The sequence below is a fragment of the Pseudomonas sp. B22(2017) genome, assembly GCF_002113105.1.
Lineage (GTDB): Bacteria > Pseudomonadota > Gammaproteobacteria > Pseudomonadales > Pseudomonadaceae > Aquipseudomonas > Aquipseudomonas asiatica.
Genome location: NZ_NEJN01000008.1, coordinates 169985 through 225527 on the forward strand (window position 1 = coordinate 169985; position 55543 = coordinate 225527).

The following is a 55543-nucleotide window of genomic DNA, read 5'->3' on the forward strand; positions in this document are numbered from 1 at the left end:
TCGGCGTCGAGGATGATGATGCGGTCGTGCTTCACCGCGTCCATGTTGCGCGTCACCGGGTCGCTACGCAGGAATGCCAGCTTCTTCTGGTAGTCGTCGGCGGGGTAGCGGCGGCGGTCCATGCGGGCAATGATCAGCCAGGTGGGGTTGGCCTTGGCCAGGGTTTCCCAGCCTACGGTCGGCCATTCTTCGCTGGACTCGACCACGTTGCGCACGCCAAGGGTGCGCAGCATGAAATCGGCGACCCCCTGGCGGCCCGCCACATAGGGGTCGATGTGCAGATCGGCGCTGGAGAACCAGAACAGCGCCGAGGTGGCGGACAGGTCCTTGTCGGCCAGTTGCGCCTTGGCACTGTCCAGGCGGCCTCTGAGCTCGGCATTCAGGGCTGTGCCACGGTCCTGCACGTCGAAGATTGCCGCCAGCTGGCTGACGCTCTTGTAGAGGGTGTCGACCTGAAACGCCTGCAGGCGAGTACCGTCGGCACCCACCAGGTTGTCCTTGCCTTCGCAGTCCGATGGCAGCAGGTAGGTGGGGATGCCCAGTTCATCGAACTGTTCGCGGGTGGCGACCGCCCCCTGGGCACCGACCATCCATTCGAACTGCACCGTCACAAGTTGCGGGCGCTTGCCCACTACCGCCTCGAAGCTGGGCTCGTTGTCGGCCAGGCGCGGCACCTTGGCGTTCTGTACCTGGTACTCGGGCAGCACATTGTTGAACCACAGCGAGGTGGCCGCCAGTTTGTCGCCCAGCCCCAGCGCGTAGAGCATCTCGGTACTGGCCTGGCCAATGGTGACCGCGCGTTGCGGCGCCTGGGCGAAGGTTTGCGGCTTGCCGCAGTTGTCGACCGTAAGCGGGTAGTGGGTGGCAGCAGCCTGGGCCAGGCCGGTGAGGCCGAGGCCGGCGAGCAGGGTGGCAAAACGGGGCAGCATGCTGGGCGATCTCCTATCGGACAGTTCGGGTGAGGAACGCACGGACAGGCATCGCCGAGCCCCAACTGGCGGCAGGGGCAACACTGATGGCCAATCCCGGACACCCCGCCGGTTGGTGAATGTGGGCCGGCAGGTCTCCTGACTGGTGCGTCACGGCCTGGCTCCGGCCTTCCCGGGTTCGTGGCCCAGTGGCATTGATGGAGCAGGCTCGGCACCTACAGTTGCGGGGGCAGTTCCGTTTGGCCCGAATTGGCGGGCCTGGGATTCCCTATTGATTCCGTGGTGGAAACCGGCGGCCGGCATGGTAGACCATCGTGCCGCCGGGTGAAAACGCTTTTCAGAAGTACTTCAGCCAGGTGATGTCGCGCCGCCGCGCCTTCAGGCGGGCGAACCAGCGCACCGGCAGGTACAGCGAAACTGCCAGCAGCACTGCCCCCAGCCACACCGCGGCGATGTCATCGAAGCCGAAGTAGTCACCATGGTTGCGGCCGAACAGCGCCACGCTGGCCAGGTACAGCAGCTTCAGCACATACAGGTGCAGCAGGTAGAAGAACATCGGTGCCGCGCCGAACACCGCCAGGGCACTGATCCAGCGGGCCTGGCCGGCGCGTTCGAAGGCGCGCAGCAACAGCAGGCCACAGCCCAGGGTCAGGGCCAGGAACAGCAGCGATGGCGGGTACTTGGTGATGTTGAAGAAGCTCATCAGGGTTTGCGTGACGGTCGGGTAAACGCTCCACGGCGCCTCGCCGTAGCCGTTGACCAGGCGCAGCACGACAAAGCCCAGCAGCGCGATCAGCCCGGCCAGCAGCAGGCGATGCTGACGCTGGCCGGCCTCGCTGGCACGGGCGAACCAAGGGCCCAGGCCGTAGCCCAGGGCGATGACCCCGATCCACGGCAGCACCGGGTAGGAGGTGCGCAGGCGCAGGTTTTCGGAGAACTCCAGCCAGCCCCGGTCATGCAGGATCGCCCATGGCACGTGCAGGGCGGATTCGACGCCGAAGTGCAGGCCATCGAGCAGGTTGTGGCCGGCGATGATGATTGCGCCCGCGGCGATCAGGGCGGCACGTGGCAACCACACCAGCAGCGACAGGGCGATCATGCTCACGCCGATGGCCCAGATCACTTGCAGGTAGATGACGCTGGGCGGCAGCTGGAAGGTCCAGGCGAAGTTGACCAGGGTGAACTCCAGCACCACCAGGAACAGCCCGCGCTTGAACAGGAATGCCGAGACATCGCCGCGGCCCTGGTGTTTCTCGCCGTACAGCCAGGCTGAAAGGCCGGTCAGCAAGACGAACACCGGCGCGCACAGGTGGGCCAGGGTGCGGCTGAAGAACAGCGTGGGCTCGGTGGTATCAATGGCCATCGGGTCACTGACCTGGCGGTGCAGGAAGAAGGTTTCACGAACGTGGTCCAGGAGCATGAACAGGATTACCAGGCCGCGCAGGGCGTCGATGCTCTGCAGGCGCTGGGTGACCAGGGTGGGGTTGGCGCTGGCGCTTGTCATGGGAGGTCGCTGATAGGAATGGATGTCAACTGAAACGTTATCTTATAACTATTTGTTCGGCGTCGGGTAGTGGTTTCTGTGTTGAGCGATCTCTTCGCGGCTACCCAGCGGACCTGTAGGAGCAGCCTTGTGCTGCGAAGGGGGCGGCATGACAGAAGCTTTTCTGTGGCAGTTATGGCCTCTTCGCAGCACAAGGCTGCTCCTACAAAGGTTTCTCATCGGGCCTGAGGGCAGCGGTACTCCTGTGGGAGCGGGCAAGCCCGCGAAGAGGCCGGTGCAGGCAGTTCAGATCAGAAGCTGTAATCCACCGTCGCAAAGTACGACCGTGGCATCCCCATCAGCCACTGCTGGCCACTGAACGCCGACTGCACATACTCACGGTCGAACAGGTTGTTCAACTGCAACCCCAGCCGCACATCCGGCAACACCTGCCAGCCGATGTCGGCATCGACCACGGTGTAGCCGGGGGCGCTCTGGGTGTTGGCGGTATTGGCATAGCGCTCGTCCACATAACGCGCGCCAATGCCGGCCTCCAGCCGCTGGCCGAAGCCTTTGCTCAGCCACAGGTTGGCGGTACGCCGCGGGACATTGGCCGGGCGATTGCCCGCACGATCCTGCGCCACGCCGCCGACCATTTCGTCGAAGTCGTCGTACCTTGCGCGCACGATCGCCGCGTTGGCCGACACCTGCCACTGGTGCGCCAGCGCCAGTTCCAGGGTTGCCTCCAGGCCGTCGGACGTCTGCTGGCCAGCCTGTTGCTTCTCGTGGGTGACCGGGTCATCCACCAGCAGCTTCTTCTTGACGATGTGGTAGGCCGCCAATGTCCATTCGCCACGCCCTTCCCAGAAGCGCTGCTTCAGGCCCACTTCGGTCTGCCTGGCCTCGGTCAGGTCGTAGTGCATCTGGTTGGCGCTGAGGCTGATGAGGTTGTCGACCCCATCCTCGCTGGTGGAGTACTGGCCATACAGCGACAGGTCGTCGCTGACCGCGAACACCAGCCCGGCACGCCAGTTGCCGCCTTGCAGGCTGCGGTCGCTGCGGCTGTCGGTGGTCAGTTTTTCCTGGTCGATGTGGTTCTGGTCGCGGCGCACGCCGGTGACCAGCGACAGGCGATCGCTCAACTGCAGGCGGTTTTCGGCAAACAGGGCAAAGGTGTGGGTGGTAGAGAGCGTTTGCGGGCGCAGAGGCGACGCGCTGTGGAACCAGCCTGGTTGCGGCTGCCAAGGGTCGACGTAGTCACCGCCCACATCGTTGTAGGGCGCGTTGCTGTCGACGTTGAAGCGGACCTTGTTGTACTCGGCGCCGACCACGGTCTTGCTGGCCAGGCCAAACAGCCTGTGGTCGAGGGTGAAGGCCTGTCGGTCGCCGAACTGTTCCTGGTTGTGCTTGATCTGCAGATAGCTGCCGCGCAGCAACTGCTGGCGCCCTGCATCCCAGCTGTACTCCTCGGCATTGCGCCAGTGACGGCGGCTCTTGATGTAGTACAGCTGGTTGCTGGCGCTGAGGTGATCGTTCAACGTCCAGTCGGTATTCAGGCGGGTCCATTCATCGACGTAATGCTGCACGTCGTCCTGCACGTTGTAGTTCTTCTTGCGCAGGCTGCTGCGGTAGTGGCCGTCGATCAGCGGGGTGCCGTAGTAGTTGGCAGTCTGCGCATCGCCACGGTCGTGAGCGAGGGTGAAGCTGAGGTCGTCGCTGGCATCGAAGCGCAGCGCGGCGCTCAGCGCCAGGCTGCGTGACGGGGTGCGGTCGACCCAACCGTTACCGGTTTGCTGGTTCAGGGCCAGGCGGTAGCTCAGGCGCTCACCGAGGCTGCCGCCGCTGTCCAGGCCGAGCTGCTGGCGGTCCCACGAACCGTAGCCCAGGCGCAGGTGGTTGCGTACCTCGCCGGCAAACGGCTTTTTCGGGATCACGTTGACCACCGCCCCGGTGGCGCCTTCGCCATACAGCACCGAAGCCGGGCCGCGAATGACATCGATGCGCTCGACCATCCACGGGTCGACCGGGAACGTCTGGGTGCCGGCACCGGTGTACAGGCGTGCGCCGTCGAACAAGGTCATCACCGAGCCGTGCCCGGTAAAGCCGCGGGCGGACAGCCCCGTGCCGCCGTCGCCCGGGGAGCCGATGTAGCTGATGCCCGCTGAGCGGGTCACCGCGTCCTGCACAGTGAGGTTGTTGCGCTGCTGGATCTGCTCGGCGCTGATGCTGCTGGTGCTGGCCGGTGTCTCCAGGGCGCTGAGGCCCAGGCGCGAACCAGCCTGGGTCGGTGTGGCCAGGTCGATGGCGTGGCTGTCTAGGGTGTCGGTGATGGCCGTGGAAGGCAGGGCCAGTGGTTGTCGCTCGAGGTCATCGGCCAGGGCCGGCAGGGAAACGGCCAGGCAGGCCGCCAAGGGGTGAAGCTTGAAGATACGGGACATGTCGTTCCACTACTGCAGGAATGAATGGATCCCGGTGGAAAACACGCAAAGGCGCACCGTGCACGCAGGCGCACGCACGGATACCGGCCTGCGCCCGCCCACCGCGGGTTGCCAAGTGAAGCTCCAGGCCGGTCTCCGGGCTTGCGAGGGGCATGAAACCTTCACCTTCCCATGCATGTGCACAGTGGTATCTCGAAGGGTTCGCTCGCTTACCGTTGCGGGGGCAGCGCCGGACTTGTCGTGGGCAACACGACGCACCGGCTTCCCGTTTCACCCTGCGCGCGGCGGCGCAGGGCACCTGAAACTGGCGGGCATATGACCATTGAAACGCGGGGGCGTCAATTCTGCCTGTTACCAGTGAAACAACTCTCGTCGTGCCCCCTCGGTAATCGCCACGATCCCCGGGTGCTTGACCTTGCGCTCCACCGAAATGGCATAGAACGACTCGTGCACCGCCTCGGTCTGCCCGATCAGCTCCACGCCATATTGGCGGCACACCTCCTCGGCGATCACGCTGGGCGCGACGAAGATGCCGCTGCCCGACTGCCCGAATGCCTGCATCAAGGCACTGTCATCGAACTCGCCCACGATGCGTGGCTGCACCTGCTGCTCACCCAGCCAGCGCAGCAGGCGGCTGCGTACCACGGTTTCCTGGCCGGGGATAAGCAATGGCGCATCCTGCAGGCAGGCGGGGAAGGGGCCTTCCAGGCGGTGTGCCAGCGCCGGGGTGGCGAAGAAGCTCAACCCACACTCGCCCAGTTTCTGGCTATAACCCTTGATGTCCAGGTGGCTGGGCATGGGGCTGTCGGAAATCACCAGGTCCAGGCGCTGGATCGCCAGGTCGGCCAGCAGCCGTTCGAGCTTGTCTTCGCGGCAGTTGATACGCAGCACGTCGTCCAGCTCCATGGTCGGTGCCAGCAGGCGGTAGACGATGGACTTGGGTACCACGTCCGCCACGCCCACGCGGAACAGGATCTGCTCCTGCGGGCCGGCCCGCAGCATGGCCTCCAGCTCGCTACCCAGCTGGAACATCTGCTCGGCATAGATCAGCGTCTGGCGCCCGGTTTCGGTCAGTTCCAGCTGGCGCCCCACGCGCTGGAACAGCTCCAGGCCATAGGTCTGCTCGAACAGGCTGATCTGACCGCTGATGGTTTGCGGGGTCAGGTTCAACTGTTCGCTGGCGCGGGCGATGCTGCCGGTCTTGGCCACGGCCCAGAAGTAGTGCAACTGCCGATAGTTGAGCATCGGTATCGTTCCGGATTCGTAAAAACCGAAGTATAACCGCTGAAAATACGAATTTTCCGGATGTGTTGCGCTCTTTAGAATGCGACTCCATCAGGCGCCGTGTGCGCCGCCGGAACATGAAAAGCGAGGAACCCATGCTGCAACTAAAATCCATCGGCACGCCGCTGGTGCTGGCCTTGGCCCTGTTCACCCTGGCCGGTTGCGAGCAGGCCGAGAAATCCGCCCAGCAGATGCTCGACCAGGCCGCGCAGTCGGCCAAGCAGGCCATCGACGACACCAACAAGGCCGCACAGCAGGCGTTGAGCGAGGCCATCGGCAGCGAAGGGCAAAAGCCCAAGGACGCCGACAAGAAAGAAGACACCCAGGAAATCTGACCCCCAACCGCTGCTGCAGGATTTGAACAATGGAATACTTGCTGGAACTCGTCGCTAGCCCTACCGCCTGGGTTGCCCTGGCTACGCTGGTGGCCATGGAAGTCGTGCTGGGCATCGACAACCTGATTTTCATCTCCATCCTGACCAACAAGCTGCCGGTGGAGTACCGCTCCAAGGCGCGCCGTATCGGTATCAGCATGGCCCTGGTCATGCGCCTGGCCTTGCTCAGCACGGTGGCCTGGATCGTCCAGCTGACGGACCCGGTGTTTGAAGTATTCGGCAATGCCTTCTCCTGGAAGGACGTGATCCTGATTGCCGGTGGCCTGTTCCTGCTGTGGAAGGCGACCAAGGAAATCCACGAGAACGTCGACCCGCACGGGGCCAAGGAAGAAGCCAAGGTGTCGTCGACGGTTACCCTGGGCTTTGCCGCGGCGATCTTCCAGATCCTGCTGCTGGACATCGTCTTCTCGGTCGACAGCATCATCACCGCCGTGGGCATGACCGAGCACCTGCCTATCATGATCATTGCCGTTATCACTGCCGTGATCGTCATGATGGTGGCCGCCGACCCGTTGGCCAACTTCATCAACGACAACCCGACCGTGGTGATGCTGGCCCTGGGCTTCCTGATCATGATCGGCATGACGCTGATCGCCGAAGGTTTCGGCGCCCATGTACCGAAGGGGTATGTGTACGCGGCCATGGCCTTCTCGACGGCGATCGAGATCCTCAACATCCTGGCCCGTCGGGCACGGTTGAAGCGTGAGGCGGCTGAAGGTTGATGTGAAAAAGCGGGGCGCTTGCGCCCCGTTCGCGAGTGAACCCGCTCCCACAGGTCCCCGCCGTTTCTGAAGGCAGTGGAGGACCTTGTGGGAGCGGGTTCACCCGCGAATGGGCCTCGGAAATCTCTGAATCAGTGCACCCCGGCATGCCGCCGCGCCCGGCGCACAGGCTGTGGCTTGGCGGGGGCCTGCGGTGGCAGGTGGTGGTGGGAATGACGCCGCACGATACGCAGTACACCCCACAGCATGGCGGCTGCAACGCTCAGCCACATGCCAACCAGCATGAGGATTGCCATGGTCAGGCTCATCTGTGCCTCCATCTCTACGGGCCGCGCTCGGTCGCCGACGCTGGCCTTCCAGACACTGCTTTAGTCTAGTCTTTCGCCTGTGACGTTCCATTGACCAAAGGTCTATTGCTTGGTCCGATTTGCTCCTAAGCGGTGTCGGACTATACCCGCGCCGCTGTCCGACCTATGATCGGTGGCCAGAGCCGGGCGCTGCCTGCCTGGCGTTGGAGCAAGCGAGTGTCCATGCAGCAACCTTCCTTCAAGACCATCCCTCGTCGGCTGCTGGCTGCCTGCCTGGTTGCAGCCAGCCTGGCCGGTTGCGCCAGCGCACCCTCCGGCAACCTCAAGGGCCTGCCGCAGCGGGTCGAGATCAGCAGCGTGCCGTTCTACCGTGGCAATGCCAACCACAGCGGGGCCATGGCATTGGCGGCGGTACTGTCGCAACAGGGGGCTCCGATCACGCCGGGGCTGCTGGACAAGCCGCTGAACCTGCCGCAGGGCGCCGAGGCTCTGGACACCGGCATCCCCCGGGTGGCGCGCGACTACGGCATGGTGGTGTATCCGCTGGACAAGCAGCTGGACGCGCTGTTGACCCAGGTGGCGGCGGGCAACCCGGTGCTGCTGCGTTACGAGGATGGTTCGGCCTGGTGGAGCGAGCCACGCTACGCCGTGCTGATCGGCTACGACCGCTACAAGCAGCGGGTGCTGTTGCGCTCGGGCATGCACCGGCGGCAGTTGATGGCGTTCGATGACTTTGCCTCGGCGTGGGCGAAGCTTGGGAGCTGGGCGGTGCTGGTGCAGCCACCTCGGCAGCTGCCAGCCCAGATGGACCGCCAGCGCTGGTTGCAGGCTGCCGATGAACTGGCCCGGGCGGGGCAGGAGATTGCGGCGAAGCAGGCTGTGAGTAGCCTGAACCAATAGCTTTGTCTGTACCGGCTCTTTCGCGGGTAAACCCGCTCCCACAGGAAACCCGCTGCCCTCAGGTCCGGTGATGTCCCTGTGGGAGCGGGTTTACCCGCGAAGAGGCCAGCCCTGCCTACATCAGAAGCCCAGGCGATCGCGCAGGCTGTAGTACCAGGCGCCAATGGCGCTGAACGGCACGCGCAGCATCTGGCCACCCGGGAACGGGTAGTGCGGCAGGCCGGCGAAGGCGTCGAAACGCTCGGCCTGGCCACGCATGGCCTCGGCCAGCACCTTGCCCGCCAGGTGGGTGTAGGTCACGCCGTGACCCGAGCAGCCCTGGGAGTAGTAGATATTGTCGCCGATACGGCCAACCTGTGGCAGACGCGACAGGGTCAGCAGGAAGTTGCCGGTCCAGGCGTAGTCGATCTTCACGTTCTTCAGTTGCGGGAATGCCTTGAGCATCTTCGGACGGATGATCGCCTCGATGTTGGCCGGGTCACGCGCGCCGTACACCACGCCACCACCGAAGATCAGGCGCTTGTCGCTGGTCAGGCGGTAGTAGTCGAGCAGGTAGTTGCAATCCTCGACGCAGTAGTCCTGCGGCAGCAGGGTGCGCGCCAGTTCGTCGCCCAGCGGTTCGGTGGTGATCACCTGGGTGCCGCATGGCATGGACTTGCTGGCCAGCTCCGGCACCAGGTTGCCCAGGTAGGCGTTGCCGGCGACGATGATGAACTTGGCGCGGACCTTGCCCTGCGGGGTGTGCACCACCGGGTTGGCGCCGCGCTCGATGCGTACGGCCGGGGTTTGCTCATAGATGATGCCGCCCAGCGACTCGACCGCAGCGGCTTCGCCCAGGGCCAGGTTCAGCGGGTGGATGTGGCCGCCGCTCATGTCCAGCATGCCGCCCACATAGTTGTCGCAGGCGACCACTTCGCGGATGCGCTTCTGGTCCATCAGCTCCAGCTGGTTGTGGCCGAAGCGTTCCCACAGGCGCTTTTGCGACTCCAGGTGGCCCATCTGCTTGCTGGTGAGGGCAGCGAACACGCCACCGTCCTTCAGGTCGCACTGGATGTTGTACTTGGCCACGCGCTCACGAATGATGCGCCCGCCTTCGAAGGCCATGTGGCCCAGCAGCTGAGCCTGCTTGGGGCCGACGGTGCGCTCGATGACGTCGATGTCGCGGCTGTAGCTGTTGACGATCTGGCCGCCGTTGCGGCCCGATGCGCCGAAGCCGACCTTGGCTGCTTCGACGATGCTCACCTTGAAGCCGTTCTCCAGCAGGAACAGGGCGCTGGACAGGCCGGTGTAGCCGGCGCCGATGATGCACACATCGGTTTCCACCTCACCCTGCAGCGCCGGACGTGGCGGCACCGGGTTGGCCGAGGCGGCGTAGTAGGACTGGGGGTAGGGGGTGTTAGCCATGCTGCAGGAACCTCGTGTTTTATATTTTTAACGAATGTACCGATGCTATCAATAATAATAAACACCCGCTAGTCGTCCGTTGAAAATCCTTTACTCGGTCCCCGCCAGCGCACTTTTCTATAAAGAGTTTAAGATTCAGTAGGTTAGCGCGAAAAAAAGTGTTGACAGGGTTTTTGGAATGGGTAGAATGCGCACCACACGACAGGCACATAGCTCAGTTGGTTAGAGCACCACCTTGACATGGTGGGGGTCGTTGGTTCGAGTCCAATTGTGCCTACCAAATCGAAGAAGGGGTGATCCGCAAGGGTCACCCCTTTTTTCATTGGGTTCTCGCGGCCTGGTGCTGCGCAGCAGGCCCTTATGCACGAATTCGCAAAGTTTTTGATTTTTCTGAAAAAAACGCTTTACAGGTGCGCATTCGATCACTAATATGCGCACCACACGACAGGCACATAGCTCAGTTGGTTAGAGCACCACCTTGACATGGTGGGGGTCGTTGGTTCGAGTCCAATTGTGCCTACCAAATCGAAAAAGGGCGATCAGCAATGATCGCCCTTTTTGCTGTGCGCATGAAGCAGCGTGTAACGTTTGGTCGCGGTTCGGGGCATTGCCCGGCGTGCTAGAATCCGCCCCTTCGAATCTGGAGGTACACGCGTGCGCAAACTGGCTGTGGTAATGGCAGTGCTCGCCCTGGCGGGCTGTGAGAACGAGGTCGAAGGCGTGCACAAACAGGTGGCCGAACACCTGCACAACCCCAAGACCGCCAAGTTCGGCAACGTGCGGATCGACACCCAGGGCACCATCTGCGGCCAGGTCCGTGGCAAGGATGATGCCGGGCAGTACGAGGCCTACCGCAGCTACGTGGCCATCAAGCGCGATGGCCAGTACGAAATCATCGTCGACGACAGCGGCAACAACCTGCGCATCCGCGAAATGTGCGGCGGCGCCGAGCTGCAGCGCCGCGCCGAGGCCCTGGCTGGCCAGCCGGCCCCGCAAGGCTGGGATGTGGAAGTGATCCAGGGTGCAAACATGGGCGCGCTCAGCGACATGACTGCACGCCTGATCGAAAAGGGCATCCCGTCCTCGGTGGAGTACCGCGACGGCAAGCCGGTGGTGCTGATGGGGCCATTCCCCACCCGTGAGGAAGCCGAAGCGCGCAAGGCCGAGGTAATGGCCAAGCTGGGTACCGATTCGGTGGTGATCCAGCACGGCGCAGCGCGCTGAAAACTCTGTGTGAGTGGGGGCTGTAGGAGCGGCCTTGTGTCGCGACGGGCTGCGAAGCAGCCCCACAGAATCTGCTGTGATGCCGAATCCCGGGGCTGCTTTGCAGCCCGTCGCGACGCAAGGCCGCTCCTACAGGGCATGCGCCAGCTTCCGGATTTCGAGCAGGCTAACGCGCGCTAGACATTGTCCGCACAGTTTTGGCTATGCTTGTCAGGAAGAAGCCGAACGGGGAGGGCCTCATGTCTACACTGGAGCGGGCCATTGCCGTGGCCGCCAGGGCGCATGAAGGGCAATACGACAAGGGTGGGGCCGCTTATATCCTCCACCCGCTACGCGTGATGATGCGGGTTTCCACAACCGAACAACGGATTGTCGCGGTGCTGCACGATGTGATCGAAGACACCCCGCTGACCCTGTCCGACCTGGCGCGCGAGGGTTTCGCGCTGAAAATCCTTGCCGCCTTGCTGGCGCTCAGCCGCCGTGAGGGCGAGGCCTACCAGGACTTCGTGGTGCGCCTGGGCGGTGACCCGCTGGCGCGCACCGTCAAGCTGGCCGATCTGGCCGACAACAGCGACCTTTCGCGCATCCCGTGCCCAAGCCCCACCGACCTGGCACGGCTGGCGCGTTACCGCGAAGCCAGCGCCTACCTGCAGGCCTTGGCTTGAGGCTGAATGCAGTCAGTCTTCCTTCGGTACCGTCCAGAAAATCTGCACGCCGCCATCGTCGCGGTGGGCGAGGGTGACGTTATCGTTTTCGGCGATTTCCTCTAGCAGGGTTTCCCAATCTTCCGGGGTTTCCTGCTCCAGACGGAAAATCAACGCTGCACGGCTGCGCTGGGCAGTAGGGCTGTTGATGATTTTCTGAATGCGCATACCCAGTTGTTCATAGCTGCTTGGGGTGGCGGAGGCGGTGCTGGACACAAGTGTTTCCTTGTTTTTGCTGTATGCGCATACAGTATTTCACCGTAAGTAATTTCGCAACAGTCAGACAGCAAACGCCCCGCCTGGGCAGCGGGGCTGTTTGCATTTCAGGGGGCAGCTGGCGATCAGTACTCCCAGAAGATCCGCTGCAGCTCCTTGCTGTCCTGGGTCCTGGTCATCGCTACCATCGCCAGAATCCGCGCTTTCTGCGGGTTCAGGTCATGGGCCACGACCCAGTCGTTCTTGTCATCCGGCTGCTCGGCGTTGCGCAGCACGAAGCCACCCTGGTTGACGTGCGATGAGCGAATGATCTGCACGCCGTTCTTGCGCAGCTCCTGCAGCGCTGGCACCACCCGCGACGACACGGAGCCGTTGCCGGTACCGGCATGGATCAGGGCCTTGGCACCATTCTGCGCCAGTGCCTTGTAGGCGGTGTCGGTGACGTTGCCATAGCCATAGGCGATATCCACCTGCGGCAGGCTGCTGATCTGCTTGATGTCGAACTCGGAGTTGACCGTGTGGCGCTTGGCCGGCAGGCGGAACCAGTACGACTTGCCTTCCACCACCATGCCCATCGGGCCCCAGGCGCTCTTGAAGGCTTCGGTCTTGATGTTCACTGCCTTGCTGACATCGCGCCCGGACTGGATCTCGTCATTCATGGTCACCAGCACGCCCTTGCCGCGCGACTGCTTGTCGCTGGCCACGGCCACGGCGTTGTAAAGGTTGAGCATGCCGTCGGCGGACATGGCGGTACCCGGGCGCATCGAACCGACGACCACGATCGGCTTGTCGGTCTTTTCCACCAGGTTGAGGAAGTAGGCGGTCTCTTCCAGGGTGTCGGTGCCGTGGGTAATGACGATGCCGTCGACGTCCTTGCTTTCGGCGAGTTCGGCAACGCGTTTGCCCAACTTGAGCAGGTCGTCGTTGGAGATGCTCTCAGAGGCGATCTGCATGACCTGCTCGCCGCGGACGTTGGCCAGGTCGGCCAGCTCCGGCACGCCGGCGATCAGTTTGTCGACGCCCAGCTTGGCGGCCTGGTAGGTGGCGCTGTTGGCGGCGCTGGCGCCAGCGCCGGCAATGGTGCCGCCGGTGGCGAGGATGACCACGTTGGCCAGCTTCTGCTGGGTTTCAGCCTCTTTGGCCGAAACGGTGGCTGGAATGGCCAGCAGCACGGCGAGTGCGCTGGGGGCGAAGATTTTCAGTGCGGCATTCATCGTTATTGTTCTCTCTCTTCCTAATGAGATGGTTGTTTTGTCGCACAGGGTGCAAGGCAGGTTTCGTACCAGGCATGTGTGCGCTGCCTGTAGGAGCGGCCTTGTGTCGCGATGGGGCGCGTAGCGGCCCCGGATTCACGGGCAAATGCACAAATTGCCGGGGCTGCTGCGCAGCCCATCGCGACACAAGGCCGCCCCCACATGAAGGTGCGTTCCATTCGAGATTCCGAACAAATGCAGGAAAAGACGTTCGGCTTTTCGGAAAAAATCCGGATAAACTGCGCCAAGCTCGACTTGACCTCCGACAGCCAAACGGATTTGACAAACCCCGGTCCTGTTTCCATAGTTAGGCAACGCAAACGTTTGCGATCCGACAAAAAACACAAGATTCGGAGTCATCGTCCATGAAACTGCCGTTCCCCGGTCGTCTGCTGGCCCTCGCGGTCATTTCCTCGCTGTCCCTGGCCCTGCCATTTTCCCCCGCCCACGCCGAAGACAAGCCCAAGGTCGCCCTGGTCATGAAGTCGCTTGCCAACGAGTTCTTCCGCACCATGGAAGACGGCGCCAAGGACTACCAGAAAGCCCACGCCGATGAATTCGAGCTGATCGCCAACGGCATCAAGAACGAGACCGACACCGGCGAGCAGATCCGCATCGTCGAGCAGATGGTCAACGCGGGCGCCAAGGCCCTGGTCATTGCCCCGGCCGACTCCAAGGCGCTGGTATCGGCGGTGAAGAAGGCCATGGACCAGGGCGTTGTGGTGATCAACATCGACAACCGCCTGGACCCTGAACTGCTCAAGAGCAAAGGCATCAGCGTACCCTTCGTGGGCCCCGACAACCGCAAGGGCGCGCGCCTGGTGGGTGACTACCTGGCCAACGAGAAGCTCAAGGCCGGCGACCAGGTCGGCATCATCGAAGGCGTGCCGACCACCACCAACGCCCAGCAGCGTACCGCCGGCTTCAAGGACGCCATGGACGCCGCGCAGATCAAGATCGTATCGGTGCAGAGCGGCAACTGGGAAATCGACAAAGGCAACGCCGTCGCCGCCTCCATGCTCAACGAATACCCCGACCTGAAAGCCCTGCTGGCCGGCAACGACAGCATGGCCCTGGGCGCGGTGTCGGCCGTGCGTGCCGCGGGCAAGACCGGCCAGGTGCAAGTGGTGGGCTACGACAACATCAACGCCATCAAGCCGATGCTCGCCGATGGCCGTGTGCTTGCCACCCTCGACCAGGCGGCCAGCCAGCAGGCGGTGTACGGCATCCAGGCGGCGCTGAAAATGGTCAAGGGCGAGAAACCCGACGTGGATGCCGACAACGTCATCCAGACCCCGGTCCAACTCATCACCAAACCCTGATCGCTGGCAGGAGAAACGGCCATGCCTGCATCGGCCAACGAAGTAGTGCTCGCCGCCAGTGGCCTGGGCAAGACCTACGCCCAGCCCGTGCTCGGCGAGGTCAGCCTGAACCTGCGTGCCGGCGAAGTGCTGGCCCTGACCGGCGAGAACGGCGCCGGCAAGAGCACCTTGTCCAAGCTCATCAGTGGGCTGGAAACCCCCACCACCGGGCACATGCGCTACCGCGGCCAGGCCTACGCGCCTGGCAGCCGCAGCGAGGCTGAGCGCCTTGGCGTGCGCATGGTCATGCAGGAACTCAACCTGCTGCCCACGCTGACCGTCGCGGAAAACCTGTTCCTCGACAACCTGCCCGGCCGCTTCGGCTGGATCAGCCAGAAGCGCCTGCGCCAACTGGCCACGGCCGCCATGGCCCAGGTCGGCCTCGACGCCATCGACCCGGACACCCCGGTCGGCGAGCTGGGCATCGGCCATCAGCAGATGGTCGAGATCGCCCGCAACCTGATTGGCGACTGCCATGTGCTGATCTTCGACGAGCCCACCGCCATGCTCACCGCGCGCGAAGTGGAGCTGCTGTTCACCCAGATCGAGCGCCTGCGCCAACGTGGCGTGGCCATCGTCTACATCTCCCATCGCCTGGAAGAACTGCAGCGCGTGGCCCAGCGCATCGTCGTGCTGCGCGACGGCAAACTGGTGTGCGATGAGCCGATACAGCGCTATAGCAGCGCCGAACTGGTCAACCTGATGGTCGGCCGCGAGCTGGGCGAGCATATCGACCTGGGCCGCCGGCAGATCGGCGCGCCGCTGCTCAAGGTCGACAGGCTCAGCCGTGCCGACAAGGTGCGTGAAGTGTCGTTCGAGGTCAGGGCAGGGGAGATCTTCGGCATTTCCGGCCTGATCGGTGCCGGCCGTACCGAACTGCTGCGCCTGATCTACGGCGCCGACCGTGCCGACAGCGGCAGCATCGCCCTCGGCCAGCCGCCCAAGGCTGTCACCATCGACTCGCCCAAGGCTGCGGTGCAGGCCGGTATCGCGCTGATCACCGAAGACCGCAAAGGCGAGGGCCTGCTGCTGACACAGTCGATCAGCGCGAATATCGCCCTGGGCAATCTCGGCGCGGTTTCACGGGCCGGGGTGCTCGATGGCGAAGCCGAAGCGGCATTGGCCGAACGCCAGATCCAGGCCATGCGCATTCGCAGTGCCGGCCCGCAGCAGGTGGTAGGCGAGCTGTCTGGCGGCAACCAGCAGAAGGTGGTGATCGGCCGCTGGCTGGAGCGCGACTGCCAGGTGCTGCTGTTCGACGAGCCCACCCGTGGCATCGACGTCGGCGCCAAGTTCGACATCTATGGCCTGCTGGCCGAGCTGGCGCGCCAGGGCAAGGCCCTGGTGGTGGTGTCCAGCGACCTGCGCGAGCTGATGCTGATATGCGACCGCATCGCCGTGCTGTCGGCCGGTCGCCTGATCGACACCTTCGAGCGTGACCATTGGAGCCAGGACCAGTTGCTGGCCGCGGCCTTTGCCGGTTATCAGAAACGTGACGCACTGCTGCATGAAGCAGCTCCCAGGATGGATGCATGAAAACCACCCCGCTCGACAGCCAAGGCGCCGCACCGGTGCGCCGCAGTGGCACCTATCTTGGCCTGGGTACCTACCTGGGCCTGGCCGGCGCCTTGCTGGCGATGATCGTGCTGTTCTCGTTCCTCAGCAGCCACTTCTGGTCGTACAACACCTTCAGTACCCTGGCCAACCAGATCCCCGACCTGATGGTACTGGCGGTGGGCATGACCTTCGTGCTGATCATCGGCGGCATCGACCTGTCGGTGGGCTCGGTACTGGCGCTGGCGGCCTCCACGGTCAGCGTGGCGATCCTCGGCTGGGGCTGGGGCGTGCTGCCTTCAGCCCTGCTGGGCATGGCCGTGGCAGCGCTGGCCGGCAGCATCACCGGCGGCGTCACCGTGGCCTGGCGCATTCCGTCGTTCATCGTTTCGCTCGGGGTGCTGGAAATGGCCCGCGGCCTGGCCTACCAGTTCACCGACTCGCGCACCGCCTATATCGGCGATGCCTATGCCTGGTTCTCCAACCCCATCGCATTCGGCATCTCGCCGGCGTTCATTATCGCCTTGCTGGTGATCGTGCTGGCCCAGTTGGTGCTGACTCGCACGGTGTTCGGCCGCTACCTGATCGGCATCGGCACCAACGAAGAGGCCGTGCGCCTGGCCGGCATCGACCCGCGCCCGTACAAGGTGCTGGTGTTCGCCCTGATGGGCCTGCTCGCCGGCCTGGCCGCGCTGTTCCAGATCTCGCGCCTGGAAGCCGCCGACCCCAATGCCGGCTCCGGCCTGGAGCTGCAGGTGATCGCCGCCGTGGTGATTGGCGGCACCAGCCTGATGGGCGGGCGCGGCTCGGTCATCAGCACCTTCTTTGGCGTGCTGATCATTTCGGTGCTGGCCGCAGGGCTGGCGCAGATCGGTGCAAGCGAACCGACCAAACGCATCATCACCGGGGCGGTGATCGTCATCGCCGTGGTGCTCGACACTTACCGTAGCCGGCGTGCAGGCCGGCGGAACTGAAAACATGGCAACCATCAAAGACGTCGCGGCACTGGCGGGCATTTCCTACACCACCGTGTCCCATGTGCTGAACAAGACTCGGCCGGTCAGCGAGCAGGTGCGGTTGAAAGTCGAAGCCGCCATCGCCGAACTCGACTACGTACCCAGCGCCGTGGCCCGCTCGCTGAAGGCGCGCAGCACGGCCACCATCGGCCTGCTGGTACCCAACAGCGTCAACCCGTACTTCGCCGAGCTGGCGCGGGGCATCGAAGACGCCTGCGAACGCAACGGCTACTGCGTGATCCTGTGCAACTCCGACGACAATCCGCAGAAACAGCGCAGCTACCTGCGTGTACTGCTGGAAAAACGCATCGACGGCCTGGTAGTGGCTTCGGTAGGGCAGGACAGCGACCTGCTGCAAAGCCTGGCTTGCGTGCGCACGCCCATGGTGATCGTCGACCGCGAACTGGACGGTGTCGATGCCGACCTGGTGCGCATCGACCACGAGCAGGGCGCCTTCCTGGCCACCCAGCACCTGCTGGAACTTGGTCACCATGACATCGCCTACATCGGCGGCCCCGCCGAGACCGGTGTGACGCAGCTGCGCCTGAGCGGCTTCCGCCGTGCCATGGCCGAAGCCGGTGTGCCGGTGCGCAGCGACCGCGTGCTGCACTGCGACTTCACCAGCCCCGGCGGCCATGCAGCCGCAGGCCGGCTGCTGGAGGGCAAGCGGCCTACGGCGATTTTTGCCGGCAACGACATGATCGGCTTCGGTGTGCTGCGTGCCGCGGCTGAACGCAATATCAACGTGCCCGGCGAGCTGTCGGTGATCGGTTTCGACGACATCGAGCTCAGCCGTTACGTGTACCCACCGTTGACCACGGTGGGCCAGTCGATTCGCGAGCTGGGCGAGAGCGCCGCGTCGCTGTTGCTGGCGCGTATCGGCACCCCCCGCCAGGGCGCGGCAGAGCAACGCATCGTCGCCCCGCGCATTGTGCTGCGCGAGTCCACCGGGCCGCGCCCGGACCTGTTCAACGATTACCGCTGATGCTAAGGAAATGTCATGAATGCCAAGGTTGTGGTGGTCGGTAGCCTCAACATGGACCTGGTGGCCCGCGCGCAGCGCCTGCCCCGGGCCGGCGAAACACTCCCCGGCGAAAGCTTTTTCACCGTGCCGGGCGGCAAGGGGGCCAACCAGGCAGTGGCCGTGGCGCGCCTGGGTGGCAGCGTGGCGATGATCGGCAACGTTGGCGACGATGACTATGGTCGACAACTGCACCGGGCCCTGTATGTGGAAGGCATCGACTGCCAGGGCGTCACCACCTGCCAGGGCGTGTCCAGCGGTGTGGCGCTGATCACCGTGGATGCCGCCAGCCAGAACTGCATCGTCATCATCCCCGGTGGCAACGGCCTGCTGACGCCGCAGTCGGTGCAGCGATTCGATGCGCTGCTGCAGGCGGCCGAAGTGATCATCTGCCAGCTTGAAGTACCGGCCGACACCGTGGCCTGGACGCTGGCCAGGGGGCGCGAGCTGGGCAAGCGGGTGATCCTGAACCCGGCGCCGGCGACCGGCCCCTTGCCGGCGGACTGGTTCGCCCGCATCGACTACCTGACGCCCAACGAAAGCGAGGCCGAAGCCCTGACCGGCGTGGCGGTGACTGACCTGGAGAGCGCCCGACGTGCCGGCGAGCGCTTGCTGCAACTGGGCGCGGGCAAAGTGATCATTACCCTGGGCGCGCAAGGTGCCTTGCTGGTCACCCCGCAGGGCCATCAGCACTTCCCCGCGCCTGTGGTGCAGCCGCTGGACACCACGGCAGCCGGCGACACCTTCATCGGCGGCTTTGCCGCAGGCCTGGTGCGCGGCCTGGGTGAGGGCGAAGCCATCGCTCTCGGCCAGCGCGCCGCAGCCCTGTCGGTTACCCGCGCCGGCGCCCAGCCGTCGATTCCCTACCTGGCGGAGCTTGCGCCATGAAGAAAACCCCGCTGCTGAACGTTGCCCTGTCGCGGACCATCGCCGGCATGGGGCATGGTGACATCCTGGTGATCGGCGATGCCGGGCTGCCGGTGCCGCTGGGCGTCGAACTGATCGACCTGGCCGTCACGCCTGGCCTGCCGGACTTCGCCAGCGTGTTGCGGGCTGTGCTGAGCGAGTTGCAGGTAGAGCGCCATGTGCTGGCCGAAGAGATGCAGAAAGTGGTGCCGCCGGCGCTGGTCGAAATCGAGCGGCTGAAGGGCAAGCTGGGCAAGCGCGAATGGCTGAGCCATGAAGATTTCAAGGCATTGTCACGCAGTGCCCGTGCGGTAGTGCGCACCGGCGAGTGCCAGCCCTACAGCAACATCGCGCTGATTTCCGGCGTGACTTTCTGAAGGCGGGGGCTGCGCCCCCGAATCGCCGGCAAGCCAGCTCCCACAGGTACTGCACAATGCTTGAGGCCGATGCAGTACCTGTGGGAGCTGGCTTGCCGGCGATTGGGCCGCAAAGCGGCCCCAGAAACCACCACCCAGGCAACAGGAGTGCCACCCATGCTCAAACCCCTGCTACAAGGAATCGCTCTCATGGCCGCAGCCACCACCCTCCAGGCCGCCCCCATCGACCTGATCATCGACACCGACCCCGGCGCCGACGACGTGGTCGCGCTGTTCCTGGCCATGGCCTCGCCCGACGAGCTGAACATCCGCGCCATCACCACCGTGGCCGGCAACGTGCGCCTGGAAAAGACCTCGCGCAACGCCCGCCTGGCCCGCGAATGGGCCGGCCGCGAAGACATCCCCGTGTACGCCGGCGCCGCCCGCCCGCTGGTGCGCAAGCCGATCTACGCCGCCGAGGTGCACGGCGAAGAAGGCCTCACCGGCATCCAGGTTCACGAACCGAAAGCGCCGCTGGCCCAGGGCAATGCCGTGCAATACCTGGTCGACACCCTGGGCACCGCCAAGCCCCACAGCATTACCATTGCCATGCTCGGCCCACAAACCAACCTGGCCCTGGCGCTGATCCAGCGCCCGGATATCGCCAAAGGCATCAAGCAAGTGGTGGTCATGGGCGGTGCCCATTTCAACGGTGGCAATATCACCCCGGCGGCGGAATTCAACCTCTATGCCGACCCACATGCCGCCGAAGTGGTGCTGGCCAGCGGCGTGCAGCTGACCTACCTGCCGCTGGACGTCACTCACAAGCTGCTGACCAGCGACGCCCGCCTCAAGCAACTGGCGGCGGTGAACAACCAGGCCAGCAAGCGGGTGGTGGATATCCTCAACGCCTACATCACCCACGACATGGACCTGTACGGCATGCCCGGCGGCCCGGTGCACGACGCCAGCGTCATCGCCTACCTGCTCAAGCCCGAACTGTTCAGCGGCCGGCGTATCCACATGAGCATCGACAGCCGCGAAGGCCCCAGCTTCGGCCAGACCCTTGCCGACTGGTACGGCGTGCTCAAGCAGCCGGCTAACGTGATGTGGGTGGGCGAGGGCGATGCCCAGGGCCTGTTCGACCTGCTCAGCGCCCGTTTGGCGCGATTGGAATAGCCGTGTGCGGCGCGTAGCGCTCGAACACCTGGTCGAAGAAGCTGCGTGCCGCCTCGGCGCCGCGATCGCGCACCAGCAGGTCGATGGCAATCAGCAGCAACTCCTCCGGCGTGCCAGGGCTGTACGCGCTCTGGCCTTCGGCCCATTTGACCTTGATATCGGCTTCGATGCTGTGGCTGCTCATGAAAGGCTCTCGCTTGGGGCCCGGGACGAAGGGGCGAACACCTGACCCTGGTGTTCGATGGAGGCGGGGTGCGCTCCACTTCTTGCACTAAATCATGACTTTGCGTCAGTGACCTTGCGGCTTAAGCATATGGCAAACGCAGCGGCTTGTGCAAAATCCGGTCACGATTGCGTTTTCGCCTCGGCTGGCGAGTTCAGGCAGACTTGACCGGTTTTGCAACAAAAGATCAGCGGAACTGTCGGATCAGACAGTTCCCGGACCGATTTAGGAGGCTTCATGTTCCGTACCCGTGCTTACCTGGCAACCTTGGCGGTGGCTGCTGTCCTGGCTGGTTGCAGCACTGGTGGCAATTCTGCTGGTGGCGCTGCGCCTGCCACGCCGGCAGGCAACGATGGCCGCTGCGAAGCCAGCGGCGCCGATTTCGCCATTGGCAAGCTTGCCAGCGCCGAGCTGCTGGAGCAGGCGCGCAAGGCCAGTGGCTCGCAGATGGCCCGCATTCTCAAGCCGCACGACGTGGTTACCCTCGAGTACCGCTCCGAACGCTTGAACCTGAATGTGGACGAGCAGGGCAAGGTGGTTCGCGTCAACTGCGGTTGACACGCGGTCCTTGTGGGAGCGGCCTTGCGTCGCGAAAGGGCCGCAAAGCGGCCCCGGCATTATAGGCTGCAGAGCTGAAACCCTGGGGCCGCTACGCGCCCCTTTCGCGACACAAGGCCGCTCCCACAAAAAAAGCCGCGCCCGCATGGGCCAACCCCTTCAGCCCATGCAGCACCCATAAAAAAACCCGCCACAAGGGCGGGTTTTTTACAGCTATCCGAATTACTCCGGACGAACCTGTGCAGCCTGCATGCCCTTCTGGCCGCGCTCGGCGACGAAGGAAACAGTCTGGCCTTCTTTCAGGCTCTTGAAGCCGTCAGATTCGATGGCCTTGAAGTGAACGAACAGGTCGTCGCCGCCGCCTGCTGGGGTGATGAAGCCGTAGCCTTTCTCATCATTGAACCATTTGACGGTGCCTTGTTGGCGATTGGACATGGGTGAATCTCCAGAACATTTAGTTTTTTCAGTGGTGCAATGCGGCCGAGGCTACGGAGCACGGAACACATCATAGTCTAATTCTGCGCATCTAGCGCCTTTTACCTTCGCAGGATGTTGATCCAGCTCAAAGAATGGCTGGTCTGCTCTGGCTTTAAGGTTTCAGCTCTTCGGTGCACAGGCCTGTTTCACGACCATCTGGGCCTTCTGCATCAGCTTGGCGTCCACGCCATCGTTGCTGTCGAGGTCGGCAATTTCCGCGTCGGTGAAATTCTTTTTGATGGTTTGCGCGCCACAGTCGCAGTGTTTTTTCGCGGCCGCAGCGTCAACGCCTTGGCCTTGAGCCACTTGCGTGCACTGGGTCATGTAGGCGGCTTCCTTCCCGGCCGGGAAGTTGCCGGCGTTCGCAGCCATGGGCAGCAGCAGGGCCCCAGCGGCCGCCAGGGCCAGAAGAGACGGAACTCGCATAACCAGTTACTCCTTGGGTTAAGGTCTCATCAAGAGTAGGTTGCTTCCCAAGGTCTGATAGGAATTTTTCCGCGTTAGTTCACCGCTGCGGCGTAATTTCCAAATATTTCTGCCTGGCGTGCAACCCGCGTGCTAGCATGCCCGGCTTGCAGCTGACAACTTGCAGCTTGCAGCTATCTTTTTTCTTTCCAGTCACTCTGGTTCGTCCCTGGCAAGCCGAAAGGCTTCTGCCACTGTGAGGCAGGCTTCCCGTTGCGGGAAGGCAGGTCGGATCTTGTACTGGCTCATCCCAACCCACGTGACCTTTGGTAGGGGTCACCACTAGGAGAGGAGGCGCCATGCCCGTTATTACTCTTCCCGATGGCAGTCAACGTTCGTTCGATCATGCCGTATCCGTAGCCGAAGTCGCCGCTTCCATCGGCGCCGGCCTGGCCAAGGCCACTGTGGCCGGCAAGGTCGACGGCAAACTGGTCGATGCCTGCGACCTGATCAGCAACGACGCCACCCTGCAGATCATCACCCCTAAAGATGAAGAGGGACTGGAGATCATCCGTCACTCGTGCGCCCACCTGGTCGGCCACGCGGTGAAACAGCTGTACCCGACCGCCAAGATGGTGATCGGCCCGGTCATCGACGAAGGCTTCTACTACGACATCGCCTACGAGCGCCCCTTCACCCCTGAAGACATGGCCGCCATCGAAAAGCGCATGATGGAGCTGATCGACAAGGACTACGACGTCATCAAGAAGGTGACCCCGCGCGCCGAAGTCATCGACGTGTTCAAGGCCCGTGGCGAAGACTACAAGCTGCGCCTGGTCGAAGACATGCCGGACGAGCAGGCCATGGGCCTGTACTACCACGAAGAATACGTCGACATGTGCCGCGGCCCGCACGTGCCGAACACCCGCTTCCTCAAGGCATTCAAGCTGACCAAGCTGTCCGGCGCCTACTGGCGCGGTGATGCCAAGAACGAACAGCTGCAACGCGTGTACGGCACCGCCTGGGCCGACAAGAAGCAGCTGGCTGCGTACATCCAGCGCATCGAAGAAGCCGAAAAGCGCGACCACCGCAAGATCGGCAAGCAGCTCGACCTGTTCCACCTGCAGGAAGAAGCCCCGGGCATGGTGTTCTGGCACGCTAACGGCTGGACTGTGTACCAGGTACTCGAGCAGTACATGCGCCAGGTCCAGCGCGTCAACGGCTACCAGGAAATCAAGACCCCGCAGGTTGTCGACCGCATTCTCTGGGAACGTTCCGGCCACTGGTCCAACTACGCCGAGAACATGTTCACCACCTCGTCGGAAAGCCGTGACTACGCGGTCAAGCCGATGAACTGCCCGTGCCACGTGCAGGTGTTCAACCAAGGCCTGAAGAGCTACCGCGACCTGCCGCTGCGCCTGGCCGAGTTCGGTGCCTGCCACCGTAACGAGCCGTCCGGCGCCCTGCACGGCATCATGCGCGTGCGTGGCTTCGTGCAGGACGACGCGCACATCTTCTGCACCGAAGAACAGGTGAAGAAAGAAGCCGCCGACTTCATCAAACTGACCCTGGACGTGTACAAGGACTTCGGCTTCACCGACATCGCCATGAAGCTGTCGACCCGCCCGGCCAAGCGCGTGGGTTCCGAAGAGCTGTGGGACCGTGCCGAAGGCGCACTGGCCGACGCCTTGAACGAATCGGGCCTGGAGTGGGAATACCAGCCGGGCGAGGGCGCCTTCTACGGCCCGAAGATCGAGTTCACCCTGCGCGACTGCCTCGGCCGTAACTGGCAGTGCGGTACCCTGCAGTACGACCCGAACCTGCCGGAACGCCTGGATGCCAGCTATATCGCCGAAGATAACAGCCGAGTTCGCCCGGTCATGCTGCACCGCGCCATCCTCGGTTCGTTCGAGCGCTTCATCGGCATGCTGATCGAGCACTACGCTGGCGTGTTCCCGGCCTGGCTGGCCCCAACCCAGGCCGTGATCATGAACATTACCGACAAGCAGGCCGATTTCGCCCTCGAGGTGGAAAATACCCTGAACGGTAGCGGTTTCCGTGCCAAGTCGGACTTGAGAAATGAGAAGATCGGCTTTAAAATCCGCGAGCATACTTTGCTCAAGGTCCCGTACCTTTTGGTTATAGGGGATCGCGAAGTCGAAACGCAGACCGTCGCCGTACGCACCCGTGAAGGCAAAGACCTCGGCTCCATGCCGGTGGCTGAATTCACGCAGCTGCTCAACAGCGCTGTTGCCCAGCGCGGTCGCCTAGAATCGGAGTAATGACTATTAAGCGTGAAATGAGAAACGATAAACGAACTGCACCGAAAGCCCCGATCAACGAGAATATCTCGGCACGCGAGGTTCGGTTAATTGGCGCTGACGGCGAGCAGATTGGCATCGTCTCGATTGATGAAGCGCTTCGTATCGCTGATGAAGCGAAGCTGGATCTGGTGGAAATCTCCGCCGACGCGCAACCGCCCGTCTGCAAGGTGATGGACTACGGCAAGCACCTCTTCGAGAAGAAGAAGCAGGCCAACGAAGCCAAGAAAAACCAGAAGCAGATCCAGATCAAAGAAATCAAGTTTCGTCCAGGGACGGAAGAAGGGGATTACCAGGTAAAACTACGCAACCTGGTACGTTTCCTTACCGATGGGGACAAGGCCAAGATCTCTCTGAGATTCCGCGGCCGTGAGATGGCCCACCAGGAGCTGGGCATGGAGCTGTTGAAGCGGGTCGAAGCCGACCTCGCCGAATACGGCTCCGTTGAGCAGCATCCGAAGATGGAAGGACGCCAGCTTATGATGGTCATCGCCCCCAAAAAGAAGAAGTAATCTCCCGGGCACGGCAGGCCTGATGATTATTGTGTAATTTTATCGAATGCGGAGTTCCAACATGCCAAAAATGAAAACCAAGAGCGGTGCTGCGAAGCGCTTCCTGAAGACCGCTTCCGGCTTCAAGCACAAGCACGCTTTCAAGAGCCACATCCTGACCAAAATGTCGACCAAGCGTAAGCGTCAACTGCGCGGTGCCAGCCTGCTGCACCCGTCTGACGTGGCAAAAGTCGAGCGCATGCTGCGCGTACGTTAATTCTGGTTTAGATAGAGGAAGTTACTCATGGCTCGTGTTAAGCGTGGCGTCATCGCTCGTAAGCGTCACAAGAAAATTCTGAAACTGGCTAAAGGCTACTACGGTGCACGCTCGCGCGTATTCCGCGTTGCCAAGCAGGCTGTCATCAAGGCAGGTCAATATGCCTACCGTGACCGTCGTCAGAAGAAGCGTCAGTTCCGCGCACTGTGGATCGCTCGTATCAACGCCGGTGCCCGCACCAACGGTCTGTCCTACAGCCGTCTGATTGCTGGCCTGAAAAAGGCTTCGATCGAAATCGACCGTAAGGTTCTGGCCGATCTGGCAGTGAACGAAAAAGCGGCGTTTGCTGCGATTGTCGAGAAAGCTAAAGCCGTTCTGGCTTAAGTACCCGCGACAATCACCCGGCGGCGCTAGCGCCGTCGGGCATTGAACGTCATCGATAGGGGAAGAGCCTTCAAAGCTCTTCCCCTATTTTCGTATCTGGAGTCTGTACATGGAAAACCTGGATGCGTTGGTCTCCCAAGCCCTAGAGGCCGTGGAGCGCGCTGAAGACATCAATACCCTGGAACAGATCCGGGTGAATTATCTCGGCAAGAAAGGCGAGCTGACCCAGGTGATGAAGACCCTGGGCAACCTGCCAGCCGAAGAGCGGCCGAAAGTCGGCGCGCTGATCAACGACGCCAAAGAGCGCGTCACCGTTGTGCTCAATGCCCGCAAGGCCGCCTTCGAAGAAGCCGAGCTCAGCGCTCGCCTGGCTGCCGAATGCATTGACGTCACCCTGCCAGGCCGCGGCCAGGCCACCGGTGGCCTGCACCCGATCACCCGTACACTCGAGCGCATCGAGCAGTTCTTCACCCACATCGGCTACGGCATTGCCGAAGGCCCAGAGGTGGAAGACGACTACCACAACTTCGAAGCGCTCAACATCCCCGGCCACCACCCGGCCCGGGCGATGCACGACACCTTCTACTTCAATGCCAACATGCTGCTGCGCACCCACACCTCGCCGGTGCAGGTGCGGACCATGGAGTCCACCCAGCCGCCAATCCGCATTGTCTGCCCGGGCCGCGTGTACCGCTGCGACTCGGATATCACCCACTCGCCGATGTTCCACCAAGTCGAAGGCCTGCTGATCGATCGCGATATCAACTTCGCCGACCTCAAGGGCACCATCGAAGAATTCCTGCGCGTGTTCTTCGAAAAAGAACTGGCGGTACGTTTCCGTCCATCGTTCTTCCCCTTCACCGAGCCGTCCGCCGAAGTCGACATCCAGTGCGTGATGTGTTCCGGCAAAGGCTGCCGCGTGTGCAAGCAGACCGGCTGGCTGGAAGTGATGGGCTGCGGCATGGTGCACCCGAACGTGCTGCGCATGTCCGGCATCGACCCTGAAGAGTTCCAGGGCTTCGCCTTCGGCATGGGCGCCGAGCGCCTGGCCATGCTGCGCTACGGCGTCAACGATTTGCGTCTGTTCTTCGATAACGACCTGCGGTTCCTTGCCCAATTCCGCTAGGCCCAATCGACGCACATTCTAGGAGAACAGCATGAAATTCAGTGAACAGTGGCTGCGCGGTTGGGTAAACCCGCAAGTCTCCCGTGACGAACTGGTCGCCCGCCTGTCCATGGCCGGCCTCGAAGTAGACAGCGTTACCCCCGCTGCCGGCCAGTTCAGCGGCATCGTCGTGGGCGAAATCCTCGCCACCGAACAACACCCGGACGCCGACAAGCTGCGCGTGTGCCAGGTAAGCAACGGCCAGGAAACCTTCCAGGTCGTGTGCGGCGCCCCTAACGCCCGCCCAGGCATCAAGATCCCGTTCGCCATGATCGGCGCCGAACTGCCAGGCGACTTCAAGATCAAGAAGGCCAAGCTGCGCGGCGTCGAGTCCTTCGGCATGCTGTGCTCGGCTGCCGAGCTGCAGATCAGCGAAGAGAACGACGGCCTGCTGGAACTGGCTGCCGACGCCCCGGTTGGCGAAGACATTCGCCAGTACCTGAGCCTGGACGACGCCAGCATCGAAATCGGCCTCACCCCCAACCGCGGCGACTGCCTGTCCATCGCAGGTCTTGCCCGTGACGTCAGCGCCCTGTACGACACCCCGGTCACCCGCCCGGTAGTGCCAGCCGTACCGGCTGCCCACGACGAAGTGCGCCCGGTCGAAGTCAGCGCCCCGGCTGCCTGCCCACGCTACCTGGGCCGCGTCATCCGCAACGTCGACCTGAGCAAGCCGACCCCGCTGTGGATGGTCGAACGCCTGCGCCGCAGCGACGTGCGCAGCATCGACGCCGCCGTCGACATCACCAACTACGTGATGCTCGAACTCGGCCAGCCGATGCACGCCTTCGACCTGGCAGAAATCAACGGCGGCATCCGCGTACGCATGGCCGAAGAGGGCGAGAAGCTCGTCCTGCTCGACGGCCAGGAAGTTGCCCTGCGCGCCGACACCCTGGTAATCGCCGACCACACCCGCGCCCTGGCCATCGCCGGCGTCATGGGTGGCGAGCACAGCGGTGTGAACACCGAAAAAACCCGCGACCTGTTCCTGGAAAGCGCCTTCTTCGAGCCGATCTCCGTCGCCGGTAAAGCCCGTTCCTACGGCCTGCACACCGACGCCTCGCACCGCTACGAGCGCGGCGTAGACTCGCAGCTGGCCCGCGAAGCCATGGAGCGCGCCACCCAGCTGCTGCTGGACATCGTCGGCGGCGAAGCCGGCCCGGTTGTCGAAGCCGTCAGCGAACAACACCTGCCGCAAGTGGCCCCGGTTACCCTGCGCGCCGAACGCATCACCCAGATGCTCGGCATGGAAATGGACCCAGCCCAGGTCGAGCAGTTGCTCAACGCCCTGGAACTGACCACCACCAAGATTGAAGAAGGGCAGTGGACCGTCAACGTCCCAAGCCACCGCTTCGACATCAGCCTGGAAGTGGACCTGATCGAAGAGCTGGCCCGCCTGTACGGCTACAACAACCTGCCGGTTCGCTACCCGCAAGCCCGCCTGGCCCCCCAGGGCAAGCCGGAAACCCGCGGTGACCTGCCGACCCTGCGCCGCCTGCTGGTTGCCCGCGGCTACCAGGAAGCCATCACCTACAGCTTCATCGACCCGAAACTGTTCGAACTGTTCAGCCCGGGCGTAGAGCCGCTGCTGCTGGCCAACCCCATCTCCAGCGACATGGCCGCCATGCGCGCGTCCCTGTGGCCGGGCCTGGTCAAGGCACTGCAGCACAACCTGAACCGCCAGCAAGACCGCGTGCGCCTGTTCGAAAGCGGCCTGCGCTTCGTCGGCCAGCTCGGCGACCTGAAGCAGCAGCCGATGATCGCCGGCGTTGTCACCGGCAGCCGCCTGCCAGAAGGCTGGGCCAACGGCCGCGACGGCGTCGACTTCTTCGACGTCAAGGCCGATGTGGAAGCCCTGCTGGGCTACTCCGGCGCCCTGAGCGACTTCACCTTCAGCGCCGGCAAGCACCCAGCCCTGCACCCAGGCCAGACCGCCGCCATCGAGCGTGACGGCAAACTGGTCGGCTACCTCGGCGCCATCCACCCAGAGCTGGCCAAAGCCCTGGACCTGGACCGCCCGGTGTTCCTGTTCGAGTTGGTGCTGGGCGACGTGGTCGAAGGCCGCCTGCCGAAATTCAGCGAGCTGTCCAAGTTCCCGGAAACCCGCCGCGACCTGGCTTTGATCGCAGGACGTGATGTAGCTTCTAGCTCGGTGCTTGAAGTAATTCGTGACAATGCAGGCGAATGGCTCACAGACCTCAGGCTGTTTGATGTCTACCAAGGTAAAGGCATTGATCCTGATAGAAAAAGCCTTGCCGTCGGCTTGACCTGGCAGCATCCATCGCGCACTCTTAACGACGATGAGGTGAACGCCGCACTGCAAAACATCCTCACCTCGCTCGAACAAAGGTTGAACACCACGTTAAGGAAATAACGGCATGGGTGCTCTGACGAAAGCTGAGATGGCCGAAAGGCTGTACGAGGAGCTGGGGCTTAACAAGCGTGAGGCCAAGGAGCTGGTCGAGCTGTTTTTTGAAGAAATTCGGCACGCACTTGAAGAGAACGAGCAGGTCAAGCTGTCCGGTTTCGGCAACTTCGACCTTCGCGACAAACGCCAGCGGCCGGGCCGCAACCCCAAGACAGGGGAAGAAATCCCGATCACTGCACGGCGCGTCGTCACCTTTCGTCCAGGGCAGAAGTTGAAGGCCCGGGTTGAGGCCTATGCTGGAACCAAGCCATAACGACGAACTGCCCCCCATACCGGGCAAAAGGTACTTCACCATTGGTGAGGTGAGTGAGCTTTGTGCGGTAAAACCGCACGTGCTGCGGTATTGGGAGCAGGAGTTCGATCAGCTCAATCCCGTGAAGCGGCGGGGGAACCGGCGGTATTATCAGCGGCAGGATGTGCTGATGATTCGCCAGATTCGCGCGCTGCTTTATGACCAGGGGTTCACCATTGGCGGGGCTCGGTTGAGGCTTTCCAGTGATGAGGCCAAGGATGAGTCTAGCCAGTACAAGCAGCTGATTCGGCAGATGATTGTCGAGTTGGAGGATGTGTTGGTGGTGTTGAAGAAGTGACCTGGGTTTTTGATGAGTGAAATTTTTTGAGAAAAAGCTTTCATTTATCAGGAGGTTAGGGTACATTCTTCAACGTTCTCGGTAGCATTGAGAACATGCTTCAAAGCCCAGTCGGGGCGTAGCGCAGCCCGGTAGCGCACTTGCATGGGGTGCAAGGGGTCGAGTGTTCGAATCACTCCGTCCCGACCATTATTTAAACGACTAAGCCACCTTCGGGTGGCTTTGTTGTTTCTGGAGTTCTTGGTTTTTTAGAGGCTTCGCTTGTTTCATTAATCAATCTTGTGATTCGGTTAGGCAAGATAGCTGCGCGCATCGTTTCGCGAACCTCTTAACTGAGCAGGCGTATCGTAAAGGGGTAGGCTAACCTGGTTCGATTCGCTGTCCAGCTACGGATGTTCCCTGCGCTAAGTGATGAGGGCCGGTGTGGGCGAATAGATTTGCGGGCTGAACTTCTTGTGTTGGACCGTAAGCAGCTTTTCACTGGTCGTGCTACGGAGTGCGCGACCCATGCATCGAGAGCGCCGGGGTAATTTGAAACCAGTCGGTATCTATCTGTTTTTTTCTAGTTAATAATTTATTGGTCAACTTGCTTGGAATACCAGCTGGAACGCAGCGTGGTCTGGACTCCGATGGATGGTGCTTTTGTGAACCCCCCCCAAACGCGAATCGGGTCCAAATCTATCAAGCAAATGGTCGTGCTGTTGATTGTCGCCCCTGCGCGTACGATGTCCCCACTCGCACGTACAGGAGCTCCTGACGACGATACCGTCAATGATTACCGTGCTGGCTAAGCCGACTCTCGAAGTACTGCGCAGTCTCTTTGTCGGTGCAGTACAGGTAGCAACCCTTCATCCCGCGTGTCATCAGGGTTCGATACGTATTTTTGATGATCAGGTCTGTTTCACTTTTCGCGAGTGTAGGTTGCTCTTTCATCATTTTTTTCCAGCCGCGAATCGATTTATCGTGCTTGTCGCGCTCATCTGGGGATGTCACGACCTTACCGTCACGTACGACTAGGTCTGGCCCGATGATCACCCCGACGTAGTCGACTTCCAAACCTTGGCAGGTATGAATGCAGCCAACCTGCTCAATGGAGTTCTCAGCGATGATCCATAGGCTGCCATCCTGATCCAGGTTCCATTGGCGTTTGTAGTCACCAATCACGATATCAGCAGCGGTGGGGTCTTTCTTGCTCAACCAAGGCCAGCAATAGCCCGCGACCACACGAGCTTTGTTCCCGTGGTTTTTCTCGTTGATTGCGTCATGCATCGCCTGAGGTGAGTCGAACACCTTAAACTCGTACTCTTGGGTCTCAAGCGTCGGATTTGCCGTCGAGCGAATGCCTAGCGTGTCATCCAGCCATGCCAGGTAACCGTCAGAACCACTGCAGCGAAACTGCGAAGACAGCACGTGTTCTTCAACCACCGCACCCTTGGCTTTCGCAAAGGCGCGAATCGCCTGCTTGCTGCCGATATCGCTCAAGGTTACACGCTGGTCCTCATCAATGAAGAAAATGGAGCATTTCGCTGAGTCAATCAGCTCCTTGATCTGGTTCTCCCCAAGGTTTCCATAAAGCCCGCTTTTCTCATTCAGCCGGTGAGCCTCGTCTACGATAAGCGCATCGAATGTGTTGGGCTCAGTGTCGATGAATGCCCCAGAGCCTGAAAAGAAATTCGAGAAATGGCTACGCTTGATAGTGCCAACCAGTTTGCTTTCGTAGACCTTGCGAGGGGCAGCATTCTTGGAGACGTATTTGCTCATCAGCTTCAATTCGGTGAGCTTCACCAGCAGATTGATAGCCAGAACAGTTTTTCCGGTGCCCGGTCCACCTTCGATGATCATCACCTTGGATGCTTGGTCCGAGGCCTCGCTTGCCGCCGCCAGCGCCGACTCAAAAATTGCTTTCTGATCGTCAATCAATACGAACTCGGGCTTGCCTTTCATCAACCCCCCAAGGGCTTCGGCTAGCGCCTTGGAGGGGCGAATTTTTCCTTCGGACAGCTCGTAAAGAACCTCTTTGTTGTCGCCATGACTTATATGCTTTTTCAGAAAGGCTCTGAGTTTACTGAGCTCTTCCGGGCCTTTCAGAAACAGCGGAGCCTTGCTGATGTGGGGCTCATAGTGGGCTGAATCTATGACCCCGTCGCTGACGTAGTTATGGAGGTAGGCACACGGACGGATTTCGATGCTTTTGTCATACACCGCCTCGTTGAAGCCTTCCAGCAGCGCTGCATAGGACCATACCTGATAGGACGGGTGAATGGTTTCAATGAGGCCGCCACCCAACGCCGTTTTGACGATGGCGTCTTTGGTCGTGGCGTTGGCCTTGCTCCATTGCTTCAGCTCGATCAGTACGGCCTTTTTTGCCTGTTTTTCGTCGCGACCGGTGAGTAGAAAGTCGATTCGCTTCGACGACTGCGGAATGTGCAATTCAATGGCCAGGCCCGCATCGCTCGGCAGGCCCTCATCTCTAAGGACCTTGGCCATGTACGTTAGGGACCCTTGCCACGACCTGATTTCCGAGGTGCCAACGTTCTTGCCGGTTGCTTCCTTGTAATGCCTGAGGATCACCTCCTCAATGTCATCGTTATCGTTGTCTTTGAGAAATTGCTGTTTGGTCGCAGCGTAAACGATCACGGGTTGTCCTTAGGTGCGTGTTGGTCAGAGTCGGTCGTACTTTTTGCTGTTGCTTCTGGCTTTATCTACGGGGTACTTCTGGCCATTCGAGGCGAGTTTCTGTGTCACGGCCTCGTTGAGGTCAATGCCGAGTACGCTGCTCAGGCGAACCAGGTACATCAGTACGTCCGCCAGTTCGTCCTTCACGGCTTGGCCGATTTCGGGATCTGTTGCGGCGGAGATCGAGTCGGCATCGCTCATCCATTGAAAAATCTCGCACAGCTCGCCTACCTCGCCAGTGAGAGCCAGGATGAGATTTTTGGGGGAGTGGAACTGCTGCCAGTCGCGATCATCTGCGAACTGTTGGAGGGATGCGGCAAGCCTCACTACGTCAACCAGTGGCGCGGACGAGCTGTCTGAGTCACTCACGGGGCTATCTCTTGGGCTTCGGTGGGGAAATGTGTAGGAAATCAGATCGTGGATTGTAAGGGGTTTTGCTCCCTTCGCAGTTTTTTTGTGCTTTGTCTTGCCTGTGGCTGCCAGCCGGATTGCTGTCCACATTGAGCGTAGAGGCCATTCGTGCATGCAAGATAGATAGGCAAGCTAATCAAGCCGATCGGCAGAAAACGACCCAAATCTATGGTTGGTAGAGGGCTTCTTTCGACCCAATGCTGCACTTCACCACAGGCAGCAAACGACTAAACACGTACCGCGCCGCAGTTACGTAACAACCTTTCGTTGAGGATTGGATTTCTCTAAGGAATCTGGGGGTATTCCGTATTTCCGTTTGTGCAGTATAAAATGTTGAAAAATCGCCGCATCGCCTAGAAGCATAAAATGACAAACCAAAGCACAACGCGACACCAAATACCCAGTCCAAATACCGACACCGTTCAGACGACCGCTCCCTCCAAAAGCTTTCTAGCAGATCTCATGGCGCTTCTTGAGAGACATCCTGCTGTAAGCAAAGCTCTTATGATTGCTTTCTCTGCCATAGGTGGATTCTTACTGTCCTTGTCAGCATCCTATAAATTTATTGAGCAGCAAGTGCAGTCACAAGCAGAAGTAAAATTGGCTCCATACGAAAAACTTTTTTCTGTTCAGTCGCTTCTATTAAGCGGTGAGTATGATTTGGCCGCGCAAGAACTTCACGAACTGACTGCGGAGAAAGTGATAGAAAAATTCCCTAAAAAAATGCAAGTCACAATATATGACAATCTATTGTTCGCCATAGTTAATGCCAATAGCTACACGGACTATGAGCCTGATATATATAAGATACAAGCCAAGTTTCACGAGAGTGCTCCAAGCACTGGCTGGCGATCCCAGCAGCTAGGTTGGTATTTTATGCGACTTGGCGTCTATGATAAAGCTATAGAGTACTTCAACAAGTCAAAAGCGGCGTTCGACTCGCAAAGCGACTACCTCTCAAGCGTCGACCCGCTTCGAGGGCTCCTCACAATCGCTATAGTGCAGGGCAAAATGAATGATGCGAAAGACGCATCAGAAAGAATAATGGCTATAAATAGTATGGCCTACAGAAGTTACGATGATTTGATTGCAGATGTAAAGCAAATACCCAGTAACAAAGATTTTCTAAATGTACGTTCTAGAGAAAGAGAAAACTTTGACGTTAATTTAAGAAATTATATAAAGCTACTGGATGGCCAGAGCAGTGAACTGAAGAAGGTCAGCAAGTAGGGGGCCAATCCGTACCGAATCCTAGAGGCGATCTAGCGAAAGATGTGCGTATCGCATCATCAAAGTGAATCGCCTCGGTTTTGGGGGCTAGATTTAGTGTCTGCTTTTGGCCGTTAGCTGCCTGCCTCGAATGGCAGCTCTCGACCTATAGCAGCCCTTCGCAGTGGGGTCCTACTGGTTAAAACAGCGCCTGGCTTACAAACGTTCTCTAGTGAAGCTCCGATGCGATCGAGTTTTTTTGGGGCTCCAAATAGGTAACCTGGCCTAGCTCTGTTAGTAATTTTGAGTTTATGTTCAAATCGCCATCTTTGATATTGTAGTACCAAATAGAGTCTTTATCCTTCCTGAAGGCGCAAGCCTTAGTTGTGCTTTCCTTGTCCTTTAAGATTACCCAGTGGCATCTCTCAATAAAAGTCTCTGAAAGCTTGATTCCGACTTCTTGTGATTTTTGGTAGGACGAAAAACACAGGTATATTATATAAAGGAGCAACAGGAAGCCAAGCGGGGTGTATTGCAGTGCGCTTTTTATTTGACCAAAATAGCTGGGTATATTCGCTATCGCGGAGCCAGGGCTAGTTAATTTGGCTACAGACCAGGCTACTGCCAGCAAGATAGCAATGATGAAAAATAACAAGAAGAATAACTTTAAGTGGCCGTAAAATATTTCAAAGGTGATAAGCCCTCCATCATATAGTATCTTGTCGATAGATGGTTGGCTGAATTCTGGATTAATGCCGAACTCTCGCATGAAAGCACTGTTTTGGCTTGTGCCAGCGGCATAGACACATCCTGTTATTAATAGTGCGCTGCTGATTGGCTCAACGATTTTCATGAGATTTCCCTATCTCCAGCACGTTGATACCAAACTCGAATGCTTCGAGCTTTTCAGTATCTACCTTAGTGAGGCTTAGGTTGAGACTCTTTTTTACCTCAATGATTGAGTGATCTTGACTTTCAATGTTTTCAGCTTGAGAGCTGGCGGCCTTGGCAATAGATTTTAGTTTCTGAGATATGGCGGGGGTTTTATACTTGTCAGAGAATATATCGTTTGTGTCTTTTTTTATAGCCAGTGTCGGTGCGGCTTCGTTATTTGTCAGGCTGGCTATCTCCTCGGCGCCTACTTGTCCGGTAAGTAGTAGGCAAGCCAAGACGGAAGCAAAAATTTGATTTGTAAGGGATTCGCCAATTAGCGGTATTCTACACCACATATCACCTGGCGACATAAACTCAGCTTGACAGGTGACTATGTCGCTCGTCCCCAAAAGTACTGCGCTTTCGGCAAGCTGCGCCAACCGATTTATATCGAAATGCTCTTCGCTAAGAAGGATCTCGGTTAGGCTTTTGATTAGTGCGACATTTTGGAAGAGCTTGCCTACAGCAAGTGCATTTACACGGTGACTTGTTTTGATTTTGTTTGAAAAGAATAGTGACTCGCCATCCGTGAAAAACGGATAAATTAAGTGAAATATTTTCTCTTTGTGGTTATTTAAGGAAGTAACTGTTTGCTGGCCGCTTGTAGCTTTTCTAACTGCGCCAGGTAGCTCAGATCGAGAAATTGACGGTCCCCAAATTACTCGCTTTCTCAATTTATACTCTAATGAGGATCGTTCAAAGCCAAGTGTGCCATCTTTTTTGGTGGTTGGTATGCGAATAGGGGTGTGGTCGATATAAGGAATAGTATCACTGCAGATTCCGAAACTATAGCCGTCATCCTTTTCGTTTCGCGTAACTATAAGGTCTCCACACTTGATTTCATTTGAAAACCGTCTAATCTGACTTAAAATATTGAATCCAGCTCTATTAAGCTTGCGACTCTCTTTTCCGTCTGTGCTGTCGCGAAATTCGCTATATTTTTCATTTGCTAATAGTTGTACCTTAAGAAACTCTTCGGTAGGTAGCGCGCTGGGAATATTTCCACTATACGCCCTCTCCAAATGCTCGATTGCTATCACACCCCCGGCTCGAAAGTGTTTAGCATATTTTCCTTTTTCTGCGCGTATGAACCATACGTTTTGTTCTTTCGTAAGGAGAGCGATTTTCAAATTTTGAAGCATTTTAAATCCTTTTAATTTAAATGTATTTACAGCTGGCGATAATGTAGGGGGGCACGATTCAATAGCCGTATGAGCAGCATGATGACATGATGGCTCGATGATGGCTATACAGCGGTGGTTGGGCCTCATCCGAATATGGCATACGAACCTGACACTCGATCTCGCATTACGAGCGCTAGCAGCAAGCACACCTTGATTCTCGTAGACACAAGATTGAGTTCCTGGGCCGGAGGCACCCGCTACTCGGACGCCCACAGCCGATTCGTCCATCATGAGATGGCCTTAACCCATACCCGTCGTTTAGGAAAAGCAAAAAAGGCCATGAACTGACTTTGACGAAGGGCTCCTGTTGGCCGTTAGCTGCTCGCTATGAGTGGCAGCTATCGACCCATAGTTGCCCTGCGCAGATCAGAGCTAACAGCCAATGATTGTCACTTGCAGCATGGTCCAGAGCTCCTCTTGCTATCCCCGCTTGAAGAGGTTGGATGTACACATTGCAACGTAACTTACCCATCGGCCTGAACCGACCAGTAGGCGTTTCAGTAAATGCACGCCCTGGCTTATGCGGAGTCGAGCCGCGCGAAAGACGCGACGCCTGTCAGCTACGGGTCGCGCATCAATCAGGCATAGCTTGGTGGTGGCCAAGGCCACTTTTGCACCAACCGCAGCGGCGACAGCGAGGAAATATAGCCAGCGATGATTCTTGGCTTGATCATGCTGGCCAACCAGCGCCGACAACTGCTTCAAATAGGGCTTAGCAGCGGCGAGCCGAGGAATAATGCATTCGCTGGCCAACGCTACAGTGTGGCTGCCTATACCGTCGCTCACAAGACCTTGGGGGCCATCAGGTTTGACAGAACAAAAATAGTGAGGGACATACTCGCAGGTACTCGAGATCGGCGATGACTGTGAAATGTCTCGGGATAGGTTCTTTACTGGGCATAGTTTTTGATTGTATTCGGCAATCTCTTTTCGAATCGAAATGACATCGTCATCGCTTAACGTCCAACGACTCGCTGAGTAAAATCCTTTAGAGTCATCTGGCGCGAATGTTATGAAGTAGTTAGCTTCACCTTCTTTGATTTTTGTGAAAGTCCACTGCGAATAGCGGCTCCACTGGCACGACTTCAAATCACTTAGTCCATTGGCCTTGCAGTAGTCGTCGTAGCGCCTAATTTGGCTTAGCAAATAGCCGCTTGCTTCCTGGATGCCTGCCGTCGTCCCTTTCAGCATAGCATTGTCCTCACTTGCGCCGTTGTCTGATACGAAGAACACTGCGGCGACCAATGCCATCGGGAACCAGAAATGATCGTAGACCTGACGGAACCGATCGGTAAGGTTGAGGTTGTCATACGCGAGAACCATGATGCCCCACCCAATGATGGCGCACAGCATCAATAGGGGAATCAGCCCAATCTCACTTCCTAGGTTTCCCACACCATGGATAGTGTAACGAGTAGGAAGGTAATTAATCGTCGGAAATAGGCCCGCGCAGTTCAACACACCTGGCAAGAGTAATAGCGTCAAAAATGTGAGTAGGCCCTGCTTCTTGCCTACCGTATAGGCTGCCGCTGCAAGCATTGGAATCACCAACAGCGACAGCATTACCAAATAGCCTAGCGTAATCACCATCGCTTGATCGGGCGACCAATAGCCGGCAATGATTTTCCCAGCGGCGTCACGCTCGGTGAAGCTTGATGACACAACGTCCAGGCCTTCCAAAACTTGGTGCAGATTGTAGGCTGCGCCATGGAGAAACTTTGCATACGGGTGGAAGAAGCTAGCGATGGAGATTGACATAAATGTTGGTCCTTGGATTGTACCCCTTTCATTTCTTTTGCTAGGCGTAAATAAGGGCAGCCCTTGATAAGAAGTACTCAAACGTTTGGGCTATACGAACCTTTACGAAGGCCTGCAATCGACCAGAAGTATCCGTTCGTGCATTAGCCTTCAGTTTCGTGCGGCCCTAACGCAAACTTTTAGTGTCTGAAAGCGACAACGGTAGGCGTCCTTGTAGTCAGCCAGGTTGGTGAGCCATATCATGAATCCTGGTTCAACGAATTAGTCCGTCTGGTACTAACCTACCTCGCAGGTACTCTCATCTGCATACTTGTTTGGATCTTGAAGCAATTCTTCGATTAGTGGCTGAGTCGCGGCAAGTTGGACCTTCAGCGGAGGCGTCTTAGATAGCAACAACTGCATTGATGCCACCATAGACATTTTCATGGCCTCGCTCCCTTCTTTACCAAACGCTCCGCTAAAACTCATTTGGTACGCACTCCGATCAATTATTGAGTTAAGTGCTTCCATTTGCATGATTAGCGACATTAATTCGGCGCGTAGTTGATGGTGTGTGATTTCGCCAGAGCTAACCAGATCAGACGCTACGAATACTTGAAATTTAATGCCGGGAACCGTCGTGCCGGACTGATAAAGATACTTCTCTTCCTGCATTAGGTTGCAGATCTGAATGTTTGATGTGATTTCGGCTGAAAGTGCGGTAATTCTAGATACAAGTAGTGCTCTAGCTAATCGATCTTTTTCGGCTGCAGCCTCATTAGACTGAGTGAAAGTTACGTAAAGCTGAGCGAATACAGTGAGCGCTGCAACGCTTGCGACCAGAGAGAAAACAGAAGATGCGCTTTCAATTGCGGGGCGCCACGCTGGCTTACCGAGCCACGTTATCAAAACTGCGATACACATTACGCCGATTAGAACAATAAGTGCTTTTAGCATGGGGGAGTACTTTCGAAATTTAGGCAAAAATAGCCTAGAGGCTGATTGCCGGGCAAGAATTTTTTCGTCTTGCATGAGCAAAAAACGATCATTGCCATCCACTGTGATGGCGACTCCGCGCGGATGAGGGCGAGGAGTCTAAGGCGGTAGCAGCATGTCCATCGTCAACGTTGACCGACTAATATTGCTTTCGTGAGGCATGCCATATTTCCACGGGACTGGTTCTGATCGATTTCTGTACATCACCAACGGCGTCTAAGGATCGGGAGCTGCCGGTCGCCGCTAAATGCTATAAGCCAATAGCGGTCATCGAGAGAGAGAAAAATACGGTAGTGGTAAATGAAATCTTCGCCCGCTACTTGTGGATGGGGTCCACGTATTAATTGTTGGAGCCTGCTCTGCGCTACTTTTGTGCTTTGCGCCAGTGCTCAAGAAGCTCAGTATTACCAGATGCCACCTCAATAAGCATTTGCAGTGACAAGATCGGGCCGGGAACTATGCTTGCTTCATCAATATGCTGTTCGTCAAAATCTGGGTTGGTGGCAATTTCAAAGTTAACAACCCACCATATTTCTATTTTTCGCAGCAGCTCTAACAACTCTTCGAAATGAGCTTCATGATTAGACTCGACCTGACCTGTGACCACCTCGAACAGTTGATGTGCTAACAAGTTTCTAGTTTTTTTGAGTTTTTCGTACTGCTCAAGATCTTTGCTGTCTAGTGCTCCACTTTCTTGCAACCAATCAAGAGATGCATAAAGCGCGCTCTTGTTACGAGACAAAACTCTATTTTGGTACTCCACGCTAATGATCGGGCCGGTTTCGTCCCGCCCATTTGTATAGAAATTGCGAAGACGGTCAATCGTCGAGTTTTTAAGTATCTCAAAAGCTGTGATGAACATCGTCGCTAGAAAAAGAGAGGGTTTGACCAAATCTGGGTCAAGAAAGCGTTCCCATCGTTCAGGAGTAGTTTCCATCATGTTCTTAACTCTTGGTTAATTGTCTGGCTTTAGCCCGTCCTAGCGAGCGAATCGAACGATTTTAACTACTTGTTACACCAGCCAAAGTGACGTCATTGCTAGACGTTACCAATCGGCCTAGGAGCTGTCTAGCTGACGTGTAGGGAAGTGTGGAAAGGGCCAGCTCTTGACTGCCCACGCCCGCTCACCAGAAGATCTATGCTGACGCCAACGGCAGGTATGGGTCAATACAAGCCGGTCTCATTCATAGAAATTCCATGTTTTTAGTAAACGACGAGCGATCAGTCGCACGGTGAGCAAATAGTAATACCGTGTAGAACCGCTGCGTTGACTCAGCCTATGCTCAAGAAACCAATCTAAGTGTTTTTTCTTCCAAGCCCAAGGCGTCTGTTGCTGCCAGCGCTCTGCTATTTCAGCCTGAATGATTTTCGCCTGGCGTATATGGCGCTGCCGCGTTGCGTACGATCCCGCCATCACCGCAGCCAAGAACAGTTCCATATCGAATGGCTTACTCACATGCTTCCTCCAATGTAGGCCGCGACCACATCGATTCGACCGTGCCCCAGCTCATAGCTGATTTGCCTTCTGGCCTTACGATCAAGGTTTTTTACTAACTGGTAGCATTGCCCGCCGTTGATAGGTGCGTGGTGCTGGGTGATTTGCTCATAGCGCTCACATGCGTACGCTGCTCGTAGCTCATGGAAGCCTTTGAGGTTGTGGTCATGCAGGATGTCCCGCGCAGGGCGGATGATTTCCTGCATTAAAGTCAGGTAGCTTTCATCTGGTGCAATCAGGTTGCGGCTACCCGCAGGTGACACCTGCCGTGCAAACCCAAGTGCAGCTCGAACATGTTCGTTCACCGCAATCCAGCGTGGCGCCAAGGCTCCGGCGCGCCCGCCTTTGGTGCCGTCCTGAATGTTGATCCGGCCTAAGTCTTGAGCCTCACGGCTCAGCCGTGGCAGGTCAGCCAAGATGGCCTCACGCAAGCGCATGCCGGTGGCTCGCGCCAACAGAACAATCGCTGCGGCCCGTTGCTGATGATCGCGACAAAGCGCATCGACGATCTGCTTAACCTGTTCGCGGTCTTGGCCTTGCGGAGCCGATTGGCGAACTCCGGTGCGCTGCATTCCCAACGCCTTGCTCGGACTGGGCAATTTCACACTCTGATCACCGCGCAGCGCCGCCATTGTCCTGTTAACGCTGGATAGGCGGTTTTGTGCGGTGCTGACAGCAAGGTCACCGCGCCTTACCACGTCGCGCAGGTACGCCGCATAGTCCGCCAATACCTTCCGATCAATCTGCCGCGCATCATTGATACCGGGCCCTTGTTCGGAGCGGCACCATCTGACGAATGCCTGCCACCGATCACAGTGTGCCTTCACCGTGCCGTAGTGGCCGCCGCCGAACATGTCTTTCAACGCCTGCGGCCCTGCGTAGCTCAGTTGCCTGCCGTAGCCGAAATTACGGCCATCGCGTCTACCCACCAATGCCATGTCGAATCACCTCATCGCCTGGTCTCCGATCCTCGCCCCACGTCATCCCGCCAAGAATGTTGAGTGTTATCAGGGATCAAGGCCCATGCGACCTGTGGGGAATGTCCTCTGCGCGGGACTGGCGGCTCCTTACGACCGGGAGCAAGGGCATCTCATGATCTGGCCTCCTGAGCACTGTTACCGGTGGGCGGGTGGAGGCAGCACTGGCTGACGAGACCTGCGCCTGAAGATCCTGAGCCATGTGCAAGCAGCAATGCGATGACCGGGGCATGCCTGACTGTCAGTCAGGTGCAGTTCATTCCTTGGTCTGCGGCACCATCATCTACAGCGCTGTTGCTGGTGACATCGGCGTTTGTCACGCCGATTGTCACGAGGGGAATTGCCGCAAAGCCATGTGCGATCAGGGCTGCAGCAGTGGTAGAAGTGCCCGTCTCTTTCCAGAGAAAGAGACGGGCACAGGTTGGCGCAGGATTCGGCCAAGCGGATAGGTTGCTGCAGGGCAGCGAGGTACGGTGTATCTGGCGCACGAGCGCTATATGTGTAAGAGCATCCACCACATGGGTAGTGACCGGGCGAGCTACCGGATGCGAATCGCCCTTGGGGAGAACCACCGCAGAGCGGCGTGACCTTTAAGGCTCGGGTCACCTGGGGTGCTGTCATCGACAGCCTTTGCACGGCCAGTTCTACGCCTGTGGATAAACCCGGTCAAGGGCCGAAATTCAGCGCCCTTGAGGGCGTGAAAAGTGGTTATCCATCGGTGGAATTCCATGGTAAATCCCGGACAACGTTGTGGCTTTTAGCTCTTCAAAGTGAGGTCCATCCAAACAGGGCGGCTTTGCAGCCCTGTTTGGATGGACCCGTGCTGACAAGCGGATAAACGAGGCTGCTTTCCCTGAATCTTGAACGCTCAGTTGTTGTCGCTGCCGTTATTGCGCCTGCATAGCGCTAGCGGATCGGCACCACGTTCTTGTCTCTGATTTGGCCGTATGCAGAGACGAGCAGGCTGCCGGTGGCGGCTTTCTGGATGTACTCACTCCACCAGGCCATCATCGGGCGCCTTCGCTCAATGTAGTCGGCTCGGTTGTAGGCGCTGCGCACCTCATCCTTGTCGACATGCGCCAGTGCGACCTCAATGAGTTCGGGGTCCCACCCATGTTCATTCAAGATGGTGCTGGCCATCGAGCGCATGCCGTGGCTAACCAACCGATCCTGAAAACCCATGCGTTTCAACGCCATGTTGGCGGTCTGGCTATTGGCGTGAGTGCGTGGATTTCTATCGGCCGGGAAGACGTACTCGCGATGACCGCTGTGAGTCTTCAGTGACTCCAGCAGTGCGACAGCGTGATCACTCAACGGGATGCTATGTGGGCGGCGCTTCTTCATCCGCTCCGCAGGGATAGTCCAAACGCGCCTTTCAAAGTCGATGTCTGCCCAGCGAGTAGTCGCTGCCTCGGCGGGGCGAGTCATCGTGTGCAACTGCCATTCGATCAGGCAGCGAGTGGTGCGTTTGATGCTGGCGTTCGCGATCTCCAGCATGAGCTCGGGGAGTTCTTCGGGCGGAAGCGCAGCCATGTTTTGTTTCTTGGGCTTCTTGAATACTGCCCGAATGCCGGTGAGCGGGTTGGCGAAGATCAGGCCGGAGTTTACGCCGTAGGTCATGATCTCGTTTAGCCGCTGGCTAAGACGCTTGACCGTCTCCAGGCTGCCTTTCGCTTCGATTGGGCGAAGCAGTGCGATCACCATCGGCGCAGTGATTTTCGCGAGTGGTGTCGTCTTCAAATCGGGGAATACGTGCAGTGTTAGAGACCGCCAGATGTCCTCGGCGTAGGCCGGGGTGACCGAGTCCTTCTTAAGCTCGAACCACGCGGTGGCCACGTTCTCGAAGGTGTGTTCGGTTTCCGCGCGTTTGGCTTCATTCAGCGTATTGCGCTGCACCTTCGGATCGATGCCTTGAGCGAGCAGCTCGCGGGCATCGACTGCCATCTTTCGTGCATTCGCCAGTGACAGGTCGGGGTAGGTCCCGAACCCGATGTTGATGCGCTTTTTGGTCACCGGTTCGCGGTAGTTGAAATTCCACAGCAACGAGCCGTTGCTGCCTACCCGGAGCTGCAAACCGTCACCGTCCGTAAGGACATAATCCTTGGACGCCGGTTTGACTCCCTTAGCTGTCGATCGGAGAGGCGGAGGTATTGAGCAGGCATGAGATCGTCCTCAAGCACTGATTCGGTATTCCAAAGATTAGCACCGGGTGAGCTGGAATACCGTCTGGAATACCCGAACGGCTGGAACTCAAAAACTCTCAAAAGACCGCAAAAACGTTGGAGGTCGCGTATTTGCTGGGTTTCAGGCACAAAAAAAGACGTCCGTGGACGTCTTTGATTGATCATTTGGTGGAGCCGGGGGGAACTGAACCCGCGTCCGCCATACGCTAACGTATCGCTAGTTCATAAGCTACAAGCTCGTGAAGGTTGGAATGCTGTAGGTACGACATACCACCTCGGCTCTTGTAGGACATGGCCAGTTCTACAACCGCTGGAAATGGGGCTCACTTCTCATTATGTCGTAGGAAATTTCCTCTTTTTTGATAGGCTTTTGCCATCAGTCGAGAGGAAAGTATATGCCCGTCGTCATCGTTGAAAACGACACATCGCAGTGGGAAGACGAGACAGGCGCTGTCTATCACTTCCCCAAGCGCTACCAAGCCTGGCTCGCGCAGGGAACCGAGGTGATCTACTACAAAGGGCGCATCAAGGACAAAGCCTTTGCTCCCCTCCGCCTCAGCACCGATCCGCATTATTTTGGTAAGGCACGCATAGGTCAGGTCTATGCAGACCGGAGGAGTGACAAGGGTGATCTGTTTGCTCTGATCGAAAACTTCACGCCGTTTGAAGACTCTGTCCCCGCGAAAATTGACGGCGAGTACCTGGAGACTATCCCCGCCAGCCGTATGAGTAACTACTGGCGTGATGGCGTTCGGCCAATTTCTCAATCCGATTACGATGCCATCTTAAGCCATGCGACGCTCCTGCCTTCGGGTGCTGAGGCGGCTGTACCGGATACGGAAGACGACCCACTTACTTTTGAATCGGCCAGTGAAGGCAGCAAAACAAGCTACTTTGGAACCCGTTACGAGCGCCGGAAAGATCTCAGGGTAAAGGCCATCGCCATCCACGGGCTTGACTGCAAGGCATGCGGGTTTGATTTCGAACAGGCATACGGCGAACACGCGAAGGGCTTCATTCACGTTCATCACGTAGTACCGATTTCGGACTTTGGTGGGGAGAAGGCCGTGAACCCTGAGACAGACCTCGTGACGTTGTGCGCCAACTGTCACGCGGTTGTCCATCGCAAGAGAGATAAGACTCTAAGTGTTGACGAGTTGAAAGTAATGTTGCGCGGGCGATGGGTAATCGAGTCCTAGTAGATTGCTAAGCGCACGCTAACACTGCCTGGGTGTGAAGGTGGGGGGCAGCTGGAGCGCCTTCAAAACGAGGGATGGACTTAGGTTTTGAAGGCATCCAGTGAGGGAGGGGTGCTTCAGCGCATCATTCCCAGCTCGGCATCATCCATCAGCGCCTTAGCCAATGCGCAGAGGTAATGCGATGCCCAGATCAGCTGAGGTTTGTCTTCCATCAAGCCGTCCAGGGTCATATCCCGTGCATAGCCCATCAGCTCCGAGGCCTGTTCGCGGGCGCTCTGGCAGGGGATGCCTGCTTCGATGCGGAACAGCGGATGTGTCTGGTTTTCACCTTGGTAGAAGGTGGTTTTGCCGACGGTGAATTTGGTTTCTTCTGTGGTCATTGTTCAATCTCCCCGAAATTTCTAGTGCCTGGTCTGGCCTCATCGCCGGCAAGCCAGCTCCCACAAATACTGCATAGGCCTCGAGATTTGTGGTGCAGCTTAGATCCATGTGGGGGCCTTGCTTGCTGGCGATAGGGGCAGCCCAGGCGACACATAAATGAAGCCTTAGTGCAAAGTCCTAGGCTCAGTGGGCATCTGCACCTGGACCAGTGCGGACTCAAGCAAAGCTCGCAGCGTCTCCAGTTCATGCATCGAGGCCATCATCAGAATCGACGCAGGCGATTTGGGCTGCAGCAACATAGCCTGATGCACAACGGTCGCCGCGCACAGCGCGTAATCCGTGGCCTGGATCAGGGTGTCTTCAAGGGATAGAACATTGTGGGGTGGATCAGGGACTATCTTCAGCATAAACCCTCTCAGTGCCTTAAAGGGCTGCCGCAGATCCGCTGTCAAACGGAAGGGTGGCAGCTGTTTGTGGGTTGACAGACCGGGGGCACTGAGAATCCCGGCGCACACAAAGGTGCCCCACGCACAGCTGCCATAACTGGCATTGCACATGCTCTCAGTGAACCACGGCCTGTCAAAACCGTGCCGCCAATTGGTAGCGGCAGGTCGAGACTATGGTTCACGATTTCCATGTGCAACGAAAAACAGGCGCAGGGAGTATCTTTGGGAAATGGCCTACAAGGAAGGGGTTAATTCTGACTTTTTTTGCCCATTCACCTTCACAGCATGCAACGCCGACTGCTCAGTTAACGGCCAGTGGATCTCAAAAAGCTTTCCACTCACGAATCCCTGTATCCAGTTATGTCGCGATGCCAACAAACGGTCCAGCATGGACTTTCGCCACTCAAGCCTTGAAACTGACCCGCTCGCATCTGGACCAAGGCAGGTCACGGGCCAGCCCCTGACAACGGACGCCAAGTAACAGCCCATGGAATGCACCGAAGATGACTATCGAAGCTTTTGCCCCTTTCCAGCGCTTTGCCGCTGACCTGCTGAAGTATCTACCGGCTGACCAGCCAGATGGCTCCCACGACCTGTCCCACATCCATCGCGTATGGGTCAACGCACAACGGATACAGCGCGTAGAAGGCGGCGACCTGGAAGTGCTGCTTGCAGCGACTGTGCTGCATGATTGTGTCGCAGTAGAAAAGAACTCGCCCTTGCGTGGGCAGGCGTCAACGCTGTCCGCACAAAGGGCGGCGTCAATCCTGGCTGATATCGGCTGGCCCTTGCAGCGCATCGAGCAGGTGGCGCATGCAGTCAAAACCCACAGCTACTCGGCTGGCTTCGAACCACTCACCCTTGAGGCCAGGATTCTTCAGGACAGCGATCGCCTGGACGCCATAGGTGCAGTGGGTATCGCCCGGTGTTTTTACGTTTCCGGGCGAATGGGGTCGGCGCTGTACGATTTCGAGAACCCCGCGGCGTGGGGGAGGGAGTATCAGGACAAGGCGTATGCGGTCGAGCACTTTCATACCAAGCTTCTCAAGCTTGCGTCAGGGTTTAAAACTGCTGAAGGGGCTCGGCTGGCTGCTGAGCGCCATGCTCGGCTTGAAGTGTTTCTTGCGGATTTCATGGATGAGATCGGGGCCGGCGGGGTAGGGATGCAGTGACGGGGCTTGGGGCGATTGGCAGGTTGTTTTGGGCGTTGGCCAGTTGTCCTGGAACTGCATATGGCTGATCGATTTGGTTGGTGCCTTTGGGCAAGGTGCCAGGCCTTGGGTTTTGGAGGCGGGTAGCTGTGGTCTCATGGCCCTGAGTATTGCGTTTGGGCGGGGAAGAATCTGGCGTGGGCATGGCACCGGCTGCGCCGGTGTTCGCGGCTGAAGCCGCTCCTACAGCGGGACCTGCTAATTCAGGGAGATGTGGGCAGTTTTGAGGGCGGATTTGTTCGTGGAGACCTTTTGTGTGCGGTTCTGCTTATTGATGAGTGGCTTGCAGCTTTTTTAGCGAGTTTATCGTGGATGGCACGGGCTGCGCCCGTGTTCGCGGGCGCGCCCGCTCCCACAGGGGGGCGCGCAGGGTTTGAGCGCTGTGTTGGGGCATTCAGATAATCCAGCTTTGGCGGAACGGGAGTGCCGAGTGGGGCGGGCTCTTGGGCAGTGAATAGCCGGGCTGAGATGCGGGAAGAGATGCTGCACAGCCCGGATCGTGCCTGTCTCAGAGAGACGGCGCTATATAGACAACCCGATCACGCCCACTCTGTTTGGCGTCATAAAGCCCTTTGTCAGCGCGTTCCAGTGCGTCATCCAGCGTTTCACCCTTGGTGAACAGGGTGCACCCGATGCTCAGGGTTACGTTCAACTGGCCACAGGGCAACTGCATCGGGCTGGCACCCACCTGTTCGCGAATCCGCTCAGCAATCCGGGTCAGCTCTTCGCTGTCCTTCACCTGCAAAATTGCAACAAACTCCTCACCCCCATGCCGCACCACCAGGTCATCGGGGCGCAGTGCCGCGCGCAGGCGACGGGCCGTTTCGCACAGCACCTTGTCACCGCCGCCATGGCCGTACTTGTCGTTGATGGATTTGAAGTGGTCCAGGTCGGCATAAACCGCACCCAGCTGTAAGCCGTTCACCTCGGCCAATCGTCGTTCATGCGCTTCAAACGCCGACAACGCGCCGCGGTTCCACAGTTGTGTCAAAGGGTCGAGCAGGGCTTTGCGCTGCTCGCGATCCATTTCAAGCCGCAGATCGCGGTTCACCTGGGCCAAGGTACGCAGCTGCAGATACCCCTCGGCGAGCGTGGCCAGGTCCCTGAAGTTTGCTTGCTGAGCCTCGCTGAGCACGCGCGGGCGCGGGTCGAACATGCACAGCGTACCGATGGCTTTACCGTTGCCGGCGCGCAAGGGGTGGCCGGCATAAAAGCGGATGTAGGGCGCGTTCAGCACGAGCGGGTTGTCGACGAATCGTTCGTCGCACAGGGCGTCGGGCACCATCAGGGTGTCCTCGCCGAGAATGGCGTAGCCGCAGAACGAAACACTGCGCGTCGTCTCGCTTGCCTCAAGGCCTATGCGGGCCTTGAACCACTGCCGGTCCTGGTCGATCAGGCTGATCAGCACAGTGTCCACATGGGCCAGGTCCTGGGTGAGCCGCACCAAGGTATCCAGGTAATGCTCGGCTGGCGTGTCGACCAGGTTCATGTCGTCGAGCGTGCGCTGGCGCAGCGCTTCGTCAGCAGGCAAGGGGCAAGCTGGCATTGTGGGTCCTCCGTTCCTTGGTTGGCTTGGGTACCTGGCGGGTGCGCGGTCTGTATCCCGTCGAAACAAGCACAGCATAGGCCATGGCGTGATGCACGGTCGGCCGACAATTTCTTGCCGGGAGTGTGATTTCTTTCGCTCGATCTTCGTCAAGGATGCTACCCCTTAGCCGTCGTCTGGGGACTGATACAGGGCCTTTCATGCAAACGCTGTTGAACGAGATTCTCGAAGAAGTACGTCCCTTGATCGGCAAGGGCAAAGTGGCTGACTACATTCCCGCGCTGGCCGATGTGCCGGCGAACCAGCTGGGCATCGCGGTCTATGGCAACGATGGCAGCTATTACTGTGCAGGCGACGCGCTGGTGCCGTTCTCGGTGCAGAGTATTTCCAAGGTGTTCAGCCTTGTGCAGGCGATTGGGCACTCGGGGGAGGCCATTTGGGAGCGGCTTGGCCATGAGCCTTCCGGCCAGCCGTTCAACTCGCTGGTGCAGCTGGAGTTCGAACGCGGTCGGCCGCGCAACCCCTTTATCAATGCGGGTGCGTTGGTGATCTGCGACATCAACCAGTCGCGCTTCGCTGCACCTACGTTGTCGATGCGCGATTTCGTGCGGCGGCTATCGGGCAATCCGCACATCTCGATCGATGCCCGCGTTGCCGACTCGGAGTATCAGTTCCGTGCGCGTAACGCGGCCATGGCTTACCTGATGCAGTCGTTCGGCAACTTCCATAACGAGGTGGAAACGGTACTGCGCAGCTATTTCAGCTATTGCGCGCTGCAGATGAATTGCCTGGACCTGGCCCGGGCGTTCTGTTTCCTGGCTAACGATGGGTTCTGCAAGCACAGTGGTGAGCAGATTCTGACCCGGCGCCAGACCCAGCAGGTGAACTCGATCATGGCCACTAGCGGGTTGTATGACGAAGCAGGGAATTTCGCCTATCGGGTGGGGTTGCCGGGCAAGAGTGGCGTTGGGGGCGGGATTGTGGCCATCGTGCCGGGGCAATTCACCGTGTGCGTGTGGTCGCCGGAGTTGAATGCGGCGGGTAACTCCCTGGCCGGCATGGCGGCGCTCGAACTGCTCAGTTCGCGGATCGGCTGGTCGGTGTTCTGATCGGCGGGCCCGGTGGCTGAGGTAGGCTCGGTCGATACCTCAGCTTGTCGGGTCCTGCCCCAGTACCTTGGCCAGCGCCACGCGGGCATCTTCAAGCTGTACCAGTGAAGCATGCCGCGCGCCCAGCGCGTCACCGTTCTGAATAGCGGTCAGAATCGCCTTGTGGCGGGGCAGGGCGAGTTCGTCGAAATTCGCCCGCTGGTTGGAGTAGCGCACCGACTCGCGCAGCGCCATCGACAGCATGTTGCACAGGTAGGCCAGCAGGTCGTTGTGGGTGGCGTCGGCGATGCGGGCGTGGAAGTCCAGGTCCGGTTGCAGGCGTTCTTCATGGTTGCGGGCGGCTTCCATGCGTTGGTAGGCCTCGGCGATCGAATTGACGTCGTCGGCGCTGGCGTTGGTGGCGGCCAGTGCGGCGGCGGCGGGCTCGATGACCCAGCGGACGCTGCTCAGCATGTTGAAGAATTCCTGCTGTGGCGTGGCCTGCATCAGCCAGTGCAGCACGTCCGGGTCGAGCATGTGCCAGTCATGGCGCGGCCGAACCAGGGTACCCACCCGCGGGCGGGCCTCGATCAGGCCCTTGGCGGTAAGGGCGCGCATCGCCTCGCGGAACACCGGCCGGCTGATCGCGTAGGCTTCGCAAAGGCTGGCCTCGGAAGGCAGCTTCTGCCCGGGTGCGAGTTGGCCGGATACGATCTGTACGCCAAGGTCCTGGACCAGGGTGGCGTGCATGCTCTTGCGCGTGGTGGGCTGGCGGTAGTTCATGTGGGGCGGGGCGGATCCTTCTGGCGGGGGCAGCATCATAGCATTAGCGCGTCGACGCGGTGCATGGCACCGGCTGCGCCGGTGTTCGCGGCCACGGCCGCTCCCACAGGTACCGCGTGAGCCTAAAGCCTGCGCCGTCCCAGTGGGAGCGGGTTCACCCGCGAAGCAGGCGACGCGGTGGATGGCACCGGCTGCGCCGGTGTTCGCGGCTGAAGCCGCTCCTACAGGTACAGCGTGAGCCTGAAGCCTGCGCCGTCCCTGTGGGAGCGGGTTCACCCGCGAAGCAGGCGACGCGGTGGATGGCACCGGCTGCGCCGGTGTTCGCGGCCACGGCCGCTCCCACAGGTACCGCGTGAGCCTGAAGCCTGCGCCGTCCCTGTGGGAGCGGGTTCACCCGCGAAGCAGGCGACGCGGTGGATGGCACCGACTGCGCCGGTGTTCGCGGCTGAAGCCGCTCCTACAGGTACAGCGCGAGCCCGAAGCCTGCGCCGGACCTGTGGGAGCGGGCGCGCCCGCGAAGCAGGCGACGCGGTGGATGGCACCGGCTTTGCTGGCGATGGGCTGCGCAGCAGCCCCAATGACGCTAAACGACAGGCTTCAGGCCTTAGTGCGAGTGCTTGGGCACCGCCGCCCCGCGGCATCCGACCAGGAAGTCGAAGTCGCAACCCTCATCGGCCTGCATGACGTGGTCCAGGTACAGCTTGGCGTAACCACCGCTGATCAACTGCGGCGGGGCTTGCAGGTCGGCCAGTCGGCCGGCCAGTTCCTCGTCGGAAATGTCCAGGTGCAGCCGGCCTTCCTTGCAATCCAGCTCGATCCAGTCGCCTTCGCGCACGGCAGCCAACGGCCCGCCAGCTGCCGCTTCCGGCGCCACGTGCAGCACCACGGTGCCGTAGGCGGTGCCGCTCATGCGGGCATCGGAAATACGCACCATGTCGGTCACGCCCTGGGCCAGCAGCTTGGCCGGCAGGCCCATGTTGCCGACCTCGGCCATGCCCGGGTAGCCCTTGGGCCCGCAGTGCTTCATCACCAGCACGGAACTGGCATCCACATCCAGCTCGGGGTCGTTGATGCGTGCCTTGTAGTCGTCGAAGTTCTCGAACACCACGGCGCGGCCACGATGCTGCATCAGCGCCGGGGTGGCGGCCGAGGGCTTGAGCACGGCGCCCTTGGGCGCCAGGTTGCCGCGCAGGATGCAGATGCCGCCGTCGGCCACCAGCGGCTTGTCGATTGGGCGGATCACCTCTTCGTCGTACAGCGGTGCGGCCTGGCAGTTGTCCCACAGGCTCTTGCCGTTGGCCGTCAGCGCGGCAGGGTTGGGCAGCAGGCCGTGTTCGCCCAGGCGGCGGATGACCGCAGGCAGGCCGCCGGCGTAGTAGAACTCTTCCATCAGGAAACGGCCCGAAGGCTGCAGGTCGACCAGGGTTGGCGTACCGCGGCCGATACGGGTCCAGTCTTCCAGCTGCAGGTCCACGCCGATACGCCCGGCAATGGCCTTCAGGTGAATCACCGCGTTGGTCGAGCCACCGATGGCGGCGTTGACGCGGATGGCGTTCTCGAAGGCTTCGCGGGTGAGGATTTTCGACAGGCGCAGGTCTTCGCGCACCATGTCGACAATGCGCATGCCCGACAGGTGGGCCAGCACGTAACGGCGTGCATCCACCGCCGGAATGGCGGCGTTGTGCGGCAGCGAGGTGCCTAGCGCTTCGGCCATGCAGGCCATGGTCGAGGCGGTGCCCATGGTGTTGCAGGTACCCGCCGAGCGCGACATGCCGGCCTCGGCCGAGAGGAACTCGTTGAGGTCGATCTGGCCGGCCTTGTAGGCCTCGTGCATCTGCCAGACGATGGTGCCGGCGCCAATGTCCTTGCCTTTGTGCTTGCCGTTCAGCATCGGCCCGCCGGTAACCACGATCGCCGGCACGTCACAGCTCGCCGCGCCCATCAGCAGCGCCGGGGTGGTCTTGTCGCAGCCGGTCAGCAGCACCACGGCGTCCACCGGGTTGCCACGGATCGCTTCCTCCACATCCATGCTCGCCAGGTTGCGGGTGAGCATGGCGGTGGGGCGCAGGTTGGACTCGCCGCTGGAAAACACCGGGAACTCCACCGGGAAGCCGCCAGCCTCCAGCACACCCTTCTTGACGTGTTCGGCAATCTTGCGGAAGTGCGCGTTGCACGGGGTCAGCTCCGACCAGGTGTTGCAGATGCCGATGATCGGCTTGCCCTGGAATTCGTGGTCCGGAATACCCTGGTTCTTCATCCAGCTGCGGTACATGAAACCGTTCTTGTCGGCGGTGCCGAACCATTGGGCGGAGCGCAGTGGGCGTTTGTTATCAGACATGGGAACACCTAATTAGTATTACTATTTGTCGTTGTGCGACCGACTGTACTGATAAAAATGGCCTCTGTGAAGGCTTGTTGGCTCAATTGGTAATACTATAAGATCATTCACCCAGGTCAGAGGTCTGCCAAAAAGTCCCCGGCCAGGTGCTGTACCCATTACAAGAACAATTGGAGACATCGCCATGATTCAGGAGCAGCGGCTCGTCCGCCTGATCACACTGAAACTCATCCCTTTTCTGGTACTGCTTTACCTGGTGGCCTATGTCGACCGTTCCGCGGTGGGCTTCGCCAAGCTGCACATGGGCGCCGACATCGGCCTGGGTGACGCGGCCTACGGCCTTGGCGCCGGGCTCTTCTTTATTGGTTACTTCCTGTTCGAGGTGCCGAGCAACCTGTTGCTCGACCGCTTTGGCGCGCGCCGCTGGTTCGCCCGCATCCTGGTCACCTGGGGCGCGATCACCGTCGGAATGGCCTTCGTTACCGGGCCCAGCGGTTTCTACGTGATGCGCTTTCTGCTGGGGGCGGCCGAGGCGGGCTTCTTTCCGGGCGTGCTGTACTACATCACCCAGTGGTACCCGGTGCGCCATCGCGGCAAGATCCTCGGCTTCTTCATCCTCTCCCAGCCGCTGGCGATGCTGATCACCGGGCCGCTCTCGGGCGCGCTGCTGGGGCTCGATGGCATCTACGGCCTGCATGGCTGGCAATGGCTGTTCATCTGCATCGGTACCCCCGCGGTGCTGCTGGCCTGGCCGACCCTGCGCCTGCTGCCAGACAGCCCGGCCAAGGTGCGCTGGCTCAGCGACGAACAGCGCAGCTGGCTGCAGGAACAACTGGCCAACGACCTGCGCGAGTTCGGCCAGACCCGCCATGGCAATCCGTTGCATGCCCTGAAGGACAGCCGGGTGCTGTTGCTGGCGCTGTTCTACCTGCCGGTGACCCTGAGCATCTACGGCCTGGGCCTTTGGCTGCCCACGCTGATCCACCAGTTTGGCGGCAGTGACCTGGTCACCGGTTTCGTTTCGGCCGTGCCTTACCTGTTCGGCATCATCGGCCTGCTGATCGTGCCGCGCAGCTCCGACCGCCTGAACGACCGCTATGGCCACCTGGGCCTGCTGTATGCCCTGGGGGCGATCGGCCTGTTCTTCAGTGCCTGGCTTAGCGTGCCGGTCATGCAGCTGGCAGCGCTGTGCCTGGTGGCATTCGCGTTGTTCTCCTGCACCGCCATCTTCTGGACCTTGCCGGGCCGGTTCTTCTCCGGGGCCAGCGCCGCAGCCGGCATCGCCTTGATCAACTCGATCGGCAACCTCGGCGGCTACCTGGGCCCGTTCGGTATCGGCGCGCTCAAGGAGCACACCGGGCAACTTTCGTCGGGGCTGTATTTCCTGGCCGTGGTGATGCTGTTCGGGCTGTTGCTCACCGGGGTTGTCTACAACCGCCTGGAGCGCCGCCAGCGCCTGGCTTCCACGCGGGCAGCCGAAGCCTCCCGCTAATTTTCGCAACCGAGAAGCGAGCACAAACATGCGATTGATCCAATTTGAAACCGCCACCGGCGAGCGCTGCGTGGGTGTGGTGGAAGGCGATTACGCCCTGCAGGTGCAGGGCGCTGGCAGCACCCGCGAGCTGGCCCTGCAAGCCATTGCCGCCGGCCATGACCTGGCCGCTGAAGTGCAGGCTGCCGGCCTGGGCGAGCGCCACGACTACCTGGCCCTGCTGGCCGAAGGCCGCGTGTTGCCACCACTGGACCACCCGGACCCGGCGCACTGCCTGGTCACCGGCACCGGGCTGACCCACCTGGGCAGCGCCGCAACCCGCGACAAGATGCATCAGCAGCAGGCCGAAGGCGCGGTGACCGACAGCATGCGCATGTTCCAGTGGGGCCTCGATGGCGGTCGGCCGCCGGCAGGCGAGGAGGGCGCGCAGCCGGAGTGGTTCTACAAGGGCGACGGTGGCATCGTCGTGCGCCCTGGCGCCGACCTGCCGCTGCCGGTGTTCGCCGAGGATGCCGGCGAGGAGCCAGAGCTGGTCGGGCTGTACCTGATCGGTGCCGACGGCACGCCTTACCGCCTTGGCTATGCGTTGGGCAACGAGTTTTCCGACCATGTGATGGAGCGGCGCAACTACCTGTACCTGGCCCATTCCAAACTGCGCGCCTGCAGCTTCGGCCCAGAGCTGCGCCTGGGGGCGCTGCCGGCCCACCTGGAAGGCACCAGCCGCATCCTGCGCGACGGCCAGGAGCTGTGGCGCAAGCCGTTCCTCTCGGGCGAGCAGAACATGTGCCACAGCTTCGAGAACCTGGAATTCCACCACTTCAAGTACACCCAGTTCCTGCGCCCCGGCGATATCCACGTGCATTACTTCGGCACTGCCACGCTGTCGTTCGCCGACGGCATCCAGGCGCGCCCGGGCGACACCTTCGAAGTCAGCCTCGACGCGTTCGGCCAGCCGCTGCGCAATGGCATTGCCGCCGCGCCCGGGCAGGTTCGCCCCGGGGTGGTGAAAAGCCTTTGAGCAGTCAGGCGAGCAGTGTGTCGGGTTCGCCCGCGTACCTGTGGGAGCGGCTTTAGCCGCGAAGGGCCCGGCGCGGTGCATGGCACCGGCTGCGCCGGTGTTCGCGGCTGAAGCCGCTCCCACAGGGGGGCCTGCTGACATGACGGGCCATGTGCACTCCATGGCTGACATGAACCTTTGAATCTTCTTTCCTCATTACAGGAGCCAACCATGACCGGAAGCAACTTCATTGGCGGCCAGCGCAGCGCTGCCGGCAGCGTGCGCCTGC

At 59.7% G+C, this 55543-nt stretch carries 53 protein-coding genes, 3 tRNA genes, 1 pseudogene and 2 riboswitches (2 of these 59 cut by a window edge); of the genes and pseudogenes, 31 read left to right on the forward strand and 26 right to left on the reverse strand.

Annotated features, from left to right (window positions below; translation table 11 throughout):
• From CAG18_RS17625 to nhaR, 4 genes are all read right to left on the reverse strand, one after another.
• On the reverse strand, window positions 1-929 hold the 5' portion of the coding sequence (locus tag CAG18_RS17625; protein ID WP_015269777.1) for an ABC transporter substrate-binding protein. 82 nt of this gene lie to the left of the window's left edge; the window shows 929 of its 1011 coding nt (coding positions 1-929); the start codon lies at window positions 927-929; the stop codon falls past the left edge of the window.
• A 110-nt stretch (window positions 930-1039) separates the two neighbouring features.
• Window positions 1040-1238, reverse strand: a riboswitch (cobalamin riboswitch).
• A gap of 28 nt (window positions 1239-1266) precedes the next feature.
• Window positions 1267-2433, reverse strand: coding sequence for a DUF1624 domain-containing protein (locus tag CAG18_RS17630; RefSeq protein WP_085721275.1), 1167 nt, complete (start codon window positions 2431-2433; stop codon window positions 1267-1269).
• Between the two features lie 290 nt (window positions 2434-2723).
• The gene (locus CAG18_RS17635; RefSeq protein ID WP_085721276.1) at window positions 2724-4850 is read right to left on the reverse strand and encodes a TonB-dependent siderophore receptor; all 2127 of its coding nucleotides are present in this window, start codon (window positions 4848-4850) and stop codon (window positions 2724-2726) included.
• 108 nt (window positions 4851-4958) lie between these two features.
• Window positions 4959-5167: riboswitch (cobalamin riboswitch) on the reverse strand.
• 34 nt (window positions 5168-5201) lie between these two features.
• Window positions 5202-6095: a transcriptional activator NhaR gene (nhaR, locus tag CAG18_RS17640; protein ID WP_013971990.1), complete on the reverse strand. Its 894-nt coding sequence runs from the start codon at window positions 6093-6095 to the stop codon at window positions 5202-5204.
• A 134-nt stretch (window positions 6096-6229) separates the two neighbouring features.
• On the opposite strand from nhaR, the gene CAG18_RS17645 reads away from it, so the two are divergent.
• On the forward strand, window positions 6230-6469 hold the full coding sequence (locus tag CAG18_RS17645) for a hypothetical protein (protein ID WP_085663444.1): 240 nt from the start codon (window positions 6230-6232) through the stop codon (window positions 6467-6469).
• A gap of 29 nt (window positions 6470-6498) precedes the next feature.
• Window positions 6499-7251, forward strand: a complete 753-nt coding sequence (locus CAG18_RS17650; RefSeq protein WP_003260907.1) for a TerC family protein — start codon at window positions 6499-6501, stop codon at window positions 7249-7251.
• Window positions 7252-7382: 131 nt separating this feature from the next.
• Here CAG18_RS17650 and CAG18_RS27120 read toward each other — a convergent pair whose 3' ends face one another.
• Window positions 7383-7559, reverse strand: a complete 177-nt coding sequence (locus CAG18_RS27120) for a hypothetical protein (RefSeq protein WP_167506588.1) — start codon at window positions 7557-7559, stop codon at window positions 7383-7385.
• 165 nt (window positions 7560-7724) lie between these two features.
• On the opposite strand from CAG18_RS27120, the gene CAG18_RS17655 reads away from it, so the two are divergent.
• A complete protein-coding gene (locus CAG18_RS17655; protein ID WP_085721277.1) occupies window positions 7725-8459 on the forward strand; it encodes a peptidase C39 family protein in 735 nt (244 codons plus the stop codon).
• A 120-nt stretch (window positions 8460-8579) separates the two neighbouring features.
• On the opposite strand, the gene CAG18_RS17660 is transcribed toward CAG18_RS17655, so the two are convergent.
• Window positions 8580-9863 (reverse strand): FAD-binding oxidoreductase, encoded by a 1284-nt coding sequence (locus CAG18_RS17660; RefSeq protein WP_013971994.1) that lies wholly within the window; start codon window positions 9861-9863, stop codon window positions 8580-8582.
• 203 nt (window positions 9864-10066) lie between these two features.
• On the opposite strand from CAG18_RS17660, the gene CAG18_RS17665 reads away from it, so the two are divergent.
• From CAG18_RS17665 to CAG18_RS17680, 4 genes are all read left to right on the forward strand, one after another.
• Window positions 10067-10143 (forward strand) — tRNA-Val (locus tag CAG18_RS17665).
• Between the two features lie 166 nt (window positions 10144-10309).
• A tRNA-Val gene (locus CAG18_RS17670) sits at window positions 10310-10386 on the forward strand.
• A 131-nt stretch (window positions 10387-10517) separates the two neighbouring features.
• Window positions 10518-11087 (forward strand): SPOR domain-containing protein, encoded by a 570-nt coding sequence (locus CAG18_RS17675; RefSeq protein ID WP_003260952.1) that lies wholly within the window; start codon window positions 10518-10520, stop codon window positions 11085-11087.
• Window positions 11088-11326: 239 nt separating this feature from the next.
• Window positions 11327-11752, forward strand: a complete 426-nt coding sequence (locus tag CAG18_RS17680) for an HD domain-containing protein (RefSeq protein WP_061302673.1) — start codon at window positions 11327-11329, stop codon at window positions 11750-11752.
• A 12-nt stretch (window positions 11753-11764) separates the two neighbouring features.
• Here CAG18_RS17680 and CAG18_RS17685 read toward each other — a convergent pair whose 3' ends face one another.
• Together CAG18_RS17685 and CAG18_RS17690 are read right to left on the reverse strand one after the other, a co-directional pair.
• Window positions 11765-12007: a DUF1654 domain-containing protein gene (locus tag CAG18_RS17685; protein WP_003260955.1), complete on the reverse strand. Its 243-nt coding sequence runs from the start codon at window positions 12005-12007 to the stop codon at window positions 11765-11767.
• A gap of 125 nt (window positions 12008-12132) precedes the next feature.
• Window positions 12133-13221: an asparaginase gene (locus tag CAG18_RS17690; RefSeq protein ID WP_015269784.1), complete on the reverse strand. Its 1089-nt coding sequence runs from the start codon at window positions 13219-13221 to the stop codon at window positions 12133-12135.
• 404 nt (window positions 13222-13625) lie between these two features.
• Here CAG18_RS17690 and CAG18_RS17695 point away from each other — a divergent pair, with 404 nt between their 5' ends.
• From CAG18_RS17695 to CAG18_RS17725, 7 genes are all read left to right on the forward strand, one after another.
• Window positions 13626-14582, forward strand: coding sequence for a sugar ABC transporter substrate-binding protein (locus tag CAG18_RS17695; RefSeq protein WP_013971996.1), 957 nt, complete (start codon window positions 13626-13628; stop codon window positions 14580-14582).
• Between the two features lie 21 nt (window positions 14583-14603).
• A complete protein-coding gene (locus CAG18_RS17700; RefSeq protein ID WP_054572715.1) occupies window positions 14604-16157 on the forward strand; it encodes a sugar ABC transporter ATP-binding protein in 1554 nt (517 codons plus the stop codon).
• Window positions 16154-17149 carry an ABC transporter permease gene (locus tag CAG18_RS17705; RefSeq protein ID WP_015269786.1) on the forward strand — a complete coding sequence of 332 codons (996 nt, stop codon included), beginning with the start codon at window positions 16154-16156 and terminating at the stop codon, window positions 17147-17149. The genes CAG18_RS17700 and CAG18_RS17705 overlap by 4 nt, the downstream gene beginning before the upstream one ends.
• 4 nt (window positions 17150-17153) lie before the next feature.
• Window positions 17154-18176, forward strand: coding sequence for a LacI family DNA-binding transcriptional regulator (locus CAG18_RS17710; protein WP_085721278.1), 1023 nt, complete (start codon window positions 17154-17156; stop codon window positions 18174-18176).
• A 15-nt stretch (window positions 18177-18191) separates the two neighbouring features.
• Window positions 18192-19100: a ribokinase gene (gene rbsK / locus CAG18_RS17715; protein ID WP_085721279.1), complete on the forward strand. Its 909-nt coding sequence runs from the start codon at window positions 18192-18194 to the stop codon at window positions 19098-19100.
• Window positions 19097-19495 carry a D-ribose pyranase gene (gene rbsD / locus CAG18_RS17720; RefSeq protein WP_085721280.1) on the forward strand — a complete coding sequence of 133 codons (399 nt, stop codon included), beginning with the start codon at window positions 19097-19099 and terminating at the stop codon, window positions 19493-19495. Before rbsK ends, rbsD begins: the two co-directional genes overlap by 4 nt.
• 156 nt (window positions 19496-19651) lie before the next feature.
• Window positions 19652-20653, forward strand: a complete 1002-nt coding sequence (locus CAG18_RS17725; protein ID WP_043935508.1) for a nucleoside hydrolase — start codon at window positions 19652-19654, stop codon at window positions 20651-20653.
• Here the strand turns inward: CAG18_RS17725 and CAG18_RS17730 are convergent.
• Entirely contained in the window at window positions 20625-20837 is a 213-nt protein-coding gene (locus CAG18_RS17730; RefSeq protein ID WP_003260960.1) for a hypothetical protein, read from the reverse strand. The genes CAG18_RS17725 and CAG18_RS17730 overlap by 29 nt on opposite strands.
• A 276-nt stretch (window positions 20838-21113) precedes the next feature.
• On the opposite strand from CAG18_RS17730, the gene CAG18_RS17735 reads away from it, so the two are divergent.
• Window positions 21114-21434: an I78 family peptidase inhibitor gene (locus CAG18_RS17735; protein WP_023660761.1), complete on the forward strand. Its 321-nt coding sequence runs from the start codon at window positions 21114-21116 to the stop codon at window positions 21432-21434.
• A 222-nt stretch (window positions 21435-21656) separates the two neighbouring features.
• Here CAG18_RS17735 and CAG18_RS17740 read toward each other — a convergent pair whose 3' ends face one another.
• Both CAG18_RS17740 and CAG18_RS17745 read right to left on the reverse strand, forming a co-directional pair.
• Window positions 21657-21869: a cold-shock protein gene (locus CAG18_RS17740; protein ID WP_003250656.1), complete on the reverse strand. Its 213-nt coding sequence runs from the start codon at window positions 21867-21869 to the stop codon at window positions 21657-21659.
• A gap of 162 nt (window positions 21870-22031) precedes the next feature.
• Window positions 22032-22337, reverse strand: coding sequence for a hypothetical protein (locus tag CAG18_RS17745; protein WP_015269791.1), 306 nt, complete (start codon window positions 22335-22337; stop codon window positions 22032-22034).
• A gap of 338 nt (window positions 22338-22675) precedes the next feature.
• On the opposite strand from CAG18_RS17745, the gene thrS reads away from it, so the two are divergent.
• From thrS to CAG18_RS17795, 9 genes are all read left to right on the forward strand, one after another.
• Entirely contained in the window at window positions 22676-24598 is a 1923-nt protein-coding gene (gene thrS / locus CAG18_RS17755) for a threonine--tRNA ligase (RefSeq protein ID WP_013972004.1), read from the forward strand.
• A complete protein-coding gene (infC, locus tag CAG18_RS17760) occupies window positions 24598-25149 on the forward strand; it encodes a translation initiation factor IF-3 (protein WP_013972005.1) in 552 nt (183 codons plus the stop codon). The genes thrS and infC overlap by 1 nt, the downstream gene beginning before the upstream one ends.
• 61 nt (window positions 25150-25210) lie before the next feature.
• A complete protein-coding gene (gene rpmI, locus CAG18_RS17765; RefSeq protein ID WP_003250667.1) occupies window positions 25211-25405 on the forward strand; it encodes a 50S ribosomal protein L35 in 195 nt (64 codons plus the stop codon).
• A 27-nt stretch (window positions 25406-25432) separates the two neighbouring features.
• Window positions 25433-25789, forward strand: a complete 357-nt coding sequence (gene rplT, locus CAG18_RS17770) for a 50S ribosomal protein L20 (protein ID WP_003250671.1) — start codon at window positions 25433-25435, stop codon at window positions 25787-25789.
• Between the two features lie 109 nt (window positions 25790-25898).
• Window positions 25899-26915 carry a phenylalanine--tRNA ligase subunit alpha gene (pheS, locus tag CAG18_RS17775; protein ID WP_013972006.1) on the forward strand — a complete coding sequence of 339 codons (1017 nt, stop codon included), beginning with the start codon at window positions 25899-25901 and terminating at the stop codon, window positions 26913-26915.
• A gap of 31 nt (window positions 26916-26946) precedes the next feature.
• The gene (gene pheT / locus CAG18_RS17780; RefSeq protein WP_085721281.1) at window positions 26947-29328 is read left to right on the forward strand and encodes a phenylalanine--tRNA ligase subunit beta; all 2382 of its coding nucleotides are present in this window, start codon (window positions 26947-26949) and stop codon (window positions 29326-29328) included.
• Between the two features lie 4 nt (window positions 29329-29332).
• Complete coding sequence (gene ihfA, locus CAG18_RS17785) at window positions 29333-29635, forward strand: integration host factor subunit alpha (RefSeq protein ID WP_003250679.1); 303 nt, start codon at window positions 29333-29335, stop codon at window positions 29633-29635.
• The gene (locus CAG18_RS17790) at window positions 29616-29972 is read left to right on the forward strand and encodes a MerR family transcriptional regulator (protein ID WP_003250681.1); all 357 of its coding nucleotides are present in this window, start codon (window positions 29616-29618) and stop codon (window positions 29970-29972) included. The genes ihfA and CAG18_RS17790 overlap by 20 nt, the downstream gene beginning before the upstream one ends.
• Before the next feature lie 112 nt (window positions 29973-30084).
• Window positions 30085-30161, forward strand: a tRNA-Pro gene (locus CAG18_RS17795).
• A 579-nt stretch (window positions 30162-30740) separates the two neighbouring features.
• Here CAG18_RS17795 and CAG18_RS17800 read toward each other — a convergent pair.
• Window positions 30741-32609, reverse strand: a complete 1869-nt coding sequence (locus CAG18_RS17800; protein WP_085721282.1) for a DUF2075 domain-containing protein — start codon at window positions 32607-32609, stop codon at window positions 30741-30743.
• 24 nt (window positions 32610-32633) lie between these two features.
• Window positions 32634-33017: a nucleotide pyrophosphohydrolase gene (locus CAG18_RS17805; RefSeq protein WP_085721283.1), complete on the reverse strand. Its 384-nt coding sequence runs from the start codon at window positions 33015-33017 to the stop codon at window positions 32634-32636.
• A 408-nt stretch (window positions 33018-33425) separates the two neighbouring features.
• Here CAG18_RS17805 and CAG18_RS17810 point away from each other — a divergent pair, with 408 nt between their 5' ends.
• Window positions 33426-34289, forward strand: coding sequence for a hypothetical protein (locus tag CAG18_RS17810; RefSeq protein ID WP_143492667.1), 864 nt, complete (start codon window positions 33426-33428; stop codon window positions 34287-34289).
• A gap of 208 nt (window positions 34290-34497) precedes the next feature.
• On the opposite strand, the gene CAG18_RS17815 is transcribed toward CAG18_RS17810, so the two are convergent.
• The 8 genes and pseudogenes from CAG18_RS17815 to CAG18_RS17850 form a co-directional block, all read right to left on the reverse strand.
• Window positions 34498-35121: a hypothetical protein gene (locus tag CAG18_RS17815; RefSeq protein WP_085721285.1), complete on the reverse strand. Its 624-nt coding sequence runs from the start codon at window positions 35119-35121 to the stop codon at window positions 34498-34500.
• Window positions 35108-36343, reverse strand: coding sequence for a hypothetical protein (locus tag CAG18_RS26680; RefSeq protein ID WP_143492668.1), 1236 nt, complete (start codon window positions 36341-36343; stop codon window positions 35108-35110). Before CAG18_RS26680 ends, CAG18_RS17815 begins: the two co-directional genes overlap by 14 nt.
• 462 nt (window positions 36344-36805) lie before the next feature.
• Entirely contained in the window at window positions 36806-38143 is a 1338-nt protein-coding gene (locus CAG18_RS17820) for a hypothetical protein (RefSeq protein ID WP_085721286.1), read from the reverse strand.
• Between the two features lie 276 nt (window positions 38144-38419).
• Complete coding sequence (locus tag CAG18_RS26685; RefSeq protein ID WP_143492669.1) at window positions 38420-39181, reverse strand: hypothetical protein; 762 nt, start codon at window positions 39179-39181, stop codon at window positions 38420-38422.
• Window positions 39182-39482: 301 nt separating this feature from the next.
• Window positions 39483-40058 (reverse strand): hypothetical protein, encoded by a 576-nt coding sequence (locus CAG18_RS17830; RefSeq protein WP_218191473.1) that lies wholly within the window; start codon window positions 40056-40058, stop codon window positions 39483-39485.
• Window positions 40059-40298: 240 nt separating this feature from the next.
• Window positions 40299-40574, reverse strand: coding sequence for a hypothetical protein (locus CAG18_RS17835; RefSeq protein ID WP_085721288.1), 276 nt, complete (start codon window positions 40572-40574; stop codon window positions 40299-40301).
• Window positions 40571-41551, reverse strand: a complete 981-nt coding sequence (locus CAG18_RS17840; RefSeq protein WP_085721289.1) for an integrase domain-containing protein — start codon at window positions 41549-41551, stop codon at window positions 40571-40573. The genes CAG18_RS17835 and CAG18_RS17840 overlap by 4 nt, the downstream gene beginning before the upstream one ends.
• Window positions 41552-42496: 945 nt before the next feature.
• A pseudogene (locus tag CAG18_RS17850) lies at window positions 42497-43752 on the reverse strand (integrase domain-containing protein).
• 416 nt (window positions 43753-44168) lie between these two features.
• Between CAG18_RS17850 and CAG18_RS17855 the strand changes: the two are divergent.
• On the forward strand, window positions 44169-44972 hold the full coding sequence (locus tag CAG18_RS17855) for an HNH endonuclease (protein WP_085721290.1): 804 nt from the start codon (window positions 44169-44171) through the stop codon (window positions 44970-44972).
• A 116-nt stretch (window positions 44973-45088) separates the two neighbouring features.
• Here the strand turns inward: CAG18_RS17855 and CAG18_RS17860 are convergent, their stop codons facing one another.
• Window positions 45089-45352, reverse strand: a complete 264-nt coding sequence (locus CAG18_RS17860) for a DUF3077 domain-containing protein (RefSeq protein ID WP_003256566.1) — start codon at window positions 45350-45352, stop codon at window positions 45089-45091.
• A 165-nt stretch (window positions 45353-45517) separates the two neighbouring features.
• A complete protein-coding gene (locus CAG18_RS17865) occupies window positions 45518-45760 on the reverse strand; it encodes a hypothetical protein (RefSeq protein WP_085663224.1) in 243 nt (80 codons plus the stop codon).
• A gap of 542 nt (window positions 45761-46302) precedes the next feature.
• Between CAG18_RS17865 and CAG18_RS17870 the strand changes: the two genes are divergently transcribed.
• Entirely contained in the window at window positions 46303-46971 is a 669-nt protein-coding gene (locus tag CAG18_RS17870) for an HD domain-containing protein (RefSeq protein WP_085721291.1), read from the forward strand.
• Window positions 46972-47518: 547 nt separating this feature from the next.
• Here CAG18_RS17870 and CAG18_RS17875 read toward each other — a convergent pair.
• Window positions 47519-48556: a diguanylate cyclase gene (locus tag CAG18_RS17875; protein WP_085721292.1), complete on the reverse strand. Its 1038-nt coding sequence runs from the start codon at window positions 48554-48556 to the stop codon at window positions 47519-47521.
• 200 nt (window positions 48557-48756) lie between these two features.
• Here CAG18_RS17875 and glsB point away from each other — a divergent pair, with 200 nt between their 5' ends.
• Window positions 48757-49665, forward strand: a complete 909-nt coding sequence (gene glsB / locus CAG18_RS17880) for a glutaminase B (RefSeq protein ID WP_085592323.1) — start codon at window positions 48757-48759, stop codon at window positions 49663-49665.
• 39 nt (window positions 49666-49704) lie between these two features.
• On the opposite strand, the gene CAG18_RS17885 is transcribed toward glsB, so the two are convergent.
• Together CAG18_RS17885 and CAG18_RS17895 are read right to left on the reverse strand one after the other, a co-directional pair.
• Window positions 49705-50427 carry a FadR/GntR family transcriptional regulator gene (locus CAG18_RS17885; RefSeq protein ID WP_015269910.1) on the reverse strand — a complete coding sequence of 241 codons (723 nt, stop codon included), beginning with the start codon at window positions 50425-50427 and terminating at the stop codon, window positions 49705-49707.
• A 604-nt stretch (window positions 50428-51031) separates the two neighbouring features.
• Window positions 51032-52765: an IlvD/Edd family dehydratase gene (locus CAG18_RS17895; protein WP_085721294.1), complete on the reverse strand. Its 1734-nt coding sequence runs from the start codon at window positions 52763-52765 to the stop codon at window positions 51032-51034.
• A gap of 184 nt (window positions 52766-52949) precedes the next feature.
• Between CAG18_RS17895 and CAG18_RS17900 the strand changes: the two genes are divergently transcribed.
• From CAG18_RS17900 to CAG18_RS17910, 3 genes are all read left to right on the forward strand, one after another.
• Window positions 52950-54257 carry an MFS transporter gene (locus CAG18_RS17900; protein ID WP_085721295.1) on the forward strand — a complete coding sequence of 436 codons (1308 nt, stop codon included), beginning with the start codon at window positions 52950-52952 and terminating at the stop codon, window positions 54255-54257.
• Between the two features lie 28 nt (window positions 54258-54285).
• Window positions 54286-55275 carry an AraD1 family protein gene (araD1, locus tag CAG18_RS17905; RefSeq protein WP_085721296.1) on the forward strand — a complete coding sequence of 330 codons (990 nt, stop codon included), beginning with the start codon at window positions 54286-54288 and terminating at the stop codon, window positions 55273-55275.
• A gap of 210 nt (window positions 55276-55485) precedes the next feature.
• On the forward strand, window positions 55486-55543 hold the start of the coding sequence (locus CAG18_RS17910) for an aldehyde dehydrogenase (NADP(+)) (RefSeq protein ID WP_015269914.1). The gene runs 1517 nt beyond the window's last position; the window shows 58 of its 1575 coding nt (coding positions 1-58); its start codon is at window positions 55486-55488; its stop codon lies off the right edge, out of view.

Excerpts from the sequence above, each read along its gene's own strand:
- CAG18_RS17630 (WP_085721275.1), bottom strand. The coding sequence starts at position 2,433 with ATGACAAGCGCCAGCGCCAACCCCACCCTGGTCACCCAGCGCCTGCAG.
- CAG18_RS17635 (WP_085721276.1), bottom strand. The coding sequence starts at position 4,850 with ATGTCCCGTATCTTCAAGCTTCACCCCTTGGCGGCCTGCCTGGCCGTT.
- nhaR (WP_013971990.1), bottom strand. The coding sequence starts at position 6,095 with ATGCTCAACTATCGGCAGTTGCACTACTTCTGGGCCGTGGCCAAGACC.
- CAG18_RS17645 (WP_085663444.1), top strand. The coding sequence starts at position 6,230 with ATGCTGCAACTAAAATCCATCGGCACGCCGCTGGTGCTGGCCTTGGCC.
- CAG18_RS17650 (WP_003260907.1), top strand. The coding sequence starts at position 6,499 with ATGGAATACTTGCTGGAACTCGTCGCTAGCCCTACCGCCTGGGTTGCC.
- CAG18_RS27120 (WP_167506588.1), bottom strand. The coding sequence starts at position 7,559 with ATGAGCCTGACCATGGCAATCCTCATGCTGGTTGGCATGTGGCTGAGC.
- CAG18_RS17655 (WP_085721277.1), top strand. The coding sequence starts at position 7,725 with ATGATCGGTGGCCAGAGCCGGGCGCTGCCTGCCTGGCGTTGGAGCAAG.
- CAG18_RS17660 (WP_013971994.1), bottom strand. The coding sequence starts at position 9,863 with ATGGCTAACACCCCCTACCCCCAGTCCTACTACGCCGCCTCGGCCAAC.
- CAG18_RS17680 (WP_061302673.1), top strand. The coding sequence starts at position 11,327 with ATGTCTACACTGGAGCGGGCCATTGCCGTGGCCGCCAGGGCGCATGAA.
- CAG18_RS17690 (WP_015269784.1), bottom strand. The coding sequence starts at position 13,221 with ATGAATGCCGCACTGAAAATCTTCGCCCCCAGCGCACTCGCCGTGCTG.
- CAG18_RS17695 (WP_013971996.1), top strand. The coding sequence starts at position 13,626 with ATGAAACTGCCGTTCCCCGGTCGTCTGCTGGCCCTCGCGGTCATTTCC.
- CAG18_RS17700 (WP_054572715.1), top strand. The coding sequence starts at position 14,604 with ATGCCTGCATCGGCCAACGAAGTAGTGCTCGCCGCCAGTGGCCTGGGC.
- CAG18_RS17705 (WP_015269786.1), top strand. The coding sequence starts at position 16,154 with ATGAAAACCACCCCGCTCGACAGCCAAGGCGCCGCACCGGTGCGCCGC.
- CAG18_RS17710 (WP_085721278.1), top strand. The coding sequence starts at position 17,154 with ATGGCAACCATCAAAGACGTCGCGGCACTGGCGGGCATTTCCTACACC.
- rbsK (WP_085721279.1), top strand. The coding sequence starts at position 18,192 with ATGAATGCCAAGGTTGTGGTGGTCGGTAGCCTCAACATGGACCTGGTG.
- rbsD (WP_085721280.1), top strand. The coding sequence starts at position 19,097 with ATGAAGAAAACCCCGCTGCTGAACGTTGCCCTGTCGCGGACCATCGCC.
- CAG18_RS17725 (WP_043935508.1), top strand. The coding sequence starts at position 19,652 with ATGCTCAAACCCCTGCTACAAGGAATCGCTCTCATGGCCGCAGCCACC.
- CAG18_RS17730 (WP_003260960.1), bottom strand. The coding sequence starts at position 20,837 with ATGAGCAGCCACAGCATCGAAGCCGATATCAAGGTCAAATGGGCCGAA.
- CAG18_RS17735 (WP_023660761.1), top strand. The coding sequence starts at position 21,114 with ATGTTCCGTACCCGTGCTTACCTGGCAACCTTGGCGGTGGCTGCTGTC.
- CAG18_RS17740 (WP_003250656.1), bottom strand. The coding sequence starts at position 21,869 with ATGTCCAATCGCCAACAAGGCACCGTCAAATGGTTCAATGATGAGAAA.
- CAG18_RS17745 (WP_015269791.1), bottom strand. The coding sequence starts at position 22,337 with ATGCGAGTTCCGTCTCTTCTGGCCCTGGCGGCCGCTGGGGCCCTGCTG.
- thrS (WP_013972004.1), top strand. The coding sequence starts at position 22,676 with ATGCCCGTTATTACTCTTCCCGATGGCAGTCAACGTTCGTTCGATCAT.
- infC (WP_013972005.1), top strand. The coding sequence starts at position 24,598 with ATGACTATTAAGCGTGAAATGAGAAACGATAAACGAACTGCACCGAAA.
- rpmI (WP_003250667.1), top strand. The coding sequence starts at position 25,211 with ATGCCAAAAATGAAAACCAAGAGCGGTGCTGCGAAGCGCTTCCTGAAG.
- rplT (WP_003250671.1), top strand. The coding sequence starts at position 25,433 with ATGGCTCGTGTTAAGCGTGGCGTCATCGCTCGTAAGCGTCACAAGAAA.
- pheS (WP_013972006.1), top strand. The coding sequence starts at position 25,899 with ATGGAAAACCTGGATGCGTTGGTCTCCCAAGCCCTAGAGGCCGTGGAG.
- pheT (WP_085721281.1), top strand. The coding sequence starts at position 26,947 with ATGAAATTCAGTGAACAGTGGCTGCGCGGTTGGGTAAACCCGCAAGTC.
- ihfA (WP_003250679.1), top strand. The coding sequence starts at position 29,333 with ATGGGTGCTCTGACGAAAGCTGAGATGGCCGAAAGGCTGTACGAGGAG.
- CAG18_RS17790 (WP_003250681.1), top strand. The coding sequence starts at position 29,616 with ATGCTGGAACCAAGCCATAACGACGAACTGCCCCCCATACCGGGCAAA.
- CAG18_RS17810 (WP_143492667.1), top strand. The coding sequence starts at position 33,426 with ATGACAAACCAAAGCACAACGCGACACCAAATACCCAGTCCAAATACC.
- CAG18_RS17815 (WP_085721285.1), bottom strand. The coding sequence starts at position 35,121 with ATGAAAATCGTTGAGCCAATCAGCAGCGCACTATTAATAACAGGATGT.
- CAG18_RS26680 (WP_143492668.1), bottom strand. The coding sequence starts at position 36,343 with ATGCTTCAAAATTTGAAAATCGCTCTCCTTACGAAAGAACAAAACGTA.
- CAG18_RS17820 (WP_085721286.1), bottom strand. The coding sequence starts at position 38,143 with ATGTCAATCTCCATCGCTAGCTTCTTCCACCCGTATGCAAAGTTTCTC.
- CAG18_RS17830 (WP_218191473.1), bottom strand. The coding sequence starts at position 40,058 with ATGATGGAAACTACTCCTGAACGATGGGAACGCTTTCTTGACCCAGAT.
- CAG18_RS17840 (WP_085721289.1), bottom strand. The coding sequence starts at position 41,551 with ATGGCATTGGTGGGTAGACGCGATGGCCGTAATTTCGGCTACGGCAGG.
- CAG18_RS17855 (WP_085721290.1), top strand. The coding sequence starts at position 44,169 with ATGCCCGTCGTCATCGTTGAAAACGACACATCGCAGTGGGAAGACGAG.
- CAG18_RS17860 (WP_003256566.1), bottom strand. The coding sequence starts at position 45,352 with ATGACCACAGAAGAAACCAAATTCACCGTCGGCAAAACCACCTTCTAC.
- CAG18_RS17865 (WP_085663224.1), bottom strand. The coding sequence starts at position 45,760 with ATGCTGAAGATAGTCCCTGATCCACCCCACAATGTTCTATCCCTTGAA.
- CAG18_RS17870 (WP_085721291.1), top strand. The coding sequence starts at position 46,303 with ATGACTATCGAAGCTTTTGCCCCTTTCCAGCGCTTTGCCGCTGACCTG.
- CAG18_RS17875 (WP_085721292.1), bottom strand. The coding sequence starts at position 48,556 with ATGCCAGCTTGCCCCTTGCCTGCTGACGAAGCGCTGCGCCAGCGCACG.
- glsB (WP_085592323.1), top strand. The coding sequence starts at position 48,757 with ATGCAAACGCTGTTGAACGAGATTCTCGAAGAAGTACGTCCCTTGATC.
- CAG18_RS17885 (WP_015269910.1), bottom strand. The coding sequence starts at position 50,427 with ATGAACTACCGCCAGCCCACCACGCGCAAGAGCATGCACGCCACCCTG.
- CAG18_RS17895 (WP_085721294.1), bottom strand. The coding sequence starts at position 52,765 with ATGTCTGATAACAAACGCCCACTGCGCTCCGCCCAATGGTTCGGCACC.
- CAG18_RS17900 (WP_085721295.1), top strand. The coding sequence starts at position 52,950 with ATGATTCAGGAGCAGCGGCTCGTCCGCCTGATCACACTGAAACTCATC.
- araD1 (WP_085721296.1), top strand. The coding sequence starts at position 54,286 with ATGCGATTGATCCAATTTGAAACCGCCACCGGCGAGCGCTGCGTGGGT.